Annotated in this window: 60 protein-coding genes, 1 tRNA gene and 1 pseudogene (1 of these 62 running past the window's edge); 27 read left to right on the top strand and 35 right to left on the bottom strand. The window is 62.6% G+C overall.

Annotated elements, in window-relative coordinates; translation table 11 throughout:
• Positions 1–455, top strand: the 3' portion of a protein-coding gene (locus tag OO258_RS25055; RefSeq protein WP_266033977.1) for a histidine phosphatase family protein. 85 nt of this gene lie to the left of the window's left edge; only the last 455 of its 540 coding nucleotides appear in the window; its start codon lies off the left edge, out of view; the stop codon is at positions 453–455.
• A gap of 3 nt (positions 456–458) precedes the next feature.
• Here the strand turns inward: OO258_RS25055 and OO258_RS25050 are convergent, their stop codons facing one another.
• The 4 genes from OO258_RS25050 to OO258_RS25035 all read right to left on the bottom strand — a co-directional run bounded on the left by OO258_RS25050 (position 459) and on the right by OO258_RS25035 (position 3,537).
• Positions 459–1,244: a sulfite exporter TauE/SafE family protein gene (locus OO258_RS25050; RefSeq protein ID WP_266033975.1), complete on the bottom strand. Its 786-nt coding sequence runs from the start codon at positions 1,242–1,244 to the stop codon at positions 459–461.
• A 471-nt stretch (positions 1,245–1,715) separates the two neighbouring features.
• Positions 1,716–2,357, bottom strand: a complete 642-nt coding sequence (locus tag OO258_RS25045; protein ID WP_110743852.1) for a 3-oxoacid CoA-transferase subunit B — start codon at positions 2,355–2,357, stop codon at positions 1,716–1,718.
• 8 nt (positions 2,358–2,365) lie between these two features.
• Positions 2,366–3,061, bottom strand: coding sequence for a 3-oxoacid CoA-transferase subunit A (locus tag OO258_RS25040; protein ID WP_110743853.1), 696 nt, complete (start codon positions 3,059–3,061; stop codon positions 2,366–2,368).
• Positions 3,062–3,357: 296 nt separating this feature from the next.
• Positions 3,358–3,537 (bottom strand): hypothetical protein, encoded by a 180-nt coding sequence (locus tag OO258_RS25035; RefSeq protein ID WP_266033999.1) that lies wholly within the window; start codon positions 3,535–3,537, stop codon positions 3,358–3,360.
• On the opposite strand from OO258_RS25035, the gene OO258_RS25030 reads away from it, so the two are divergent.
• Positions 3,452–5,617: a methyl-accepting chemotaxis protein gene (locus tag OO258_RS25030; protein WP_266033971.1), complete on the top strand. Its 2,166-nt coding sequence runs from the start codon at positions 3,452–3,454 to the stop codon at positions 5,615–5,617. The genes OO258_RS25035 and OO258_RS25030 overlap by 86 nt on opposite strands.
• Positions 5,618–5,831: 214 nt before the next feature.
• Here the strand turns inward: OO258_RS25030 and OO258_RS25025 are convergent, their stop codons facing one another.
• From OO258_RS25025 to OO258_RS25015, 3 genes are all read right to left on the bottom strand, one after another.
• Positions 5,832–6,725, bottom strand: coding sequence for an SMP-30/gluconolactonase/LRE family protein (locus OO258_RS25025; RefSeq protein ID WP_266033969.1), 894 nt, complete (start codon positions 6,723–6,725; stop codon positions 5,832–5,834).
• Between the two features lie 26 nt (positions 6,726–6,751).
• Entirely contained in the window at positions 6,752–7,570 is an 819-nt protein-coding gene (locus tag OO258_RS25020; protein WP_266033966.1) for an NAD-dependent epimerase/dehydratase family protein, read from the bottom strand.
• A gap of 75 nt (positions 7,571–7,645) precedes the next feature.
• Positions 7,646–8,371, bottom strand: a complete 726-nt coding sequence (locus OO258_RS25015; RefSeq protein WP_012051859.1) for an oligogalacturonate-specific porin KdgM family protein — start codon at positions 8,369–8,371, stop codon at positions 7,646–7,648.
• 341 nt (positions 8,372–8,712) lie between these two features.
• Here OO258_RS25015 and OO258_RS25010 point away from each other — a divergent pair, with 341 nt between their 5' ends.
• The 8 genes from OO258_RS25010 (at position 8,713) to OO258_RS24975 (ending at position 18,752) form a co-directional block, all read left to right on the top strand.
• Positions 8,713–9,867: a mandelate racemase family protein gene (locus OO258_RS25010; RefSeq protein WP_266033963.1), complete on the top strand. Its 1,155-nt coding sequence runs from the start codon at positions 8,713–8,715 to the stop codon at positions 9,865–9,867.
• 69 nt (positions 9,868–9,936) lie between these two features.
• Positions 9,937–11,547, top strand: coding sequence for an ABC transporter substrate-binding protein (locus OO258_RS25005; RefSeq protein WP_266033961.1), 1,611 nt, complete (start codon positions 9,937–9,939; stop codon positions 11,545–11,547).
• A 68-nt stretch (positions 11,548–11,615) separates the two neighbouring features.
• Positions 11,616–12,629 carry an ABC transporter permease gene (locus tag OO258_RS25000; protein WP_017148229.1) on the top strand — a complete coding sequence of 338 codons (1,014 nt, stop codon included), beginning with the start codon at positions 11,616–11,618 and terminating at the stop codon, positions 12,627–12,629.
• A gap of 48 nt (positions 12,630–12,677) precedes the next feature.
• A complete protein-coding gene (locus OO258_RS24995) occupies positions 12,678–14,288 on the top strand; it encodes an ABC transporter substrate-binding protein (RefSeq protein WP_266033959.1) in 1,611 nt (536 codons plus the stop codon).
• A 61-nt stretch (positions 14,289–14,349) separates the two neighbouring features.
• The gene (locus tag OO258_RS24990) at positions 14,350–15,264 is read left to right on the top strand and encodes an ABC transporter permease (RefSeq protein ID WP_266033957.1); all 915 of its coding nucleotides are present in this window, start codon (positions 14,350–14,352) and stop codon (positions 15,262–15,264) included.
• An 11-nt stretch (positions 15,265–15,275) separates the two neighbouring features.
• Positions 15,276–16,115, top strand: coding sequence for an ABC transporter ATP-binding protein (locus OO258_RS24985; protein ID WP_266033956.1), 840 nt, complete (start codon positions 15,276–15,278; stop codon positions 16,113–16,115).
• A gap of 11 nt (positions 16,116–16,126) precedes the next feature.
• Positions 16,127–16,903, top strand: coding sequence for an ABC transporter ATP-binding protein (locus OO258_RS24980; RefSeq protein ID WP_266033954.1), 777 nt, complete (start codon positions 16,127–16,129; stop codon positions 16,901–16,903).
• Positions 16,904–16,931: 28 nt separating this feature from the next.
• Positions 16,932–18,752: a glycoside hydrolase family 28 protein gene (locus OO258_RS24975; RefSeq protein WP_265978038.1), complete on the top strand. Its 1,821-nt coding sequence runs from the start codon at positions 16,932–16,934 to the stop codon at positions 18,750–18,752.
• Here the strand turns inward: OO258_RS24975 and OO258_RS24970 are convergent.
• Complete coding sequence (locus OO258_RS24970) at positions 18,737–19,483, bottom strand: FadR/GntR family transcriptional regulator (protein WP_266033952.1); 747 nt, start codon at positions 19,481–19,483, stop codon at positions 18,737–18,739. The genes OO258_RS24975 and OO258_RS24970 overlap by 16 nt on opposite strands.
• 96 nt (positions 19,484–19,579) lie before the next feature.
• Between OO258_RS24970 and OO258_RS24965 the strand changes: the two genes are divergently transcribed.
• A complete protein-coding gene (locus OO258_RS24965) occupies positions 19,580–20,317 on the top strand; it encodes a FadR/GntR family transcriptional regulator (protein WP_266033950.1) in 738 nt (245 codons plus the stop codon).
• Between the two features lie 59 nt (positions 20,318–20,376).
• Here OO258_RS24965 and OO258_RS24960 read toward each other — a convergent pair whose 3' ends face one another.
• Positions 20,377–21,339 (bottom strand): XdhC family protein, encoded by a 963-nt coding sequence (locus tag OO258_RS24960; protein WP_266033948.1) that lies wholly within the window; start codon positions 21,337–21,339, stop codon positions 20,377–20,379.
• A gap of 105 nt (positions 21,340–21,444) precedes the next feature.
• Between OO258_RS24960 and OO258_RS24955 the strand changes: the two genes are divergently transcribed.
• Entirely contained in the window at positions 21,445–22,083 is a 639-nt protein-coding gene (locus OO258_RS24955; protein ID WP_110743856.1) for a TetR family transcriptional regulator, read from the top strand.
• Positions 22,084–22,086: 3 nt separating this feature from the next.
• Here the strand turns inward: OO258_RS24955 and OO258_RS24950 are convergent, their stop codons facing one another.
• The 4 genes from OO258_RS24950 to OO258_RS24935 all read right to left on the bottom strand — a co-directional run bounded on the left by OO258_RS24950 (position 22,087) and on the right by OO258_RS24935 (position 27,968).
• Positions 22,087–25,650: a molybdopterin cofactor-binding domain-containing protein gene (locus OO258_RS24950; RefSeq protein ID WP_266033944.1), complete on the bottom strand. Its 3,564-nt coding sequence runs from the start codon at positions 25,648–25,650 to the stop codon at positions 22,087–22,089.
• Positions 25,647–26,120: a (2Fe-2S)-binding protein gene (locus OO258_RS24945; protein ID WP_266033941.1), complete on the bottom strand. Its 474-nt coding sequence runs from the start codon at positions 26,118–26,120 to the stop codon at positions 25,647–25,649. Before OO258_RS24945 ends, OO258_RS24950 begins: the two co-directional genes overlap by 4 nt.
• 249 nt (positions 26,121–26,369) lie before the next feature.
• Positions 26,370–26,846 (bottom strand): MarR family winged helix-turn-helix transcriptional regulator, encoded by a 477-nt coding sequence (locus OO258_RS24940; RefSeq protein WP_266033938.1) that lies wholly within the window; start codon positions 26,844–26,846, stop codon positions 26,370–26,372.
• Between the two features lie 69 nt (positions 26,847–26,915).
• Positions 26,916–27,968, bottom strand: a complete 1,053-nt coding sequence (locus tag OO258_RS24935; RefSeq protein ID WP_266033936.1) for a 2,5-dihydroxypyridine 5,6-dioxygenase — start codon at positions 27,966–27,968, stop codon at positions 26,916–26,918.
• A 323-nt stretch (positions 27,969–28,291) separates the two neighbouring features.
• Between OO258_RS24935 and nicC the strand changes: the two genes are divergently transcribed.
• The 6 genes from nicC (at position 28,292) to OO258_RS24905 (ending at position 34,622) form a co-directional block, all read left to right on the top strand.
• Complete coding sequence (gene nicC / locus OO258_RS24930; RefSeq protein ID WP_110743861.1) at positions 28,292–29,440, top strand: 6-hydroxynicotinate 3-monooxygenase; 1,149 nt, start codon at positions 28,292–28,294, stop codon at positions 29,438–29,440.
• On the top strand, positions 29,437–30,243 hold the full coding sequence (gene nicD, locus OO258_RS24925) for an N-formylmaleamate deformylase (protein ID WP_266033931.1): 807 nt from the start codon (positions 29,437–29,439) through the stop codon (positions 30,241–30,243). The genes nicC and nicD overlap by 4 nt, the downstream gene beginning before the upstream one ends.
• A gap of 13 nt (positions 30,244–30,256) precedes the next feature.
• Positions 30,257–31,009, top strand: coding sequence for an Asp/Glu racemase (locus OO258_RS24920; protein WP_266033928.1), 753 nt, complete (start codon positions 30,257–30,259; stop codon positions 31,007–31,009).
• 14 nt (positions 31,010–31,023) lie between these two features.
• The gene (locus OO258_RS24915; protein WP_266033925.1) at positions 31,024–31,665 is read left to right on the top strand and encodes an N-carbamoylsarcosine amidohydrolase; all 642 of its coding nucleotides are present in this window, start codon (positions 31,024–31,026) and stop codon (positions 31,663–31,665) included.
• 210 nt (positions 31,666–31,875) lie between these two features.
• Positions 31,876–33,189, top strand: a complete 1,314-nt coding sequence (locus tag OO258_RS24910) for an MFS transporter (protein WP_110743864.1) — start codon at positions 31,876–31,878, stop codon at positions 33,187–33,189.
• A 140-nt stretch (positions 33,190–33,329) separates the two neighbouring features.
• Positions 33,330–34,622: an OprD family porin gene (locus tag OO258_RS24905; RefSeq protein WP_266033922.1), complete on the top strand. Its 1,293-nt coding sequence runs from the start codon at positions 33,330–33,332 to the stop codon at positions 34,620–34,622.
• A gap of 113 nt (positions 34,623–34,735) precedes the next feature.
• Here OO258_RS24905 and OO258_RS24900 read toward each other — a convergent pair whose 3' ends face one another.
• Positions 34,736–34,921, bottom strand: a complete 186-nt coding sequence (locus OO258_RS24900; protein WP_266033920.1) for a hypothetical protein — start codon at positions 34,919–34,921, stop codon at positions 34,736–34,738.
• Positions 34,922–35,343: 422 nt separating this feature from the next.
• Here OO258_RS24900 and OO258_RS24895 point away from each other — a divergent pair, with 422 nt between their 5' ends.
• Together OO258_RS24895 and OO258_RS24890 are read left to right on the top strand one after the other, a co-directional pair.
• Entirely contained in the window at positions 35,344–35,697 is a 354-nt protein-coding gene (locus tag OO258_RS24895) for an SH3 domain-containing protein (protein WP_110743867.1), read from the top strand.
• 470 nt (positions 35,698–36,167) lie between these two features.
• On the top strand, positions 36,168–36,362 hold the full coding sequence (locus OO258_RS24890; protein WP_266033916.1) for a hypothetical protein: 195 nt from the start codon (positions 36,168–36,170) through the stop codon (positions 36,360–36,362).
• A 130-nt stretch (positions 36,363–36,492) separates the two neighbouring features.
• Here OO258_RS24890 and OO258_RS24885 read toward each other — a convergent pair whose 3' ends face one another.
• Entirely contained in the window at positions 36,493–37,398 is a 906-nt protein-coding gene (locus tag OO258_RS24885; protein WP_266033913.1) for a LysR family transcriptional regulator, read from the bottom strand.
• A 96-nt stretch (positions 37,399–37,494) separates the two neighbouring features.
• Here OO258_RS24885 and OO258_RS24880 point away from each other — a divergent pair, with 96 nt between their 5' ends.
• Positions 37,495–38,256: a sulfite exporter TauE/SafE family protein gene (locus OO258_RS24880; protein ID WP_266033910.1), complete on the top strand. Its 762-nt coding sequence runs from the start codon at positions 37,495–37,497 to the stop codon at positions 38,254–38,256.
• 1 nt (position 38,257) lies between these two features.
• On the opposite strand, the gene OO258_RS24875 is transcribed toward OO258_RS24880, so the two are convergent.
• From OO258_RS24875 to OO258_RS24855, 5 genes are all read right to left on the bottom strand, one after another.
• Positions 38,258–39,682: a sensor domain-containing diguanylate cyclase gene (locus OO258_RS24875; protein WP_266033906.1), complete on the bottom strand. Its 1,425-nt coding sequence runs from the start codon at positions 39,680–39,682 to the stop codon at positions 38,258–38,260.
• A 125-nt stretch (positions 39,683–39,807) separates the two neighbouring features.
• Entirely contained in the window at positions 39,808–41,640 is a 1,833-nt protein-coding gene (locus tag OO258_RS24870; protein WP_266033904.1) for an SLC13 family permease, read from the bottom strand.
• A 239-nt stretch (positions 41,641–41,879) separates the two neighbouring features.
• Positions 41,880–42,272: a glycine zipper domain-containing protein gene (locus OO258_RS24865; protein WP_110743873.1), complete on the bottom strand. Its 393-nt coding sequence runs from the start codon at positions 42,270–42,272 to the stop codon at positions 41,880–41,882.
• A gap of 74 nt (positions 42,273–42,346) precedes the next feature.
• Positions 42,347–42,538, bottom strand: coding sequence for a hypothetical protein (locus tag OO258_RS24860; RefSeq protein WP_266033899.1), 192 nt, complete (start codon positions 42,536–42,538; stop codon positions 42,347–42,349).
• 336 nt (positions 42,539–42,874) lie between these two features.
• The gene (locus OO258_RS24855) at positions 42,875–43,165 is read right to left on the bottom strand and encodes an RcnB family protein (RefSeq protein ID WP_110743876.1); all 291 of its coding nucleotides are present in this window, start codon (positions 43,163–43,165) and stop codon (positions 42,875–42,877) included.
• Positions 43,166–43,280: 115 nt separating this feature from the next.
• Here OO258_RS24855 and OO258_RS24850 point away from each other — a divergent pair, with 115 nt between their 5' ends.
• Both OO258_RS24850 and OO258_RS24845 read left to right on the top strand, forming a co-directional pair.
• Positions 43,281–43,631 (top strand): hypothetical protein, encoded by a 351-nt coding sequence (locus OO258_RS24850; protein ID WP_266033894.1) that lies wholly within the window; start codon positions 43,281–43,283, stop codon positions 43,629–43,631.
• A gap of 134 nt (positions 43,632–43,765) precedes the next feature.
• Positions 43,766–43,920, top strand: a pseudogene (locus tag OO258_RS24845) (SAM-dependent methyltransferase); the annotation flags it as partial.
• 84 nt (positions 43,921–44,004) lie between these two features.
• On the opposite strand, the gene OO258_RS24840 reads toward OO258_RS24845, so the two are convergent.
• From OO258_RS24840 to OO258_RS24825, 4 genes are all read right to left on the bottom strand, one after another.
• Positions 44,005–44,772, bottom strand: a complete 768-nt coding sequence (locus OO258_RS24840) for an SDR family oxidoreductase (RefSeq protein WP_110743879.1) — start codon at positions 44,770–44,772, stop codon at positions 44,005–44,007.
• Positions 44,773–44,808: 36 nt separating this feature from the next.
• Positions 44,809–45,876, bottom strand: coding sequence for a phosphotransferase family protein (locus OO258_RS24835; RefSeq protein ID WP_266033890.1), 1,068 nt, complete (start codon positions 45,874–45,876; stop codon positions 44,809–44,811).
• A gap of 331 nt (positions 45,877–46,207) precedes the next feature.
• On the bottom strand, positions 46,208–46,525 hold the full coding sequence (locus tag OO258_RS24830) for an SCP2 sterol-binding domain-containing protein (RefSeq protein ID WP_046614879.1): 318 nt from the start codon (positions 46,523–46,525) through the stop codon (positions 46,208–46,210).
• Positions 46,526–46,581: 56 nt separating this feature from the next.
• A complete protein-coding gene (locus OO258_RS24825) occupies positions 46,582–47,292 on the bottom strand; it encodes a histidine phosphatase family protein (RefSeq protein ID WP_266033879.1) in 711 nt (236 codons plus the stop codon).
• A gap of 198 nt (positions 47,293–47,490) precedes the next feature.
• Here OO258_RS24825 and sohB point away from each other — a divergent pair, with 198 nt between their 5' ends.
• From sohB to OO258_RS24810, 3 genes are all read left to right on the top strand, one after another.
• The gene (gene sohB, locus OO258_RS24820) at positions 47,491–48,516 is read left to right on the top strand and encodes a protease SohB (RefSeq protein ID WP_266033876.1); all 1,026 of its coding nucleotides are present in this window, start codon (positions 47,491–47,493) and stop codon (positions 48,514–48,516) included.
• A 154-nt stretch (positions 48,517–48,670) separates the two neighbouring features.
• Positions 48,671–48,744, top strand: a tRNA-Cys gene (locus OO258_RS24815).
• 138 nt (positions 48,745–48,882) lie between these two features.
• Entirely contained in the window at positions 48,883–49,860 is a 978-nt protein-coding gene (locus OO258_RS24810) for a site-specific integrase (protein ID WP_266033873.1), read from the top strand.
• On the opposite strand, the gene OO258_RS24805 is transcribed toward OO258_RS24810, so the two are convergent.
• From OO258_RS24805 to OO258_RS24790, 4 genes are read right to left on the bottom strand one after another with little or no spacing between them, the layout of a single operon-like run.
• Complete coding sequence (locus OO258_RS24805; RefSeq protein WP_064590544.1) at positions 49,857–50,102, bottom strand: helix-turn-helix transcriptional regulator; 246 nt, start codon at positions 50,100–50,102, stop codon at positions 49,857–49,859. The two genes, OO258_RS24810 and OO258_RS24805, sit on opposite strands and share 4 nt — an antisense overlap.
• A gap of 28 nt (positions 50,103–50,130) precedes the next feature.
• Positions 50,131–50,373, bottom strand: a complete 243-nt coding sequence (locus tag OO258_RS24800) for a hypothetical protein (protein WP_232889323.1) — start codon at positions 50,371–50,373, stop codon at positions 50,131–50,133.
• Between the two features lie 9 nt (positions 50,374–50,382).
• The gene (locus OO258_RS24795; RefSeq protein WP_266033864.1) at positions 50,383–50,559 is read right to left on the bottom strand and encodes a hypothetical protein; all 177 of its coding nucleotides are present in this window, start codon (positions 50,557–50,559) and stop codon (positions 50,383–50,385) included.
• Positions 50,560–50,597: 38 nt separating this feature from the next.
• Entirely contained in the window at positions 50,598–51,095 is a 498-nt protein-coding gene (locus OO258_RS24790; protein ID WP_266033861.1) for a hypothetical protein, read from the bottom strand.
• A 68-nt stretch (positions 51,096–51,163) separates the two neighbouring features.
• Between OO258_RS24790 and OO258_RS24785 the strand changes: the two genes are divergently transcribed.
• Positions 51,164–51,349 (top strand): hypothetical protein, encoded by a 186-nt coding sequence (locus OO258_RS24785; RefSeq protein ID WP_266033859.1) that lies wholly within the window; start codon positions 51,164–51,166, stop codon positions 51,347–51,349.
• A gap of 16 nt (positions 51,350–51,365) precedes the next feature.
• Here OO258_RS24785 and OO258_RS24780 read toward each other — a convergent pair whose 3' ends face one another.
• From OO258_RS24780 to OO258_RS24750, 7 genes are all read right to left on the bottom strand, one after another.
• Positions 51,366–51,689: a hypothetical protein gene (locus OO258_RS24780; RefSeq protein WP_266033854.1), complete on the bottom strand. Its 324-nt coding sequence runs from the start codon at positions 51,687–51,689 to the stop codon at positions 51,366–51,368.
• A gap of 43 nt (positions 51,690–51,732) precedes the next feature.
• Positions 51,733–52,290, bottom strand: coding sequence for a hypothetical protein (locus tag OO258_RS24775; protein WP_266033852.1), 558 nt, complete (start codon positions 52,288–52,290; stop codon positions 51,733–51,735).
• The gene (locus OO258_RS24770) at positions 52,287–52,538 is read right to left on the bottom strand and encodes a hypothetical protein (RefSeq protein WP_266033847.1); all 252 of its coding nucleotides are present in this window, start codon (positions 52,536–52,538) and stop codon (positions 52,287–52,289) included. The genes OO258_RS24775 and OO258_RS24770 overlap by 4 nt, the downstream gene beginning before the upstream one ends.
• Positions 52,535–53,002, bottom strand: a complete 468-nt coding sequence (locus OO258_RS24765) for a hypothetical protein (protein WP_266033845.1) — start codon at positions 53,000–53,002, stop codon at positions 52,535–52,537. Before OO258_RS24765 ends, OO258_RS24770 begins: the two co-directional genes overlap by 4 nt.
• Before the next feature lie 74 nt (positions 53,003–53,076).
• Positions 53,077–53,802: a hypothetical protein gene (locus OO258_RS24760; RefSeq protein ID WP_266033842.1), complete on the bottom strand. Its 726-nt coding sequence runs from the start codon at positions 53,800–53,802 to the stop codon at positions 53,077–53,079.
• Positions 53,799–54,212 carry a hypothetical protein gene (locus OO258_RS24755; RefSeq protein ID WP_266033839.1) on the bottom strand — a complete coding sequence of 138 codons (414 nt, stop codon included), beginning with the start codon at positions 54,210–54,212 and terminating at the stop codon, positions 53,799–53,801. The genes OO258_RS24760 and OO258_RS24755 overlap by 4 nt, the downstream gene beginning before the upstream one ends.
• A 14-nt stretch (positions 54,213–54,226) precedes the next feature.
• The coding region (locus tag OO258_RS24750) for a DNA cytosine methyltransferase (RefSeq protein WP_266033835.1) at positions 54,227–54,851 on the bottom strand (625 nt) is incomplete at its 5' end.

Here is a 54,851-nt window from a genome sequence, read left to right as displayed (position 1 = left end):
TCCTGCCGCTGGCGTGTCCGCCCGCTGCCAGTCTGCCTGCCCTGCAAATGCTGACGGCGCCAGAGCGCCGTGCCCGCGAGACGGCAGCTTGCTTGTCAGGCACGGTAGAGGTCGAGCCAGCATTGGCTGACTGCGACCTGGGGCATTGGCAAGGTTTGTCGTTGAAGCAGCTGCAAGCCGAGCACACGCAGGCGTTGGCAGAATGGCTGCAGGACCCGGCCAGCGTGGTGCATGGAGGGGAGTCGTTTGCCGCGCTTTGCATGCGCATGGCCGCCTGGCTGGCGGCCTTCGACAGGCCGGGTGAGTGGCTGGCGGTGACTCACCCGATGGTCATGCGTGCGATGCTGGTGCAGCTATTGGGTTGCCCGATGGAAGCCAGTCAGCGTATCGACGTGTTGCCGCTGTCACGCCTGGAGTTGAGCTTTACCGGGCAGTGGCGGCTGCGCCTTGGCTGACGGTCAGAACCCCAGCTTGTACCCGATCAGCAGCAGCATCGTAGCCAGGCATGGGCGCAGTACGCGGTCGGAGATACGCCCCGTCAGGTGGCTGCCCAGATAAATGCCCGGCAGCGAACCCAGCAGCAGGTAGCCCAGCAGCGACCAGTCCATGTTGCCCATGCCGGCATGGCCCAGGCCTGCTACCAGGGTAAGCGGCACGGCGTGGGCTATTTCGGTACCGACCAGGCGGCGAGTAACCAGGAATGGGTACAGCAGGAACAACGCCACGGTACCCAGGGCACCAGCACCGATGGAGGTCAGGGTAACCATCACGCCCAGCACTACGCCTGTCAGCACAGTCAGGGTGTTCAGGCTGCGGTCGCTGAGGTGGTAGTGATCACCGGCGTGGCGGTTGGCGAAAGCCTGCAGGCGCGATTTGAACAAGATGGCCAGCGCGGTCAGGATCAGCACTACCGCCAGGCCTTGCTTGATGATCGCGTTGAGCGCCGAGGTGTCGGTATGCAGGGTGCTGAGGAACCACAGGGTCAGCGCCGCGGCAGGTACGCTACCCAGGCTGAGCAGCCCGGTGATCTTCCAGTCGATGTTCTTGTTGCGCGCATGCACCCAGACGCCACTGGCCTTGGTGATGGCGGCATACAGCAGGTCGGTGCCGACAGCGGTAGCCGGGTTGATGCCGAACCACAACAGGATCGGGGTCATCAGCGAACCGCCGCCGACGCCGGTCATGCCGACGATGAAACCCACGACCAGTCCCGCAATGGTAAAACCAAAAGAACCTACATCCATACGCTACTCGACTGCCCAACTTTGCCCGTTATCGGATACAGCCAGCATATAGATTTTTTTATAGCCAAATAGACTTGTTCGTTATTAGGTTATAACCGTCGATGGATCAAAAAGCATCCCGTAAGCGCGGCGTCGCCTTGCGATTTCAACGCGCCGTCATCGCCCCTCTCACCTGTGCGTCGCTACCTTCCCCGCACAGGGGCAAGCCTGATCCCGGGCACGCTGGTACACGAACGCCCACGTTCAACCGTGGCTTCGGCGCTGGTGTTGGGAGGCTGTGGAAGTCGAAGTGCGGGCGTGCGTGGGCGAAGCCTGAAGCCCTGTAGGGGAGGCCTTGCGCCAGGGTCGGGCCGCATGGCGGCACCGGCGATTTTTGCTGCGCAGCTGAGAACCTTGGGGCCGCAGTGTGACCCAAGGCCATTCTTGCAACTAAACCGCGCAGGCCAGCGGATGCCTGCGCGGTTTTGACGATCACTTGATCAGCGGCACGCCACTCAGCTTTTGCAGCTCATCAAAGTCGATATCTGCACAGATCTCGACCACTTTCAGCCCTTCAGCCGTCACTTCCAGCACGGCAAGGTCGGTGTAGATACGGCTGACGCAACCGATGCCAGTCAGCGGGTAGGTGCACTCAGGCACCAGCTTGCTTTCACCCGTCTTGGTCAAATGGTCCATCATCACGAACACCTGGCGCGCGCCAGTGGCCAAGTCCATCGCGCCACCCACGGCAGGGATGGAACCTTCGGCGCCAGTGTGCCAGTTGGCCAGGTCGCCTTTCACCGACACCTGGAATGCGCCCAGCACAGCAATGTCCAGGTGGCCGCCGCGCATCATCGAGAACGAGTCGGCATGGTGGAAGAAGGCACCCCCAGTCAGCAGGGTCACGTGCTGCTTGCCGGCGTTGATCAGGTCATCGTCTTCCTCGCCCGGCGCCGGGCTTGGGCCCATGCCCAGCAGGCCGTTCTCGCTGTGCAGGAACACTTCCTTGTCACCCAGGTAGTTGGCCACCAGGGTCGGTGCGCCAATACCCAGGTTTACGTAGGCACCTTCCTGAATGTCTGCGGCCACGCGCTGGGCCATCTCGGTGCGGGAGAGCTTTTTGGTGATGGTCATGGCAGGCCTCAGACAGCGTTGGCAAGCGAAGAAGCGCCAGCGCCGTTAACGGCGACCACGCGCTGGACGAAGATACCCGGGGTGATGATATGTTCCGGGTCCAGTTCACCGAGTTCGACAACCTGGTCGACCTGGGCGATGGCAGTCTTGGCGGCCATGGCCATGATCGGGCCGAAGTTGCGTGCGGCCTTGCGGTAGGTCAGGTTGCCCCAACGGTCACCTTTGTGGGCCTTGATCAGTGCGAAATCGGCGTGCAGCGGCATTTCCAGCACGTACATGCGGCCATCGATTTCACGGGTTTCCTTGCCTTCGGCCAGCAGCGTGCCGTAGCCGGTCGGCGAGAAGAAAGCGCCAATGCCGGAGCCCGCTGCGCGGATGCGCTCGGCCAGGTTGCCCTGGGGCACCACTTCCAGTTCGATCTTGCCGGCGCGGTACAGTTCGTCGAACACGTAGGAGTCGGACTGGCGCGGGAACGAGCAGACCACCTTGCGCACGCTGCCCGCCATCAACAGGGCGGCCAGGCCGATTTCGCCGTTGCCGGCGTTGTTGCTGATGATGGTCAGATCGCGGGCGCCGGTGGCGATCAGGCCATCGATCAGCTCGGACGGCATGCCGGCAGTGCCGAAGCCACCGACCATGATGGTCGATCCGTCGGTGATCCCTTCCACCGCGCTGGCGATGGACTCGTACGTTTTATTGATCAAGGCGAGCTCCTGGTTGTTCCTGGAGTTGTGGTTGTCGGGCTGGCCGGCGCGTGTGAAGCGATGAGGCCATTCAGCACTTGCAATTGCTTGCTGACTTTCGCTATAGCGTGCCGCAAGATAGGGCAACAGTAGAGAGGGTTTGGTGGAATTTGTGCGATTATCGAACTGTTGTGCGATCTGCGAGCAGTTCTGGCGTCTCTTTGCCACAATTCAGTCAAGGGCCTGATTGCAGCCATATTGCCCCTCGCTGGTGCATGCAAGGCTATCCCGTAGCGGTCCTGCACAAAGGCTGTGCATTAAAAGCCGGTAATTCCCCAATAATCACCCCTCCCGCCGTTGGCGTGCGACTTGCTATCAGATTGCCATTTGATGTCGCGTATGGTGAAGATAATGTCGCTTTCCAGTGGGTCCATGGAGTTGTCATCGAGTGAAAAGGGCTGGCTGCCCTGGTTCGGTAAAACTGGAAAGCTCAGCATGGGCTGGGCCTGCCACGTCAACCGGTCGAGCTACCCGCAGATCGAGCAAACCTTTGAAGCCATTGCCCAGACCCGCGTGCGTTTGCTGCAGGACTGGGCCCGCGAACAGTGGGAGCACTTGGCTGAACTGGCGGAACAACTGGCGCAAGGGTTCGCGCAACCCGACAGCGCGTTGTTGCGGGACAAGCTGGCGCAGGCCGAAGACTTTTCCGAGCTGTTTGTCGTCGATGCTGCTGGCAGCCTCATCACCTCGACCTGGCCACAACGGGGTACGCCACGTATCGAGCAGACTTCGGCGCTGGCCCAAGGGCTGAAGGCGCCGTTTCTGCATGGTCCCTACAGCGACCCCCTGACCCTGAGCATCGGCCCGTCGTCGTCGCGTTTTCACGACGAAGTCACGCTGATGTTCTATCAGCCCGTGAAGGCCGGCGGCAAAGTCCTTGGCTGCCTGTGCGGTCGTGTACCCAACGATGTTTTGGGCGACCTGATCCAGCGCGAGGCCGGGCATATTTTCGCCGAGTCGGGCGACAACTACCTGTTCATGGCGCAGTCGCGCTTCGACCCGGCCATCCAGCCCGGCACGGCCCTGTCGCGTTCGCGCTTCGAGGACGGTACCTTCACCCATGGCGAGAACCTCAAAAGTGGTGTGCACACGCCTTGGTCCACGGTACAGGTCCAGCGCCATACCGAATTGGAACTGCGCTTCACCGACCCCTCCACGGGCGAACTGCACCCTGGGGTAAGGGAAACCATCCGGCGTGGTGCCAACCTGTTCGTGACCTACCCGGGGTATTCGGACTACCGCCATGTGCCGGTGGTCGGCAAGGGCGTGACCTTTCAGTTGCCGGGCTCGCCCGACCGCTGGGGCATGATGTGCGAAGCCGACCTGGAGGAGGTCTACCGGCGCCGCTCACTGAGCTACGGGTTGATGAAACCCTGTGTGGCGACCATGGCCGGGGTATTCGGCTGCAACTACCTGGTGCAGCACTATGCCGGCCTGTCGCAAGCGCTGAACGATGTCATTCTGGCCTTGAGCATGCTCGGCGCCACGCTGTTGTTCGGGATATTGGGGCCCAGGCGCCTGGCTGCCAGGTTGAATGGCATGAGCGGCGTGCTGCGTACCATCGCCGAGGGTGAAGGCAACCTGCGTCAGCGCCTGGATATCAGCACCCTGGGCAACGACGAGAGCGGCGACATGGCGCGCTGGATCAACAGTTTCATCGACCGCCTGGACGCTGTGGTGGGGCAGGTGGTCAAGGCCAGCCGCACGGTCGGCAGTACCAACCAGATGATGCTTGGGCGCAGCCAGGCGGCCAGCGTGAGCTCCGCCGACGTGGCCGATGCGGTGCACCAGATGATGATCATCATGGAGGAGCAACTTGGCGAACTGCAGCAGGCCTCGGTCAGCGCTGAGCAGATGAAGCAGGCCATGGACGAAGTGGTCAGCCGTGCCCGCGAGCAGTATTTGGCGGTGCAGTCAGGCACCCAATCGATTCGCGATGTGGTGGCGCGTTCGTCTTCCAGTGTGCAGCGCCTTGACAGCCGTATGGTCGAAATCGACAACATCACCGGGTTGATCAGCGACATCACCAACCAGACCAATCTGCTGGCGCTGAATGCCGCCATCGAAGCGGCGCGTGCCGGCGAGCATGGCCGTGGCTTCGCGGTGGTGGCCGACGAGGTGCGCAGCCTGGCCGCGAGAACCGCCCGCGCCGCCGAGGACATCCGCTGCATGGTCGAGAGCCTCCAGGGCGAAACCCGCCAGGCTGTCAGCTTCATGGAGCAGGGTGTTCAGGACGTCGACAACAGCCTGCGCCTCGCCGAAGACGCCTCGTCCGAGAACGTTCAGCTGCACCAGGCAGTGGAAGGCATGTTCGCGATCATCCAGCAGCTCAACCGGCGGAGCGTGGAATACGGCAAGACCATCGAGCAGGTCAACCAGTCCTCCAGCGAGATGCGGCAGACGGCGGTGGTGCTGCAAAGTAGCGCGCAGAAGGTGCGGGTGGATGCTGGCAAGTTGCAGAAACTGGTCGGGCAGTTCGAGGTCAGCGATGATGGCGAACGAGGCGTCGCTGCTTGAGTAACGCACCTGTCCGGCCATCGCCAGTTGAAGATCGCCGTGGGGTTGGTGGCGGTGTTCATCCATCGCCATGCTCACCGGGCATACCCGCACGCCGATGCAGTGGTGCGTGGCGTTGCTGCTGATCAACGTTGGCTGGGTGCAAGCTCACGCCGCTGATCAGCATCTCGTCGATGGGCGCATTGCCCCTGAAACAGCCACTGCCTGGCTTCATTCAGCCCTTGGCGATGGGCTCCGGCAAGCCTTTGACGCCTGGGTTCAATGCGAATACGCCACCGGCCAGGGGCTGGTCGCTCAGGTCGATGCCTTGCGGGCGAATCGACGTCACGAACAACGTTTCCAGTTGCGGGCCACCGAATGCGCACATGGTAGGTTTCTTCACCGGTAGCGGCAGGGCGCGGTCCAGCTTGCCGTCGGGAGTAAAGCGCAGTACCTGGCCGGCATCGATCGCACAGATCCAGTAGCAACCTTCGGCATCTACCGCAGCCCCATCCGGCCGGCCGGGGTGCTGGTTCATGTCGACGAAGACCCGGCGGTTGTGCGGTCTGCCGCTGTCGCTGTCGTAGTCGAAAGCCCAGATCATCTGCACGTTCGGGTGTGAGTCGGAGACGTACATGGTTTTGCCGTCCGGGCTGAACGCCATGCCGTTGGGAACGGATAATGTGCCCAGCCGTGCCTGCAATGGCCCTGCCGTGCCATCTGCCATCGCGTCATACCGGTACAAGGCACCCACCGGCTCGGCGGCCATGCTGGTTTGCATCGTACCGGCCCAGAAGCGTCCCTGGCGGTCACAGCGCCCGTCATTGAAGCGCATGCCGGGCCTGGCGTGTTCGACACTGGCACGCTTGCCGGCCAGCAGGCGGCCGTCTGCCTGGGGGGTGAGGTGGAAGATCCCGCTCTCCTGGGCCCCCAGCCAATGGCCTTGGTGGCTGCGGGCAATGCAGCCTAGCATTTCGTCTGCGGTCCAGTGCTGGGTCTGGCCATCCGGTTGCCAGCGGTGCAGGCGGCCTACCGGAATGTCCACCCAGTACAAGGCATGTTCCTGGGGGTGCCAGACCGGGCTCTCGCCCGTGGCATTGCGTGCATCGATAATCAGTTCGGCTGTCATGGAAGCATTCTGCACTCTATCGGGGGTCAGTCGCCAAAAGGTCCGGCAGCGGTGAAGGCGCCACCTTGCAGATGAGCTGTCGGGTCACTCGCGGCAGGTTTCGGCTGCTGCTCCAGTGCCGAGCGGAAGCGTTCGGCACTGTCCTTCGGGTTGAAACCCAGGTGCGCGGCGTAGCGGTTGCTCCACCAAAGGTCGGGGTTGGCGGAGACCCCATACACGACGGTGTGACCAACGTTCTCGGCCAGCAATGCGCGCTCCACCAGGTGTATCAGGTCGCCGTAGCTCAGCCAGGTGGACAGCATGCGCACATTGCGGGGTTCGGGGAAGGAGGAGCCGATACGCAGGCTGACGGTTTCGATGCCGTAGCGGTGGAAGTAGAACGTTGCCAGGTCTTCGCCGTAGGCCTTCGACAGCCCGTAATAGCAGTCCGGCCGGCGCGGCGATTGCGCATCCACTTGTTCGCCCTGGGGGTAAAAGCCGGTGACGTGGTTGGAACTGGCAAAGACCACGCGTTTGATCCCGTGTTTGCGGGCAGCCTCGTAGATGTGGAAGGTACCGATGATGTTCGCTTGCAGGATTTCTTCGAAAGCGCGTTCGGTAGAGATCCCACCCAGGTGCACGATAGCGTCTACACCGTTGGCCAGGGCCAGTACGCCGGCCTTGTCCGCCAGGTCGCAATGGATAACTTCTTCATGCGCGTCCTCGGCCGGTGTCATTGGGCTGATGTCCGATACGCGCACGATGTCGGCGTGTGCTTGCAGTGCTTCGCGAAGCACGTGTCCGAGCCCGCCGGCAGCACCGGTGAGCAGCAGGCGGTTGAAGGGTTTGCGGGTGGTCGTGGTCATTGTGCTGGGGCCTTTTACGGAAATTGCATGAAGGTGCCGTGCAGGAACGACACCGGCATGGGCGGGCGGTAGCCCTTACAGGAAGTTGTACTGGATACCCAGGCGCCAACGGGCCTGGCGATCGTCCGTGTAACTGTTGACCTTGATGTCGCCCACCTCCATGAACGGTGCCCACTGTTTGTTGAGCTTGTACTTGATGATCAGGTTCTGCTCGTAGTCGCGCTTCTTGTTGTCGTAGCGGATGTAGTCGGTGGTGAAGTGGATGTACTGGTATTCGAATGCCCACGGGCCGCTGGGGGTATAGCCGAGCCAGCCTTCAAGGCGGGTGGTGTTCTGGTTGTCCTTGGCGCGGTCCGGCTTGCTGTGGTCAATCTGGTCGCGATCGAGGTTGCGTGCGTCGTGGCGCACGCGGGTGGCGACGTACCAGGTGTCGCTGAGCTTGTAGTTGTACTTCAAGCCGAACTTGTAGGTGGTCGCATCCTTGGTGCTGTCCATCTGGAAGGCGGGGGTCCAGGTCGACCGGGGGCTCATCTTGTAGTTGTAGTCCACGGTGAACTCATGGCCGTTGTTGACCATGTTGTCGTAGGCGACGTCTTCGCGGTCGCCGGCAGTCTTGTATTTGATTTCTGCGGCAAACCCCAGGCCGCTGTCCTTGCGGTAACTCAGCTTTATCCGGTCGGAATGAATGCTGTCATCTTCGGTGAACGTGTGCCGGTAGTTGATGCTGGCGGAGTCTGCGCAGGCGTAGAACGACAGGCCGAGCGTACTGGCGGCGATGAGGCGGCGAAGTGTGATGTTCATGCGATCTCTTTTTTTGTTTTTGTTGAGGACGTGATGAGGCGGGTGAGCAAGGTGGTCGAGGTGGTCAGCGCTCCGTGATTTTTAAAATAAGTTATCGTACGACCGTGGAGCTGTCTATGAATTATTGAAATGTTGTCTGATCACCTCGCTTGATAGCTCTATTTGGCTTGTTTCAAGGATTTGTTCGCTTTTCATTCGGGGTCTAATGATTGCTGCAGGCATCATGAACTGGAGGTTTTATCGGGTTTTAATGGGTGCTTTTCAAATGTTGTATGATGACGTAGGATGGCCCCAGAGCGTGACTCACTCGCCACAAATCCAATAAGAAGGCTCAGACGTCCATGATCATTACTGCTGTAACCGTCCAGGTATTTTCCTACCCCACGCGCCGCGCCGTAGACAGCGCCGGCCATGCCCACCCAGGTGATGTGACCCAGGCCAGGATGGCCTTGCTGCGCATCAGGACCGAGTGCGGCAGCGAAGGCTATGCGCTGGGCGCACCCGAGCTCATTCGCCCTTATGTGCTGGATAATTTCGTGCGCAAGGTGCTGGTTGGCGCCAATGCCTTTGACCGCGAAAAAATCTGGCACGACCTGGCGCACTGGCAGCGCGGCAGCGCCAGCCAGCTGACCGACCGTGCCCTGGCGCTGGTCGAGCAGGCGCTGTGGGATTGGGCCGGTCGCAAGCTGAACCTGCCGGTGTACAAGCTGATCGGCGGCTACCGCGACAAGGTGCCGGCCTATGGCTCGACCATGTGCGGCGATGAGCTGCCCGGCGGTCTGTCCACGCCGGAAGAGTACGGTCGTTTCGCCGAAACCCTGGTCAACCGTGGTTACAAGGCGATCAAGCTGCACACCTGGATGCCGCCGGTGTCGTTCGCGCCCAGCGTGAGCATGGACATCAAGGCATGCGCCGCCGTGCGCGAGGCCGTGGGGCCGGACATTGCGCTGATGATCGATGGCTATCACTGGTACAGCCGCACCGAGGCCCTCACTATCGGCCGTGCCCTGGAGAAACTCGATTTCGCCTGGTTCGAAGAGCCGATGATGGAAGACTCCGCCGAGTCCTACGCCTGGCTTTCCGGGCAGCTGGATATCCCGGTGCTAGGCCCGGAAAGCCTCGGCGGCAAGCATCTGAGCCGGGCGAGCTGGGTCAAGAACGATGTGTGCGACATCCTGCGTGCGGGGGTTGCCGGTGTGGGTGGCATTGCACCGTGTCTGAAGGTTGCGCACATGGCCGAATCGTTTGGCATGGATTGCGAGATCCATGGCAACGGCGCCGCCAACCTGGCGGTCGTGGGGGCAATCAAGAACTGCACCTGGTACGAGCGCGGTCTGCTGCACCCCTACCTTGACTACGACGAGGTACCTGCCTATCTCAAGCGTCTGGTCGACCCGATGGACGAAGACGGTTATGTGCACCTGTCGAACTTGCCTGGCCTTGGGGAAGATATCGACTTCGATTACGTCGAAACCAATACGCTGCAAAGCTTCTGATTCGTGCATGGCGGCACGCGTCGCTGCGTGCCGCCCGAGCGTCCAATAACTATAAGAAGGCGATCTCACATGAGCGTTATCCCCACTCTCTGGGCGGGGGTCTTTGCTGCGTCTCTGGCGCTGACCTCGGTACCTGCTGCTTTAGCGAAAACCCCGGCTGATCAGCTGATCGTCGGTATGAGCATGATCAACCTGCTGTCCCTCGACCCTGCGGCGGCCACCGGGCTGGATGTGTCCGAGGTCAATGCCAACCTCTACGACATGCTGCTGGTGCAGGACGTGCGTCAGCCGGACCGGCTGATGCCGGCACTGGCAGAAAGCTGGCGGGTCAGCGATGACCGCAAGACCCTCACGTTCAACCTGCGCAAGGGCGTAACGTTCCAGTCCGGTAACCCGCTAAGTGCCGAGGATGTCGCCTGGTCGCTGCAGCGCGTACTCAAACTTAACCTGGCCTTGGCGTCGACCTGGAAGGCCTACGGGTTTTCTGCGGGCAATGTCGACCAGCACATGCGCGCTGTTGATGACTCAACCTTCGTCATCGAGCTACCACGGCCGACGGATCCGTTGCTGGTGCTGAATACCCTGGCAACTTCGCCCAGCGCATTCATCCTCGACCGCAAGGTGGTGCAGCAGCACCAGAAGGGCGATGACATGGGCAGTGCCTGGCTGGCCACCCACGCAGCGGGTAGCGGGCCGTTCGTACTCAAGGAGTGGCGCGCCAACGATGTCATCCTGATGAACCGTTTTGACGGGTACTGGGGTGGCCCAGCCAAGCTCAAGCGCATCGTCATGCGCAACATGACCGAGTCGCAGTCACTGCGGTTGATGGTGGAGCGGGGCGACCTGGACCTGGCCAAGGGCATGTCCGCGCCAGACATCGAGGCGCTGGAGAAGTCTGACAACGTTCGTACCCAGACCGTCCAGCGCGGAACGTTGTACTACGTGGCCCTGAGCGTGAAGAACAAACCCTACGACGATGTGCGCGTACGCCGGGCGGTTCGTTCGCTGATCGACTATCAAGGCATCAACCAGACCGTGATGCCGCACTATGGCCAGCTCAATCAGCGCCCGCTACCGCTTGGCCTGCCAGCAAGGCTGGATGATCCGGGCTATGCCCTGAACGTGGCCGAAGCGAAAAAACTGCTGGCCGATGCGGGCTACCCCGAGGGCTTCAAGACCACCATCCGCGTGCTCACCGAGCCACCTTTCATCAACATTGCGTCCAGCCTGCAGTCGACCTTGGCCCAGGCCGGTATCAAGGCCACCATCGTCACCGGTACCGGCAACCAGATCTACGGTGCCATGCGTGAGCGCAGCTTTGACATCCTGGTCGGGCGCGGCGGCGGTGGTGCTGAACGGCATCCGCATTCAAGCCTGCGCACCCTGGTTTACAACCCGGACAACCGCGACGAAGCCAAGCTGAGCAACTTCCAGGGCTGGCGTACCTCGTTCTTCAGCCCCGAGCTGAACAACCTGATCGAGCAGGCGGAAGTCGAGCCCGACAAGGCGCAGCAACTGGCCCAGTACCAGCAAATCCAGAGAACCCTGGACGAGCAGGTGGGGGCCATCCTGCCCGTGTCGCAGATGACCGACACCGTGGTGCTCTACCACGATGTGCAGGACTACCAAGGCCATACCGCGGCCACCACCCGTTACAAAGACGTCTACAAGTCGCGCTGAGGTCAAGCCTGCGTGATTGGTGAATGCTTTTTCAGGAGCCTGTTATGTTTGCTTCGACTGCCTCTGTAATGGGTGCCCGTGTATCGGGTACCGCCCGCCGGGCCAGCACGGTGCTGGTGACCTTGCTTGGCCTGCTGGCGCTGACGTTCTTCATCGGCCGGGTCATGCCGCTGGACCCGGTGCTGGCGGTAGTTGGCCCGGATGCCGACAGCTCCACCTACGACCAGGTATACCGGGCAATGGGCCTGGACAAACCGATCTGGGCCCAGTTCGGGCTGTACTTGAACGACTTGCTGCACGGTGATTTCGGCAATGCACTGCTCACCGGCCACCCGGTACTCGATGACATCAAGCGGGTGTTCCCGGCCACCATCGAGCTGGCAACGCTGGCGATTCTGTTTGGCGTGCTGATCGGTCTGCCCCTGGGCGTGGTGGCTGCCAGCAATCAGGGGCGGGTCGGCGACCATGTCGCACGGGTCATTACCTTGTTCGGCTATTCCACGCCTATTTTCTGGGTCGGCATGATGGGCCTGCTGGTGTTCTACGCCTGGCTGGGTTGGGCGGGTGGCGCAGGGCGCATCGACCTGGCCTATGACGGCATGGTCGATGAGGTTACCGGCCTGCTGCTGATCGACACGGCGCTGGCGCGTGACTGGGAGGCCTTCACCAGCGCGTTGCGCCATATCGTTCTGCCGGCGTTGATCCTGGGCCTGAACTCGGTGGCCTACATCAGCCGCATGACCCGTAGCTTCATGCTCGAGCAGCTGTCGCAGGAATACATCATCACCGCCAGGGTCAAGGGGCTGTCGCGGCGCCAGGTGGTCTGGAACCACGCGTTCCGCAATATCCTCGTGCAGTTGCTCACGGTGGTCGCCCTGGCCTATGGCTCGTTGCTGGAGGGGGCGGTGCTGATCGAAACCGTGTTTGCCTGGCCTGGCTTCGGCCAATACCTCACCAGTAGCCTGATGCTCGGTGACATGAACGCGGTGATGGGCTGCGTGTTGATCATCGGCCTGATTTTCGTTGCGCTCAACCTGATAAGCGACGCCCTGTACAAGGTGTTCGACCCAAGGACCCGCTAATTCCCGATCAGCGTGAACACATTGAATAACTATAAAAAAGGATGCGCCATGAAGACTGTATTCCCGCCGCTGCGTATGGCTTTGCTGGGCGCAGCGCTGCTGCTTGGCCCGCTCACTGTGGTGCAGGCGAAAACCCCTGGCGACCAGTTGATCGTCGGCATGAGCATGGTCAACCTGTTCTCCATCGACCCGGCTAACGCGCCCGGCCTGGATGCCTCCGGCATCAATGCCAACCTGTACGACACGCTTATCAAGCGCGACCAGGGCAACCCGGACAAGCACCTGCCACAACTGGCTGAACGCTGGGACGTCAGCGAAGACGGCAAGCAGATCACCTTCCACCTGCGCGATGATGTCCTGTTCCATTCCGGCAACCCGCTCACTGCCGAGGATGTGGCCTGGTCACTGTACCGGGTGATGAAGCTCAACTATGGCCTGGCTACCACCTGGAAGGCTTACGGCTACCGTGTCGAAAACATTCAAAAGCTGATCCGTGCGACCGATAGCCATACCTTGGTAATCGACCTGCCGCAGCCGACCGACCCGTTGCTGGTGATCGACTCGCTGGCGGTGTCCCCCAGCGCTGTCGTGGTCGACCGCCAGCAAGTGCTCAAGCATGAGAAGAACGGTGACCTGGGCGCTGCCTGGCTGGTCACCCATGAGGCAGGGAGCGGGCCGTTCACCCTGACCAAGTGGAGCGCCAACGATGCGCTGGTGATGACCCGTTTCGACGGGTACTGGGCAGGCCCGGCGAAGATGAAGCGAGTGCTGGTCCGCCACATGACCGAGTCGCAGTCACTGCGCCTGATGCTCGAACGCGGTGACCTGGACCTGGCCTACGGTATGGCTGCGCCGGATATCAAGGCCATCGAGAGTTCCGACACCCTCCAGGTGCAAGCGTTGCAGCGCGGCACCCTGTACTACGTGGCGATGAGCATGAAGCAGCCGGAGTTTGCCAACCGCAAAGTCCGCGAAGCGGTGCGTAACCTGATCGACTACCAGGGCCTGGACCAGCAGGTGATGCCGCATTACGGCAAGCTCAACCAGCAGCCGATGCAGCTTGGGCTCGAGGCCCGGTTGCCCGACCCGGGCTACAAGCTGGATGTCGCCAAAGCCAAGGCACTGCTGGCAGAGGCGGGCTACCCACAAGGTTTCAATACAACCATTCGCACGCTGTCCGAACCTCCCTTCATTGATATCGCCGCACGTATGCAGTCGACCCTGGCTGAAGGTGGCATCAAGGCCACTATCGTCACCGGTACCGGCAACCAGGTGTATGGCGCCATGCGCGCGCGCAACTTTGAGATGATCGTGGCGCGGGGCGCCGAGCGTTATCCGCACCCGTATTTCAGCCTGCGCACCTTCGTCTACAACCCCGACAACAGTGACAGCGCTGGCCTGCCCAACTTCCAGGGCTGGCGAGCGTCGTTCTTCAGCCCCCCGCTGAATGACCTGATCGACCGGGTGGGGGTCGAGCGCGATGCGGCCAAACGCCTGGCCATGTACCAGCAGGCGCAGAAACTGTACGACGACGAGGTGGGGCCGATCATGATGATTTCGCAGATGACCGACACCGCCGTAAGCGCAGCCGACGTCAAGGGTTTCACTGGCGACGACGCCGAAGCCACCCGCTACCTGGGCGTCTACAAGCAACGTTGAGTACCGCCCGGGGGCTCACGGGTACCCCGAGCGGCCATGACTCCACATCGAGAACTTGCCGATGATTGCCAACATATCTTCTACCGAATCTACCGCCAAGCGGCAGGCCGATGCCCCGGCGTCCAGCCTTGAGGCCCTTGGCAAAAGCAGCCTGCGGGTGTTGCGCCTGCTGGTCCGCAACCCCATGACCCTGGCGGGTTTGCTGGTGGCCTTGCTGCTGGTCGTGGTAGCGGCGTTCGCGCCGTGGATCGCCACCCACGACCCGGTCATCCAGAACCTCGCCAACGCCTTGCAGGCACCCAGTGCCGCGCACTGGTTCGGTACCGACGAATACGGCCGGGATATCTTCAGCCGGCTGGTCTATGGCGCGCGTATCACCCTCTACATCATCGCCCTGGTGACGGTCATCGTCGGCCCGATCGGCCTGTTCATCGGCACGGTATCGGGCTACTTCGGCGGCATTGTCGATACCGTGTTCATGCGTGTCACCGACATTTTCATTTCGTTCCCCAGCCTGGTACTGGCGCTGGCCTTCATCGCCGCATTGGGCCCTGGCCTTGAGCATGCGGTGGTGGCTATTGCGTTAACCTCCTGGCCACCGATCGCACGGCTGGCCCGGGCCGAAACCCTGTCGCTGCGCAAGGCCGACTTCGTGGTGGCGGTCGAACTGCAGGGCGCGTCTTCGACACGCATCATCCTGCGCCATATCGTGCCGATGTGCCTGTCGTCGGTGATCATCCGCCTGACCATGAACATGGCCGGCATCATCCTTACCGCGGCGGCGCTTGGCTTCCTTGGGCTAGGGGCGCAGGCGCCTTTGCCGGAGTGGGGGACGATGATCTCCACGGGGAGGCGCTACATGCTCGAGTGCTGGTGGCTGGTAGCCGTACCCGGTGCGGCAATCATGCTGGTGAGCCTGGCGTTCAACCTGCTAGGCGATGGCCTGCGGGACATTCTCGACCCGCGTAGCGAGTAACCGGAGGCTTTATGTCAGCAGTCAAACTCAATGTCGAATCGCTCAATGTGCGCTTCGTCAACGGCAAGAAAGTGATGCACGCGGTGCGTGATGTGTCCTTCACCCTGGGCCGGGAAAAGCTCGCCATCGTGGGTGAGTCCGGTTCGGGCAAGTCCACCGTGGGCCGCAGCTTGCTCAAGCTGCACCCCGGCAGCGCGCAGATCACCGCAAAGGCCCTGCAGTTCGGCGATGTCGACCTGCTCGGTGCCAGCGAAAAGACCATGCAGAAAATTCGCGGCCAGCGTATCTCGATGATCATGCAAGACCCCAAGTATTCGCTCAACCCGGTGGTGCGGGTGGGTGACCAGATTGCCGAAGCGTACCTGGCGCACCACAAGGCCAGCCGCAACGACGCCCGTGAGCGGGTGTTGCAGATGCTCGACAAGGTGCATATCCGCGACCCGAAGCGCGTCTACGATCTTTATCCGCATGAGGTGAGCGGCGGCATGGGCCAGCGCATCATGATCGCGATGATGGTCATCACCAGCCCGGAAGTGATCATCGCTGACGAGCCGACCTCAGCGCTGGATGTTTCGGTGCGCCAGCAGGTGCTCAATGTGCTCGAAGAGCTGGTGGTGGAGCAGCAGATGGGGCTGATCTTCGTTAGCCACGACCTGAACCTGGTGCGCAATTACTGTGACCGGGTGCTGGTGATGTACGCCGGGCGCGTGGTGGAGTCGCTGGCTGCCAGTGACCTGCACCGTGCCGAACACCCCTACACCCGAGGCCTGCTGGCCGCTTTGCCAAGCATGGACAACCGCCGCCCGCGTTTGCCCGTGTTGCAACGCGACCCGCTGTGGCTCTCCTGCTGAGGTAACTGACCATGTCCATGATCCAAGCACACGCATTGAACCTGAGCTTTGGCGTTGGCGCCACGCTCAACCAGGTGCTGCACAATGTCGACCTGAGTGTCGAAGATGGCGAGTCATTTGGCCTGGTGGGGGAGTCTGGCTCTGGCAAGACCACGGTGTTGCGCTGCCTGGCCGGCCAGTACCGGCACTGGAGCGGAGCCCTGAGCATTGACGGCGTGCCGTTGCAACACAAGCTCCCCAAGGAGCACTTTCGCAAGGTGCAGATGGTGTTCCAGGACCCCTATGGTTCGCTGCACCCGCGCCATACCATCGACACTGCACTGCGCGAGCCGCTGGTGATCCACAGCATGGATGAGCGCAACGATCGCATCAACGACATCCTCGTCAAGGTAGGCCTCAACGACAGCTACCGTTACCGCTATCCGCACCAGCTGTCCGGTGGCCAGCGTCAGCGCGTGGCTATCGCCCGGGCGTTGATTCTTGAGCCTAGGGTGCTGTTGCTCGATGAGCCCACGTCGGCGCTGGATGTGTCGGTGCAGGCAGAAATTCTCAACCTGTTGTCCGACCTGCGTCAGCGCGAGAAGCTCACCTACCTGATGGTGACGCACGACCTGGGCGTGGTCAGCCATCTGTGCGACAAGGTCGCGGTGATGCAGCAGGGGCGTATCGTCGAGCAACTGGACTGCCGGGCACTGAGCCAGGACCAGGCCACCCACGATTACACACGAATGCTGGTGCAAGCCAGCCGCGACTTCAGTGCAGATCGTGCCCCGGCCATGTCGGCCTGAACCCGGCAATTACAAGGAAGACAAGCACATGCCGAATGCCAACCTTGCGCCCGCTTCGCGGGTGCGTGCTGCCGTGGTCGCCCTGGCCATGGGCAGCAGCTTGCCGCTGTGGGCCGTAGAGGCCCCTGCAAAGGTCCAGGTGCCGACGCTGGCCTACGACGACCGGCAGATCATCCTGGTGTGGGAAAAGCCCGCCAGCCATGCCGAGATCGTCGACTACCACGTGTACGCCAATGGCCGGTTGCTGGGTGCAAGCAACGCCAACAACGAGCAGGTGTCACCGGCCAAACCGTACATCGACCGGTTCTACGAGCAGGACCTGCACAACTTCCACCACCGCATCGCCATTCACAGCTTCACCGCCCAAGGGCTTGCCCCCGATACCGAGTACCACTTCACCGTGCGCTCGGTCGATCGCAATGGCAAGGAGTCTGCTGACAGCCCCGTGGTTGTGCAGCGAACCACGGCCATACCGGCGCTGTTCAACGTGCAGCGCTACGGTGCCAAGGGCGATGGCAAGGCGCTCGACACGGCTGCCATTCAGCGTGCCATCGATGCTTGCAGCAAGGGCTGCAAGGTGTTGCTGCCTGCCGGCACTTACAAGAGCGGGGCGCTCTACCTCAAGAGCGACATGACCCTGGAAATCGCCGAGGGCGCTACCCTGTTAGGTTCCGAGCGTGCCGAGGACTACCCGCGCCAGGGCTATATCCAGTACCCGTATTCCACCACCGTGCGTCCGGCCTCGCTGATCAATGCCTTGCCGCGCGACCCGCGTGCGCATCAGGCCTTCGAGAATATCCGCATCGTCGGCAAGGGCACCATCGACGGCAATGGCTGGAAGCGTAACCCGGATGTGCTCGACGAGCGCGGGCAAGCCTTGCCTTTCTACCTGCCCAGCGACAACAGCCGCTACATGCACGATGGCGTGCTGGCCAAGGCTCAGGTGGAGCGGGCGGTGGCCGAAGGCATGAACGTCAAGGACGCCTACGGTCAGATGCGTTCCTCGCTGATTACCCTGCGCAATGTGAAAAACGTGTTCTATGGTGGCTTCACGGTGGTCAACCCGGCCTACCACGGCATCATGAACCTGGAGACGCAGAATGTGGTGCTGGCTAACACCACGCACCGTACCTACGACGCCAACAACGGTGACGGTATCGAGTTTGCCAACAGCCGCGGCGCCCTGGTGTTCAACAACTTCTTCGACACCGGAGACGACTGCGTCAACTTCGCCGCCGGCACCGGGGCGGATGCGGTTCACCAGAAGGCGCAGGAGGAGGCCTGGATCTTCAACAACTATTTCCGCAAAGGCCATGGCATGGTCGTGGCGGGCAGCCATACCGGCGCGTGGATTCAGAACATCCTGGCCGAGGACAACGTCTCCGATGGCACCGATGCCGGGCTGCGCATGAAAAGCACCAACTTCATGGGCGGCGGCGCACGTCACGTCACTTTCCGTGATTCGGCCATCCGCAACACGGCAAAACAGGCCTTCATCTTCACCCTGGATTACAACGACCCGAATGCCAAGCTCGATTACAAGCGCTCGGCGGTGGCGGGGCAGTTCCGGGATATCACAGTCAGCGACGTAAGCGTGGAAAACGCCCGCACCGCTGCCATCGAGGTGAAGGGCGATAGCAGCCATGGCGCCTGGCATCAGGGCTTGGTGTTTGAACGAGTGCGCTTTCGCGGGCCAGCCCCGGTGAAGATCGATGGCCTGAAGGACTCGCGTTTCGACGGGCTTCGCTTCACTGACACCGGGGGTGCCAACCCTTGGCAGGTGCAGGGCAGCCAAGGGCTTGTCTATACGGACGTAGAGCCCGCGCCGGGGCCTCAGGCCTCGCTGTAGAATGCCTGTAGCCGTTGCGCCTCACGCAGGCGCATACGGCTGTTGCTCAGGTGCAGGTACATGGCGGCGCGCGCCGCATCCACCTGGCGGCTGGCGATGGCGTCGAAGATCTGCTGATGTTCGGCGTTGATACCGGCCAGGTAGGTACTGCGGTTGCTCTGCCCGGTATAGGCAGAGTTCATGCGCGTGCGGGGGATCATCTTGGTGCCCAGGTGCTTCATGATATCGATCAGGTACTGGTTACCCGCGGCCTTGGCAATTTTCAGGTGGAACTGGAAGTCGGCGTTGGTCGTGCTGCCGGATTTTTCCGGGCCTTGCATCAGGGCTTCCAAGGCTTGCTGCAGTTCTTCGAGTGCCTGTGGCGTGGCCCGTTCGGCGGCCATGCCGGCGGCTTGCACTTCAAGGCTTAGGCGGTATTCCAGCAGGTCGAGCACATCGGACAGCAGGCTGATGGTTGCCGGCCCCACGTTGAAGCTCTCCGGTGCCGGCATGTCCAGCACGAAGGTGCCCACGCCGTGGCGGGTCTCGACCAGGCCCGCTGCCTGCATGCGCGACAACGCTTCGCGTACTACCGAGCGGCTGACGCCTTCGGTTTCGATCAGTGTGGCTTCGGTCGGCAGCTTGTCACCACGCTTGAGCGTGCCCTCACGCATGCGTTGGGCGAAGCGCTCGACCAGTGCTTCGGCCAGGCGGCGAGGCTGTTGAGGGCGGCTGGCGGTCGGGTTCGGCATTACTGTGCTCTTGTGTTGGCAGCGGGCAGTATAGTGCGTTTTGGCCCCGGGCAGCGGGTATACTCCGGGATCTTCCGCTTAGCAAAGGTTCGCCCAATGGCTTCTGCCACCCCGGAAAAACGCCTGAATCTCGCCCAGCAACTGGTGCATGACCTGTCGCAGCAGATTCTCTCGGGCGAGTTGCCAGCGGGAAGCAAATTGCCCACCGAAGAAGCCGTGACCAAAGCGCGTGGCGTAAGCCGTACCGTGGTGCGCGAAGCCATGTCACGGTTGCAGGCCGAAGGCCTGGTAGAAACCCGTCGGGGTATCGGCACCTTCGTTGTAGACGCCATCCCGGCAGGTGACTTCCAGAGTGCCAACCCTGGAATGGGGGGCGCATACAACGAGGTGGCGATCATCGAGCTGCGGCTTTGCCTTGAAGTCGAGGCGGCTGCCATTGCTGCCCAGCGTGCCACCCCAGAGCAACTGGCTGCCATGCGGGCGGCGCTGGATGGGAGTGTCGCTACGCAGTCTGCACCCTGCATGCGTACCGACTTCGAGTTTCACCTGCAGATAGCCCAATGCACGGGCAACAGCTTTTTCATCGACACCATGACCCATCTTGGGCATACCTTGTTGGCTGCGGCCCAGCAAGCAGTGCCAGGTGGCGATGCCGAGCAACGGGCACTGGAGGCGCGGGAGCGTGAGCAAGTGCATGCCGCGATTACCGGCAAGGATGCCGGTGCTGCCCGCGCTGCCATGCGGCTGCACTTGGTCAACTGCCTGACACGCGCCCAGCGAGCGGTCAGCGAATGTCCGAAAACAGATCGAACATCAATTTGCAAGACGACCTGAACCGGGCCAGTTGTTGGGGGCAGCGCACGCTGCTGGATGGCTTGGGGCGGTGGCTGACCTCACAGCGCATCCCGCGCCTTGCCCCGATACACCCGCAGCACATCCGCCATCACCGCCAGCGCGATCTCCGCTGGCGCCTTGCTGCCCAGGTCCAGCCCAATAGGCATGTGCAGCCGTTCTATCTGCTTGTCGGTCAGCCCGCCAATCCGCTGCAGCCGCTCGGCGCGGCGGGCTGACGTGGCCGCCGAACCCATGGCGCCTATATAGAACGCTGGGGTATTCACCGCCTCCATCAATGCCAGGTCATCGATTTTCGGATCATGCGTCAGCGCCACAATGGCGGTAGCCGCATGGCAACCCCCCGCGGCAATGAACAGCGAAGGCAGCACCCGATGCATCTGTGCGCCCTCGATTTCGACGTGCGCCATCTCCTCGCGCGGGTCGCAGGCGATGACCTCGCAGCCAAGCGTGCGAGCGATGTCGGCACAGGCTTGAGCGACCGGCGACAGCCCGGCCAGCAGCAACCGCAGGGCAGGGCCAATGCCGATGTAAATTGCGTCGTGGTTCATGCGCACGCCAGCACTGTTGTCGTCATGCACACTGAATTCACCCGCCGGCATACTGACTTTGCGCATGACCCGCTGCTGCCCCAACAGTGCCCCGTGCAACGCATGCAGGTGCTTCAGCCAAGCGCCATCCGCCTGCCGCCGCTCCACCAATACCACCAGTACACCACCGCAAGGCAAGCGCAAGCGCTGGCTCTGTTCCTGGCCGTCTCCGTAACGCACCACCTGCGCCGGTTGGCTGAACGCACCGTGTGCCAGGCTGGCGAGGAACTCCTCTTCCACGCAACCGCCGGATAATGACCCAACCCAATCCTGCGCGCTGCGGCAAGCCAGCATAGCCCCAGGCGAACGGGGTGCCGAGCCGTAGGTGGACAGCACCGTGCACAGCCACACCGTATCCCCGGCCCGGGCCCATTGCAGTGCCTTGTCGATCACCTGTAGGTCGAGATGCTGCATGTTCCGCTCCCTCGCGATTATCGTGTCAGCCCAGTCGAAAAAGCCGCGCAATGGCGCAATGTCTGTGGCAGTGTTGGCTATCTGGCCAGCCCCACAGGGACCGACATGCAAACTCGCAAAACCGGTGTTCGCGCCCAGCAGGCCGACCGCACCCGGGACAATATTCTCAAGGCCGCAGTGAAGGTCTTCAGCAAGGAAGGCTTCACTGGCGGGCGCATCGAGCAGATCTCCACGCTGGCCAAGTCCAACGACCGGATGATCTATTACTACTTCGGCAGCAAGGAAAAGCTCTTCATCAGTGTGCTGGAACACATCTACGCCAGCTTCAACCAGGCCGAGGCCAAGCTGCGCCTCGACCTCGCCGACCCGGAACAGGCCCTGCGCGAGTTGGTGGCGTTCATCTGGGACTACTACGTGCGCCACCCCGAATTCGTCACCATCCTCGCCACCGAAAACCTTCACCAGGGCCAGCACGCGCGTAAGTCGCAAAACCTCAGGGCGCTGTCAGGCGAGGCGGTGGGCGTGTTGCGGCCGATCATTGAAGCCGGCCAGGCCAAGGGGCTGTTCCGCGATGACATCGATGTCACCCACGCCTACCTGATGATTGCCTCGCTCTGCTACTTCTATAACTCCAACCGCCATACCCTCAGCTCGTTCCTGGCCGTGGACCTGGCCGACCAGCAGGCCAAGGCTGACTGGCTGGCCTTCATCAGCGACCTTGCACTGCGTGGCCTGCGCCGCTGAACCTCAGTGGCTGCCCGGGTTGGCACGTACTTGCGCAGCCTTGGCCGCCAACCCTTGCCATGCCGGCTTGTCGGCGGCGAAGCGCTGGCGCAGGTAGGCCGCCAGGTCGGCTACCTGGCGGTCCGACAGGCTGTCCTTGAAGCCGGGCATGTAGCCCAGGTCACGGGTTGCCGGGGTTGGGATGCCATGCATGACCACCCGTAGCAGGTTGTCCGGCAACGCGCTGTGGAGGTTGCTGTTGACCGCCATCGACGGGCTGACGCCAAACAGCTTCGGCCCCAGGCCATCGCTGTGGCAGGCCATGCAGGCGCCTTTGAATACCCGCTCGCCATTGCTTATCGACACGCGCGTGTCCGCCTGAGGCGCGGCCTTGGCGACCACTGCCTGCGGCTCGCCGTCGAGTGAACTGAGGTAGTGGGCGATGGCGCGCACGTCGCTTTTTGGCAGGGTGGCCAGTTCACTGACCACCGGGCCCATGGGGCCGGCCGCTACCCCGTGCTTTTCGGAAAAGCCGGTACTCAGGTAGTTGAACAGTTCGTCTTCGCTCCACGGCGTGGATGACTTGGCCAGCCCATTCAGCGCTGGAGCTTCCCAGCCATCCACCAGGCCGCCGGCCAGGTAGCTGCTGCCGCGTTTTTCCGCGCCCATCAGGTTGCGCGGTGAGTGGCAGGCTGTGCAGTGGCCCAAGCCGTCGACAAGATAGGCGCCCCGGTTCCACTGCGCGCTGCGCTGTGGGTCGGGCTGATATTCGCCGCGTTGCAGAAACAGCGCATTCCAGCCGGCCATCAGCGGCCTCTGGTTGAACGGGAAGTGCATCTGGTTGGCAGGTGCTTCCTGGCGTACCGGGGTTTGTGACATCAGGTAGGCATACAGCGCCTGCATGTCGGCGTCGTTGATGTTGCGAAACGAGGTGTAGGGGAAGGCCGGGTACAGGTGGCGGCCATCGCGGCTGATGCCTTCGCGCATGGCCCGCTCGAACGCACCGAACGACCAGCGGCCGATGCCGGTTTCCGGGTCGGGGGTGATGTTGGTGCTGTACAGCGTGCCGAACGGCGTTTCCATCGCCAGGCCGCCTGCATTGACTTTGCCACCGCTGACCGTATGGCACACGGCGCAGTCACCGGCTGCGGCCACCTGGCGCCCGCGCTCGAGCATCGCGGCGCTCCAGCTGCCAGCGGCTGGCGGGGTTACCGGGGCAATTTCGGCGCGCCAGGGCAAGGCGGTGGCGAGCACGCCCAATGCAGCACCGAATACCCCGGCCAGCGAGCCGAACCACCACTTCGAACGCTTGGCTGTCGGCGGTGCTGGCGCGGGTGCATCAGGGTCCTGACCTTCGCCATCGAGGGCGGCACGCACCCGCTCTGCCGTGATCGGCAGCTCGCGAAAGCGAATGCCGGTAGCGTCGAAAATGGCATTGGCGATGGCTGCCGCGCTGGGTACCGAGGCTGACTCCCCACTGCCCATGGGCGGCTCGTGCTGGCGTGGCAGCATCATCACGTCGATGGCGGGCAACTCGGGGAAGGTCAGGATCGGGTAGCCGCCCCATTCTTTGCTCGCCACCGTCGAATCTTCGAAGCTGACCTGCTCCTTGAGCACCCGGCTGGTGGACTGGATGACGTTGCCGTGGATCTGGTGGCGCACGCCTTCGGGGTTGACCATCATCCCGGCATCGTGGCCAATCACCACCCGGGTGACGGCGACCTCACCGGTGCGCCGGTCCACTGCGACATCGGCCACCCACGCCGCCCAGGCCGCGCCAAAGCCTGGGAACTTGCTATGGATGTAGCGGGCATAGGCAAAGCCCCTGCCGCGCAGCACGTCACCTTCGGCCTGCGCCTGCATGGGCCGGGTATGTGGCTGCCATTCGGCGCGTTCGGCGGTGGCCTTGACCAGGTCGATTGCGCGTGGGTCGGACAGGTGCTTGAGGCGGTATTCGACCGGGTCGACACCCGCAGCGAAGGCCAGCTCATCGATATACGATTCGTGAGCGAAACTGTTGGGCATGGCCGACACGCCGCGCATCCACGAGGCACGCACCAGCGGCGTCATGTCGTTGATGGTGACGCGCATGTGTTCGTAGTCATAAGGCGGGATCGAGGTGCGGTCGCCCATTTCGAACAAGGCCGGCACCGGCTCTACGGCACCGGTCAGCAGCAGGGCGAGGGTAGGCGCGCCGTTGGAAGGGTAGCTGGTCTGGAAGTCGTAGGCGGCCACGCTGCCGTCCGCGTTCAGGCCACCGTCGATTTCCATCAGTTGTGCAGTGCCCTTGGGCTCCCACACGTGTTCCTGCTCACGGGTCAGCTGCACCCGCACAGGGCGCTGCACCGCCCGTGACAGCAGCACGGCGTCGGCGCACACGTCATCGGCGCAGTTGCGGCCATAGCAGCCGGCGGCTTCCATGCGGATGATCTCGATGCGTTCTTCGCCGCATTCCAGCAACCAGGCCAAATCGGCGCGCAGCAGGTGCGGGTTCTGCGTCCCGGACCACACACGGATCTGCCCTGGCGTGAAGTCGGCCAATGCGCACGACGGGCCGATCGATGCGTGCAACTGGTAAGGCCACAGGTAGCTGCGGCTCAGGCGCTGGCTGGCATTGGCGATGCCAGCGTCCACATCGCCCTGGTCCAGCACGGTGCGTTGTACCCGCGGGTTGTCGCGGATGGCCTGGGCGACATCGCTGAGGTCGGGCAGCTTGCCTGTAAAGGGCTTCCAGCTGATTTTCAGGTCATGGGCCGCACGGATTGCTTGCTCTTCGCGCTCGGCCACCACGCCGACGAAGTCGCGTATCACCACCACCGCCACCACGCCGGGCACATGGGCGATGGAGCTCTCATCCACCGCCAGCAGACTGTTGCCGACAAAGTCGCCGCTGTCGTGGCCGGCGTAGGGCGGGCGTATCACCCGGCCATGCAGCATGCCGGGCAAGCGCATGTCGTGCACGTAGGTCAGCTCGCCGGTGGCCTTGCCAGGGATATCTACCCGCGCGGCACTACGCCCGACCAGGCGGTAGTCCTCGACAGCTTTCAGTGGGGCATCGTCGGCGATGCGCAGTTGCTGGTTATCACCTTGGACCAGTTCGGCGAAGCTCAGGGTGCTGCCGTTGCCGGCGACCACAGTGCCTTCTTCAATGCGCAGATCTTGGGCCTCGCAGCCAAGCCGTTGTGCAGCTCGTTGCAAAAGGTGGCGCCGCGCGGTGGCCGCAGCCTTGCGCAAGGGTACGGCGGAAATCTGCAGGGTGGCGCTGGCAATGGTCGCGCCCTGGTTGGGTGCCCGCTCCGTGTCGCCCAGTACCATGTGCACCTGGTCCATGCGCAGGTCCAGCTCTTCGGCGACGATCTGCGCCAGCGAGGTGCGGATACCGGTACCCAGGTCGACGTGGCCGTTGAAGGCGTAGACCATGCCGTCGTCGCTGACCGCAATGAACAACGCCAGTTCGCGCGCCTTGACGGCAGGTGTCACCCCCTTGGCCACCGGGCCCGAGGGCGGGGTGATGTGGTCGACGATCAACAGCACGCCGGTCTTGGCCAGCAACTGGTCACGGCTGGGCACCTGTTGTGAGTGGTTCATGCTTTCCTCCGGATGTCGGCGGCGCGGCGCACGGCGCGCAGGATTTCAACGTGGGTGCCGCAGCGGCACAGGTTGCCGGACAGTTCGTTGCGAATCTGTTCGTCGCTGGGATCGGGAATGCGGTCGAGCAGGGCCTTGGCGGTCATGATCATGCCGTTCATGCAGTAGCCGCACTGAGCCGCCTGCTCGTCGATGAACGCCTGTTGCACCGGGTGCGGCGCGGCCTTGCAGCCCAGCCCTTCGAGGGTGGTGATATCGCGGCCGGCGGCGCCGGCCAAGGGGATGACGCAGGAGCGGGCGGCCACGCCGTCGATGATCACCGTGCATGCCCCGCATTCGCCCAGGCCGCAGCCGTACTTTGGGCCGTTCAGGCACAGGTCGTTGCGCAGGACAAGCAGCAGCGGGGTGTCGGGCATGGCGCTGACTTCGACCGGCTGGCCGTTGACCTGCAGGGAGATGGTTGTTTGCATTATTGGCTCATCTCTGGGGGTTGCTTGCGCTACCAAAGGACTCAAATGATTTGAGATTTTCGGTAAGTACTCACTACATGAAATGAGTTAGCAAGAAGCAGGCCAGAGATGAATTTGCAGAGCGCTGTGATGGGGGTGATGGGTATGGCGGAAGATGATTGGCGCCAGGGAAATCGAGCGCCGCCCGCGCGGCGCTCGATCTCGAAGACCTCGTATCTGTGACGGCAATCGCAGCAGTCACAACAAATTTCAGCCCGGTGTTTCGTCGCTGTCGATCATCTTGCGCAGCAGGTAAAGGATGGCCACGCGCTCACCGGCATTCAGGCTGCCCATGCTCAGTTCGCTGATCTGCCGGGCGCAGGGGATCATGGCGTCAAGTAATGCCGCGCCGCTGTCAGTGAGTTCGACGATGACCTTGCGCCGGTCGCCCGGGTCTGGCGACAGCTTTACGAGTTCGCGCGCCTTCAGGCGCTCGACGATGCCGCGGATGGTTGCCTGGTCTACCGCCGTGGCCTTGATCAGCTCAGCTTGCGAGCTGGGGCCGTGGTCGCGCAGGGCGCACAGGGTAACGAACTGGATCGAGGTCAACTGCGGGTCGCAGGCCTGTTGCTGGAAGATCGCCGTGTGCCGCTGGTAGGCTTTGCGCAGCAGGTGGCCGACCTGTTCGGTGACGTCATAGGGGGTGGTGTCGAGCGGGGGGCTGCTGGGGTTGGTTTTTTTCGGCATAGGATGGCTTGGGCTGGTGGAAAGGTGCTGGCCGGCCGCCAATAGCGGAGCGCCCGGCCAGTATAACCACTATCGTGCCCGCGACTCCTCTGGTGCGACCACGTCGCCTGCCAGCACCACGGCCTTGTCATCCAGGTAGATATCGCAGTTGCGCAGCGGGATGTCCAGGTGGCATGGGGTTTTGCGCTTGCCGCCGACCTCGGTGTTGGGGCCGGTGGAGAACAGGAAGTTGCCATAGAACGCACGGGCATCCATGCACATGCCGTCGTTGCGATCGTGCAGGCCCATGGCGGTCCACTGCGCACGCGGCTGCAGCCCCCAGCCGATGTGGGAGATGCCGTACACCTCGGGGTCATTGAAGTACTTCATGTAGTCGCGCAGGTACTCAGCCTCGAAGCCGCCATGGATGCCGGTGATAAAGCCTTTTTCGATCTCCAGGGTAATGCGCTCGCGGCAGTAGTTCTTGAACGGCAGGATGATGTCGCCGACGTCCAGCACCAGCGTGCCTTCGGCGCTGTCTTCGTTCGGCCAGGTGAACAGGAAACCGCTTGGCCAGTGGTCCCAGCGCCCCGGCTCGTCGGCATAGCCGTACTCGGTCACGGCCGGATACTGACCGAGCGGGGCGTGGAAGTCGCTGCCGGCCTTGGACCGCACATGCATGCTACGCGCCTGTTTCAGCAGGGTTTCGGCGGCCAGCACGCGGCGTTTGTCGTCCTCGGTGGGCATCATGCGCGCCAGCACTTCCGGTGGCTCTACCGCCAACAGGATGCGCGTGCCGGTCTTGAGGATCTGCTCCTGCTCGGGCGAGTGCAGCAGCATCATGGTGTCGACGACCAGGTCGGCCGCTTCCAGCGCCCGCTGTGCCGCCAGATTGCCGGTCAGCGCGGTGTCGCCGCAGTAGGCCGTCATGTCATTGCCCATGGCAGTGGGGTGGTTGAACGCTGGCAGCTCTACCGCATACACCTTGGCCTTCAAGCGCTGGGCGGCCTCCATGGCGGCGTTGACCGTGCGCGGGTCTGAATAGTGGCTCTTGAGCACAGCCACGCTTTGCGTTTCGTCGACGCGAGACAGCTTCAGTACGTGCTCGAACATCTGGGTCAGTTGTGCATTGCTCACCGGCATCGGGGTTCTCCTGGGTGGCGTTGACAGGGGGCGCACCATGGCGGTGCCTGGTGCTTCATCTCGGTGCAAAAAAATAGTGTGTACACCATACTTTTGCAGATGAAAGCGCATCCTGCCAGCGAGCGCAAGTTATCTGTTGAAACGTTACCTATTCACACACTGCCCAGTATTTACAGTAACAATTGGCCTTGTGGCGTTCCCGCAAGCGGTTTGAAAAAATATTTTCACCACCCTCTTTTCAAATTGCATTTGTAGCGTATACGCTCTAAATCGTCAGGCGGCCGAACGGCTGGCCACACATCAGAACAAGAGGAGACACACCCATGCGGGGTAGGCAGAAAATCGCAATCGTCGGTGCAGGTCTGGGTGGGGCAGCCGCCGCCACGTTGCTGCAGCAGGCCGGCTTCGATGTCGAAGTGTACGAGCAGGCGCCGGCGTTCACCCGCCTTGGCGCGGGTATCCATATCGGCCCCAACGTGATGAAGATCTTCCGCCGCATGGGGCTTGAGCAGAAGCTGGAATTGATGGGGTCGCACCCGGACTTCTGGTTCAGCCGCGACGGCGCCAGCGGCGATTACCTGTCGCGCATCCCGCTGGGTGATTTTGCCCGCCGCGAGTATGGCGCGGCCTACATCACCATCCACCGCGGCGACCTGCATGCCCTGCAGATCGACGCGATCAAGCCGGGTACCGTGCATTTTGGCAAGCGCCTGGAAAAGATCGTCGATGAAGGCGACCAGGTACGTCTGGACTTCGCCGACGGCAGCCATACCGTGGCCGACATCGTCATTGGTGCCGACGGTATCCACTCGAAGATCCGCGAAGAGCTGCTGGGCGCCGAAGCGCCGAACTACAGCGGCTGGGTCGCGCACCGGGCACTGATCCGCGGCGTCAACCTGGCACAGCATGCCGATGTGTTCGAGCCCTGCGTCAAGTGGTGGTCTGAAGATCGCCACATGATGGTGTACTACACCACCGGCAAGCGCGACGAGTACTACTTCGTCACCGGCGTGCCACACGAGGCCTGGGACTTCCAGGGCGCCTACGTCGACAGCAGCCAGGAAGAAATGCGCGCCGCCTTCGAAGGCTACCACCCCACGGTGCAGAAGCTGATCGACGCCACCGAATCGATCACCAAGTGGCCGCTGCGCAACCGCAACCCGTTGCCGCTGTGGAGCCGTGGCCGCCTGGTCATGCTGGGTGACGCCTGCCACCCGATGAAGCCGCACATGGCCCAGGGTGCATGCATGGCCATCGAGGACGCGGCCATGCTGACCCGCTGCCTGCAAGAAACCGGGCTGTCCGACCACCGCACCGCGTTCGCGTTGTATGAAGCCAACCGCAAAGAGCGGGCCTCGCAGGTGCAGGCGGTATCCAACGCCAACACCTGGCTCTACAGCCAGGAAGATCCGGCCTGGGTCTACGGCTACGACCTGTACGGCCAGCAGCTCAAAAGCGGGGAGGCGGCATGACGACCTTCGTCGCCGGCGGCAACGTCAGCGCCAATGGCATACGCCAGCACTACCTGCGCTATGGCGGCAAAGGCCAGGCGCTGATCCTGGTGCCGGGCATTACCAGCCCGGCGATCACCTGGGGCTTCGTCGCCGAGCGCCTTGGCCAGCACTTCGACACCTATGTCCTGGATGTGCGCGGGCGCGGCTTGTCTTCAAGCGGCCCGCAACTGGATTACGGCACCGATACCTGTGCTGCGGATATCCCGGCCTTTGCCGCAGCGCTGGGCCTGGATAGCTACCACCTGGTCGGGCACTCGATGGGGGCGCGCTTTGCGATTCGCGCTGCCGCCCAAGGGGCGCCCGGGCTGCAGCGGCTGGTGCTGGTCGACCCTCCAGTGTCTGGGCCGGGCCGCCGTGCCTACCCAAGCAAGCTGCCGTGGTATGTCGATTCGATCCGCCAGGCCTCAGTTGGCATGAGCGGTGACGACATGCGTGCCTTTTGCGCCACCTGGAGCGACGAGCAACTGTCGCTGCGTGCCGAATGGCTGCACACCTGCTACGAGCCGGCGGTCGTGCGCGCCTTTGAAGATTTCCACACCGTGGATATCCACCAGTACCTGCCCGCCGTGCGCCAGCCGGCGCTGCTGATGGTGGCCGGGCGTGGCGGGGTGATCGAGCCCTGCGACATCGCCGAAATTCGCGAGCTGAAGCCGGACATCCAGGTTGCCCAAGTGGACAACGCTGGCCACATGATCCCTTGGGATGACCTGGACGGCTTCTTTGCCGCCTTTGGCGACTTCCTCGACCAACCCCTAGTCTGACGGAGCACGCAACATGACCAAGCTATACCGCATCGGCCAGATCGTGCCGAGCTCGAACACCACCATGGAAACCGAGATCCCGGCGATGCTCCACGCCCGCCAGGCCATCCGCCCCGAGCGCTTCACCTTCCATTCCAGCCGCATGCGCATGAAGCAGGTGAAGAAGGAAGAGCTGGCGGCCATGGACGCCGAGTCCGACCGCTGCGCCGTGGAGCTGTCCGACGCCAAGGTCGACGTGCTGGGCTACGCCTGCCTGGTGGCAATCATGGCCATGGGCCTGGGCTATCACCGCCAATCTGAAAAGCGCCTGCGGCAGGCCACCGCCGACAACGACGCGCTAGCGCCGGTGATCACCAGTGCCGGGGCGCTGGTCGAGGCCTTGCATGTAATGAAGGCCAAGCGCATTGCCATCGTCGCGCCGTACATGAAGCCGCTGACCGAGTTGGTGGTGAACTACATCCGCGAGGAAGGCTTCGAGGTGCAGGACTGGCGCGCGCTGGAAATCCCTGACAACCTCGCCGTTGCCCGCCACGACCCGGCCAACCTGCCAGGCATCGTCGCCGGCATGGACCTTGAAGGCGTCGATGTGGTGGTGCTCTCGGCCTGTGTGCAAATGCAGTCGCTGCCGGCAGTGGCCAAGGTCGAGGCGCAAACCGGCAAACCCGTGGTCACCGCGGCGATCGCCACCACCTACGCCATGCTCAAGGCGCTGGACCTGGAGCCGGTCGTACCCGGCGCCGGTGCCCTGCTGTCAGGCGCTTACTGAACCGGGAGGCGGACATGAGCGACGCACAGAGCGCCCGTGACAATTACCAAGGGGTGTGGGGCCAGCGCATCGGCTTTGGTCGCAAGCCGGCCCTGTTGATGATCGATTTCATGCAGGGCTATACCACCCCCGGCGCACCGCTCTACGCCCCGGGAGTGGTCACGGCGGTGGAGCAGGCCGCCGGCCTGCTGGCGCTGGCCCGCGATTGCGGCACATTGGTGGTGCACACCAATATCCGCTACCAGCCGCCGCATTTCGTCGATGGCGGTGTGTGGGTGCGCAAGGCGCCAGTAATGAAGGATATGGTCGAAGGCAACCCGCTGGCGGCGTTCTGCGAGGCCGTCGCACCCCAGCCGGGGGAAGTGGTGCTGAGCAAGCAGTACGCCAGTGCCTTCTTCGCTACCAGCCTGGCCCCGCTGCTGCATGCCCAAGGGGTGGACACCGTGGTGCTGGCCGGCTGCTCCACCAGCGGCTGTATCCGCGCCAGTGCGGTGGATGCCATGCAGCATGGTTTCCGAACCATCGTGGTGCGTGAGTGCGTCGGTGACCGTCATAACGACCCGCACGAAGCCAACTTGTTCGACATCGACAGCAAGTATGGCGATGTCGTCACCCGGCAGGACGCCATGCAACACCTTAGGCAACTGGCCGGCTGAACGCCGGGCAGCGCCTTACCCAATAACAATCAAGGAACGGTGCCGGAAGCCCGTTCATGACCGCCTGCTGTCCGGGCGGTCGCCCCGCAGGAGCACTCGGGGTCTTTCAGGCGTTACCCAGGTACGCCGCGTATAGTGCGCGGCGTGCCCGGCGCGTCGAAAACTGCTGGCCTTAAAACAACCACAAAGTCGCCCGCCAGGAGACAGGAAATGCCAATTGCGAACGCAACCACGGTCCACAGTGACACTGACCATGGCACGAAAGCGCTGTACAGCAGGATCACCTGGAGGCTCATCCCCTTCCTGTGCTTCTGCTACCTCGCAGCTTATCTGGACCGCATCAATGTCGGCTTCGCCAAGCTGCAGATGCTTGAAGACCTGCAGTTCAGCACCGCCGCCTATGGTCTGGGTGCCGGGCTGTTCTTTGTCGGCTATATCATTTTCGAGGTGCCAAGCAACCTGATCCTGCAGCGCGTCGGCGCCAAGCTGTGGATCGCCCGCATCATGATTACCTGGGGCCTGCTGTCGGCCTGCACCATGTTCGTCAGCACCACTACGCAGTTCTACATCCTGCGTTTTCTGCTTGGCGCGGCCGAGGCCGGCTTCCTGCCGGGCGTGCTGTTCTACCTGACCATGTGGTACCCCACCTATCGGCGCGGGCGCATCATTGCCCTGTTCATGATCGGGTTGCCTTTGTCGAGCGTGATCGGCGGGCCCATTTCTGGCTGGATCATGGGGCATTTCGACCAGGTGCACGGTTTGCACGGCTGGCAGTGGCTGTTCTTGCTGGAGGCGATCCCCAGCGTGCTGCTCGGCATCCTCACGTTCTGGGCATTGCCCAATCACTACCAGCAGGCCAAGTGGCTTTCAGCTGCGGACAAGGCCCAACTGGCGGCAGACCTGGCCGCCGACGATGCCGAGGGCAAGGACAGCAAGCACAGCTTCCGTGACGGCTTCTTCAACCTGAAGGTGTGGATGCTCGGTGGCATCGATTTCTCGATCCTGCTCAGCGCCTATGCCATGGGTTTCTGGATGCCGACCTTCATTCGTGATGCGGGCGTCAGCGACACCTTCCACATCGGCTTGCTCACGGCCATCCCGAGCCTGGCTGCGCTGGCCGGCATGCTGATGATCGGCGCCAGCTCCGACCGTCACCGCGAGCGCCGCTGGCACATCATCGTGCCGTTCATCATTGGTGCAATTGCCATGGCCAGCAGCACCTTGTTCAGTCAGAACCTGGTGATGACCGTACTGCTGTTCGCCATCGCCTCGGCGGCGATCATCGGCGCAGTGCCGGTGTTCTTCAGCCTGCCGGCGACCTTCCTCAAAGGCACCGCGGCGGCCACCGGATTCGCCCTGGCTTGCTCGGTGGCCAACATCGCCGGCCTGGTCAGCAACTCGCTGATGGGCATGGTGACTGACCTGACGGGGACTTCCCATGCGGCGCTGTGGGTGTTCGCCGGCTGCCTGATTCTCAGCTGCTTCCTGGTCATCGCCCTGCCGGCGAAGCTGGTCAACCGCTAGCGGCCCAGCGCTTCACGCAACGGCAGGGCAGGCGGGCCGGGTGCCCGCCTGCCGACCCTTTCCCTAAGCAACCCGCACGTCGGTGGCCGCACAAGGCTACCGCGCCGGGTCGCTGTTGCCCGAAATCCAGGAGTAGCCCCATGCAAGGTTTCACAGCACCACGTTTTTCTTCGTCTGCGCGCCTGGCTGGTGGCTGTATTGCCGCCGCGCTCTGCACCGAGGCCTCGGCTGAAGAGGCCGGGTTCATCGAAGGTGCCCGCGCCACGCTGCAGGCACGCAATTACTTTTTTAGCCGTGACTATGCCGACATCAAGGGCGCGAGTAGCCAGTCGCGTACCCAGGAATGGGCGCAGGGTTTTATCCTCAATGCCAGCTCGGGGTATACCCAGGGCACCGTAGGCGTTGGCGTAGATGTGACCGGCCTGCTGGGCTTCAAGCTCGACAGCAGCCCGGAGCATGCCAAGTCGGGCTTGCTGCCCAGCCTGGACAGCGGTAAGTCGGCTGACGAGTACAGCCGCCTGGGCGCGGCAATCAAGTTCAAGGTGTCGCAGACCGAGCTGAAGGTGGGCGAGTTGATGCCCAACCTGCCGGTGCTGTTGTTCAGCGACCTGCGCCTGCTGCCACCGACCTATCAGGGGGCGATGCTGGAGTCGCGCGAGTTTGCCGGGCTGACCCTGAATGCCGGCCAGTTCCGCTCCACCAGCCTGCGCGACTCGTCCAACAGCCAGAAGATGTACGCGCTGGTGAACGACCCGATCAACCCGGCGCGACTCGCGCGGTTTACCAGTGATCGCTTCAACTATGTGGGCGCCGATTATGCCTTCAACGACAACCGCACCAGCGTAGGCGTTTGGCAGGCGCAGCTGGAAGATATCTACCAGCAGCGCTTCTACAGCTTGAAGCATGCCGAGCCGTTGGGTGACTGGACGCTTGGGGTGAATGCTGGTTATTTCGATGCCCGCGAAGACGGTCGCAAGATTGCCGGTGACTACGACAACCATGCCCTGTTCAGCCTGTTCTCGGCCAAGACCGGTGGGCATACCTTTTACGTGGGCTACCAGCAGATCGGCGGTGACGATGGCTTTATCCAGGTGGGCGCGAACACCAACCCGATGGGCAATACGTTGCCGACTTATGAGTTCTCGGCGCCGGGCGAGCGGTCGTGGCAGGTGCGCCATGACTTCAACTTCGTCGCGCTGGGCATTCCGGGCCTGACCTCGACCCTGCGCTATGTGAACGGGCGGGACGTAGACACCGGGCTGGGTTTTGAAGGGCGTGACCGCGAGCGGGATCTGGACCTGGCCTACGTGGTGCAGAGCGGACCGCTGGCGGGTTTGGGTGTACGCATCCGCAACGTGATGGCGCGCTCCAATTACCGCAGCGATATCGATGAAAACCGGTTGATTGTGAGTTATACGGTCAAGTTGTTTTGAAGGTACAGGGTAGTTGCAGTGATGCACGCATTGCTGGGGCTGCTTTGCGGCCCTTTCGCGACACCAGGCCGCGCCCGCAGGAATCGCGCAAGTCTTCAGGCGCCCATCAGGCCTCACTGCAAGGTCACAGGCTTCATGTCGCCCGGCAATTGCCGAATCGCCGCTTCCAGCTGTGCAATTAGCCCTGCAAGCTGATCCGCCTCCTTATCCTTGCCCTCGTTTCTCAGGCGGTCCCGCTCAATGCGCAGGTTGAGCAGATTCTTCTGCAGTTTCAGGGCCGAGCTATTGAACGGGTCCATGTGGTTCTCACGCTGTGGGCGTCCGTGCCGTTGTAGGAAAAATGGACCGTAGCATCTCGATTTTGCTCAAGAAACTGATGTTTCATACAGGCAAATCCTGTCGTTGTCCGTTTTCCTACATCGCGTGGTAAAACGTCCTACATCCGGCGTTTCAAATCATGTCCTCGAAACCCGCCCGACTGCCCGGCTCTGCGGGGCGCCATCATTTTTCGATGGGTACGCCCTGCGGCACAGGGCCCCTTTCGCATTCTGAAACGTTATGTAGCACTTACCGTCCTGCTTTTGCCGCGAGGGTGCGTGCAACTTGTTCGACGCGGTGAAGGTCTTAAGGCCAGCCATGCAGCAGGATCACCCAAAACGCGCGGCAGCGGCGGTATGTTCTGTGGCTGCTACCATCGAAGTTTTCGGCCAGGGAGAGGCCCATGCATTACGTCGTGATCGAAACTCACCGCAGTGAATACCCGCGGCCAATCCGCTTCGCCAAGGGCACGTTGCTGGATATCGGCCCCCGCTACGAGGGCGAGCCCGGCTGGCAGGACTGGTACCTGTGCAGCTGCACCGGGCAGGAGCCCGGCTGGGTGCCGGCGCAGCTTATCGAACGGCTCAGCGTGGGCCAGGGGAGGGCACTGGACCATTATTGCGCGCACGAGCTGGATGCCGAACCGGGCCAGCTGGTGCAGCTGGTTCGCCCGCTCAATGGCTGGGTCTGGTGTCGGCGCCATGGCAATGGTGAACTCGGCTGGCTACCGGCAGAAAAACTTCAGCGACTGACCTGAGCTGCACCTGCCGGCTCAACAGCGTGCGCAGGAAGCTGCGCGTGCGTTGTGGCAACGTGCATTTGCCCCCCCCGGGCAAAAACCATGAGGACCATCTGATCCGCTTTTTTTCCGCAAACCTGAATCTGTAACCGTATCAGCCCAAGCTCGACAATGTGCTCATTCCCGCATCACAACTGTAGAGGTTCCAATGGGCAAGCTGGCGCTGTTCCTCGGTGGTTTTCTGCTGCTGACCATTCTGATCGGTCTGCTTGGCACGATTCCGCCGAGCTGAATTCAAACTGCGGTTTACCTGCGCGGCCCGTCTAGTTCAAGAGGCGGGCCCAACACCTGACCAAATGGCCAGTATTCCCCTGCTTTGCACTGCTGGACAAGCGGTAGGTGCAAGTCATTCTCAAGTGTAAAAGCCTCGTGTAGTCTCCCGCCGCCGTTCATTCGGTCAGTGTTTTTGTCTTGGAGTCGACACATTAATGGAATGCAAGAAAGGCACTTCAGCCATGCTGGAGTGGCGTAGCCGTTTTCTCGCTGAAGGGGCGCTTGATGAGCAGGGTTATGACCAGGCACTGCGCAATGCCGAGGCGCTTGAGCAAGCCGGAGTCATCAGTACGGCCGAGTGGATCGAGCTGGTCAAACTGGCCAATTCGGCCTTGTTGGTTGTGCGATAAGTCATTCTTTGCGCTGGGAAATCTGTCCACAAAAAACGTGGGTAGGTCTGTGGATAAAGTGCTGTAAGCCAAGCCCCCGGCGGCCTCTGTTAAATTGAGCAGAAATTGAACAGTGGTTTCGAGGGCTGATTCAACGGGCCATGCCGGCACGGCGCAGGGCCGCCAGCAGGTCGCGAAACCGTGCCGGCAGTTCGCCGGCAGGGAATACGGCGTGCATCTGTGGGTCCTGACCGCTGCTGGAAGTCAGGCGGTACTGCGGGCACACGCGGACCAGGCGCCCGGCCGCCACTTGTGCTTCGCCAACCCAGGCGGCCAGGCGGGCGATGCCGGCCCCGGCCAAGGCAGCATGGTACACCGCGTCGCCCGAACCCAGACGCAGTCTGGGCCGCGGGCGCAGGCTGGTGATCTGCCCGTCGCGGCAGAAGTGCCAGGCCTTGAGGATGCGTGGCGCGGTGTGCAGGATCAGCGTGTGCCCCTCCAGCTCTTCCGGATGTTGCGGCGTACCGGCCAAGGCCAAGTACGTCGGGCTGGCATACAGGTGGCGCTGATAGGGCCATAGTGGGTAGCCGATCAGTTCGCTCGATTGCGGGAAGGCGCCGCGTACCACGAAATCGAATTTGTCCTGCAGCGGGTCAAGCGCCTCATCGCTGTACTGCACGTCCAGGGTCACCTGGGGGTGGCACCGGGAAAACTCGGCAAGGACCTGCGGCAGCACATGTTCACCGAGTAGCTGCGGTACGGCAAAGCGGACCCAGCCTTGGGCGCTGCCACTGAGCGCGGCCAGTTCGTCGGCAGCGTCGCGTTGCACATCCAGCAAGCGTTCGGCGTGGGGCAGCAGGCGCTCACCCGCTTCTGTCAGCGTAACGGCATTGGCGTTGCGGTTGAGCAGCTTGCTCCCGGCATTGTCCTCCAGCGTTTGGACTGCACGGGTCACGGCGCTGGGCGAGCGCCCCAGTGCACGGGCGGCGGCAACGAAGCTGCGCTTGTGCGCCACGCTGACGAACGCCTGAATTTCTCGCAGCATGTCCAATGCCATTGCCGGGTCCTCGTTGCAGATTTTGCAATATGGCATTTCAACACAAGTGCGCCTCTTTGATTAGCCTTGCACGTCTTAACTGCCTGGAACCGCTTCATGATGGATATTGCCGTGCTCTCTGTGTTCGCCTTCGCCGCTGGGCTGATCGATGCCGCCGTGGGTGGCGGCGGGCTGATCCAGATCCCGGCCCTGTTCAACGTGCTGCCTACCGCGCAACCGGCAGCATTGCTGGGCACCAACAAGCTGGCGTCGGTGTGTGGCACGGCCTTCGCAGCGCGTTCGTTCATTCGCAAGGTGACACTGGATTGGGGCCTGATCGTACCGGCGGCAGTCAGCGCCTTTGTCATGTCGTTCGTCGGTGCCGCCACGGTGTCGCTGGTGCCGCCCAGCGTGATGCGTCCGGCTGTTCTGGTGCTGATCGTGCTGATGGCCATCTACACCTTCTGCAAGAAGGATTTTGGCACTCTGCACAAACCGGCGCAGATCGGCCGCAAGGAACAATGCCTGGCGGTGCTGATCGGTGGGGCCATTGGCTTCTACGATGGCTTGTTCGGCCCGGGTACCGGCAGTTTCCTGATCTTCCTGTTCATCCGCTTCTTCGCCTTGGACTTCTTGCACGCCTCGGCCTCAGCCAAAGTGGTGAACATTGCTACCAACCTGGCGGCGCTGGTGTTCTTCGTGCCGTCGGGCAACGTGCTGTATGCCATCGCCCTGCCCATGGCGGTGTGCAACATCCTGGGGGCGCTGACCGGCACCTGGCTGGCGGTACGCAAGGGCGCCGGTTTTGTCCGCGGGTTGTTCCTGGTGCTGTTGTGTGTGCTGATCGCCAAGCTGTCGTGGGACTTGCTGGCCGGCTAGTTCAGCTCACCTGGCGCTGTGCTTCGGTCTGCTCGACACGGTTGCGGCCATGGGCCTTGGCTCGGTACAGCGCGTGGTCGGCACTTGCCAGCAGTTCGTCCAGGCTGGGGGCCGGCACGTCAGCGTCGCAGCCAGTCACGCCAATACTCACGGTAATTTGCAGGCGCTGGCCCCCCTGCAGCACGTGCAGGTCCTGCACGGCGCGGCGCAGGCGCTCGGCAGTGAACTTGGCCCGCTCCGGCGCAAGGCCGGGGACAACAACAACGAACTCCTCGCCCCCCAGGCGGGCGAACAGCTCATCGTTGTGCAACTGGTCTTGCAGGGTGCCGGCGAATTGGCGCAGCACCTGGTCGCCGACCGCGTGGCCGTGGGCATCGTTGATCGACTTGAAGTGGTCGATGTCCAGCATCATCAAGGTCAGCGGGAGCGCCTGGGCGTGCTGCTGGCGGCTGTCCAGCAGTGCGTTGGCGCGGCGGGTGAAGGCGCTACGGGTGAGCACGCCGGTGAGGTGGTCGATGGTGGCCTGGTGCGCCAGACGGGCCATCAGGCTGCGGTTGGCCTGGCTGACGCAGGCCACCACCAGCGGCCCGAGTACCAGCATGGCAATGCCCAGGCGTGCGGACATCAGCGTTGTGACCCCGGGCTCGCTTTGCGGCACGCTGAAGTGCATCAGGTTCTGCGCCACCGCCACGATCAAGGTGCTGCCGGCGGTGAGGGTCAGCAATGAAACCAGGAATGGCGAGTAGGTCCAGGCGCACCAGAGCAAGGCGGCAATCGGGAAGGCAATCGCCCCTGGGCCCCCGAACGCGATGCTGAACGCCAGCGAGGCCATCAACACCAGCAGCGGCGCCAGGCGGATGGCCTGCGCACCGCCGCGCACCATGGCGCGTGCCGAGGGCGCGGTAAGCAGCACCGGTAGCACCAGCACGCCGGTCGAGAATTGCTCGCTGAACCATGCCAGCCACGTGGCGCGCAACGATTGCTCGAACCACGGCGCGGCCATGACCGCGGCCATGCTGGCCGCCACCATGGCGCCGGCGGCGCAGGCGGCGAACACGCTGAGCACGCCGTGCGGGGAGCGCATGCGCCGATGCAGGCGCGGCAAGCGCGAAAGCAGTTGCCAAAGCGTGACCACCACGCCCAGGTTGCACAGGTTGAACCACAGCGCTGGGGCCCAGGCGCTCCCACACAGCAGGTCGGCGCCGACCATTGCCAGCCACACCAGGCTGAACCCGGCAGGCGTGGCCTGGCGGGGGTAGCGCAGCAGCAGGCCAGCCAGTACCGCATTCACCGGCCAGAACAGCGACAGCGATTCGATCGGGCGGGCCAGGATGCCGCCCAGGGTGAGGCCAAAGGTCAGGCACAGCAGAATGACATAAGGCAACAAGCGCGATTGGGCTGGATGAACCATGAGCGCGACCGGCAAGCGGAAACGAAATCCAGGACAACGTCTTGAAGAACCTGGGGCAATGAGTAGCAGTGTGTTTCGTCAAGGTACTTGATGTCAATCTGCCGCGATCGGTCGGGATAATGCCAGGTTGCCTGCGATTGTCATTGCAAGCCAAAGAACCACGGCACCATGACCACAGTGACCAGCATCACCAGCACGGTGAAGGGCACGCCGATTTTGACGAAGTCGGCGAAGCGGTATTGCCCCGGCCCCAGCACCAGCGTGTTGACCGGCGATGACACCGGCGTCATGAACGCTGCCGATGCGGCCAGCGCTACGGTCATGGCGAACGGGTAGGGCGACATGCCCAGCTGCGCCGCCGTGCTGACGGCTACTGGCGCCATCAGCACGGCAGTGGCGGTGTTGGAAATGAACAAGCCAATCACCGCCGTGACGGCGAACAGGCAGGCAAGGATGGCACTGGGGCCGGCGCCGCCCAGCACGGCGACCAGCCCGCCTACCGCCAGGTCGATACCGCCGGTTTTCTGCAGCGCCTGGGCAAATGGCAACATGCCGACGATCAGCACCAGGCTTTGCCAGTGGATGGCCCGGTAGGCGCTGTTCATGTCGATGCAACGGCCGGCACCCATCAACAGGCAGCCAATCAGCGCGGCGATGACATTGGGCACCGCGCCGCTGACCATCAGCCCGACCATCACCGCCAGGCTCAGCAATGCCTGTGGCGCACGGGTGCGGGCAGGCGCCACCTGGTCGATCTCTGCGGGCAGGCTCAGAACCAGGAAATCCTTGGGTTTGCTTTGCAACAGGCGCACCGCCTTCCAGGGGCCGACCACCAGCAGGGTGTCGCCCAGGCGCAGCTTTTCTTCCACCAGTTGTTCTTCGATAGCCGCCTGCTCGCGGCGCAGGCCGACCACGTTGAGGTCGTAGCGGGTACGGAAGGCAAGTTCCAGAATGGTCTTGCCGATCAGTTGTGAACCTGGTGGCAGTGACACCTCGGCCATGCCCAGGTCCTGGGACTGGTCGATGAAATAGGCCGCCTTGAAATGCAGCGGTTCCAGCTGCATGGTCTGGCACAGGCTGCGCAGGTCGTCACGGTTGGCGAACAGGTCGAGCAGCAGCACGTCGCCCTGTTGCAGCACGGTGCTGGACCCGGCGGAGATCACCCGGGTGGTGAACTTGTGCTGGCGCTCGATGCCAATCACGTTGGCGCCGTGCCGAGTGCGCAGCTCCAATTCGCCGAGGGTGTGGCCGATCAGTGGCGAGTTTGGGCGGATGCGCAGGCGCCGCTCACGGCCGTTGAGTTTGTAGTCCAGTACCAGGTCCAGCAGCGTGCGTCGGCTTTCCACGCGGCCATCCTTGCGCACTTCACCATTGAGCCACTTGCGAGTCAGCAGCATGTAGCCGATGCCCATCACCAGCACCACCAGGCCGAACGGGGTGAAGCTGAAGAAGCTGAAGCCCGCGTGGCCATGGCGTACCAGCTCGCTGTGCACCACAACGTTGGGTGGTGTGGCCACCAGGCTGAGCATGCCGCTGATCAGGCCGGCGAAGGCCAGTGGCATCATCAGGCGGCTGGGGGAGAGTTGCAGGCGTGCGGCGATGCTCAACACCACGGGTATGAAGATGGCGACCACGCCGGTTGAGCTCATGATCGAGCCTAGCCCGGCCACGGCCACCATCAGCAGGACCAGCAGGCGGGCCTCACTGTTGCCGGCCCGCTCGCTCATCCACTCGCCGATGCGGTAGGCGATACCGGTGCGGACCAAGCCTTCGCCAATTACGAACAGGGCAGCGATCAGTACCACGTTGGGGTCGCTGAAGCCGGCCAGGGCCTGCTCCACGGTCAGTATGCCGAGCAATGGCAGGGCGAGGATCACCAACAGCGCGACCACGTCCATGCGTGGGCGGTTGATGACGAACAGGACAATGACAATGGCCAGCAGGCCGAGGACCCAGAGCAGCTCTTGGTTCATGGGGAGGGAGTGTTCCTTCACACGGAGGCACGATAGACAGTAGCAGCCAGTGTGCCAGCTTGCGGTGAAGGGGGTGTTGATGTGCTGCAGTGTTTCGGGGGCAAGACTGTCCGGTAGGAACAGACTTGTGATGCAAAGCAGCCGGTCAAGCTGAAGATTTTGTTCGCCAGTGATGGCCCTTTCGCCGCGCAAGGCCGCGCCCCCGGTGGCCGAGGTTGCGGCCTTTCAGGCCAACGGTATCAGTGACGGTGACGGCGATGCTTCTTGCTACCGCGGTTGTCGTCGCCCAGGTGGTTGCCCAGTGCGCCACCGGCGGCGCCGCCCAGGCCGGCACCCACGGTAGAGCCGGTTTTGCCGCCTACTGCGCCGCCCAGCAGCGAGCCGCCGGCTGAACCCAGGCCACCGCCAATGGCGGCTTCGGTGCGGTTACCCTTGCGTGCGCCGACGGCACTGCCGGCCGCGCCGCCGACGCCGGCGCCGATGGCGGCGCCAGTTCTGCCGCCGAGCTGTTGGCCAACAACGTTGCCCAGGACACCACCCAGGCCACCGCCAATGGCGGCAGTGCCGTCACCGGCGAAAGCGCCCTGGCACAGCAGCAGGCCGAGGGCAAGGGAAGGCAGAGTCAGACGCATGATACGAACCTCAAAGGAATCATCAGGATGTGTTGCCGCGCAACGGGCGGCGGGTCAGGGCTGGAAAAGACGCTTCAGCGGTAGTAACGGTCACCGCGGTATTGGCGATTGTCATCATCGTCATTGTCGCGGTCATGCCGGTGGTGGTGGCGATGGTCACGGTCGCGGTCACGCCATCCATCGTCATCGTCATGGTAGCGATGGCTATGGCAACCTGCGGTGAGCAGGACAACAGCAACCAGCGAAAGGCTTGCAAAACGCATCATCACGATATAGGTCCTTGATCCGCAAAGGTTTACCGCACACCTTCTGAGACTGGGATCGATCCATTTGGTTTCCTGGACGAGTAAAAAAATGTGCTGCCGGCGATGAGCGGCCTGGCGCTGGCGATGATCGACATCGAGCGTCTCAACGCTTGAATGGCTTCAATGGTCACCGGGGCCGGTGGATGGGGTTGCGGCGCATTGGCCTAGGGTGCGGCGTGCGGGGCCCGAGAGACAGCGCCGCCAGCCTGCTGGTCCAGCCCGATGCGGCGCTTTATAAGACCAAAGCCGCCGGGTGTGACACCGTGCACATGGCGGCGCTGGTGAAGGCGGGATGAATCAGGAGGCAGGCTGGATGGCCAGCACCACTCCGTTGGTAATCTGTATCAGCACATAGTGCTCGCCCATGCGCACCCAGTGGCTTTCCTTTTCCGGCGTGGGCAGGCCCTTGGCTTTCCAGTCCTTGATGGTCTGGTCGTCACGCTTGTACTGGTCCGGAGCCTTGTCGCCGACCTTGAGCTCGCGATTGTGGGTTTCCGGGGCGGTGATGCTTTCTTCGCTGGAGGGGGCTGCGGTGGCTGCCAGTGGCAAGCAGGGTAGGGCGGCGAATAACAGGTAGTGCAGTTTCATGACGGGCTCCTTGTAACGGCATGTCTTGTCTGCGACAGCGGAATGGGCGTGACAATTCACTCGGGCTGCGTGCCAGTGCTAGAGTCGCTTCTTTTCAAAACCTCGAGGATGGAACATGCGTGCGATTCTGCCGATGGCCGTGACACTGATGCTGGTCGGTTGTGCTTCTGCGACGATGGACACTGCGCGCGGCGGCAAGCCGACTGCGCAGCTCGACTCGCACAAGGCACCAGAGCTGGTGGCGCAGTGCATCCAGTTCAGCTGGCAGGAAGAGAAGGTGTTCGGCGATGACGCCAGTGGCTACCTGGAACCGCGCAAGCAAGGGGGGTTGACCGTATATACCCGTCAGGCCGAGTCGTTCGTGGATGTGTATCCGCAGGCGGGTGGCACGCACGTGGATTACTACGCGCAGAAGAACGACAGCGTGGCGCTGCAGCGCCGGGCGGCAGCAGCGACCTGTTTGTAACCGTATCGACTTGAACGGGGGCATTCCCTTCTACACGGCTGAGGCAGCGGGTTTTACAAATTTGAGCAAGGCAGTGCTGTGGTGTGTGCAGGGTGGCGTCTAGCATCAAGCGCTTACCCTCAAGGACGACGGCTATCGAATATGTGGAATCTGACGTCTACGCGGCCGACAAGGTCTTGCCGGTGGGTACGACCTGGTCTACACCGGCATTGGCGCGCTCTGCTGGCTACCTCGTATCGAACCCTGGGCACGTACCTTGGCAGCACTGCTGAAACCGGATTACCGCCTTGCTGGGCCACGGGCTGCTACTGACGGCTCTGGTCGAGCACCAGAGCATCCCCTGAGTTACACCCTGGTGGCGGTCAAAACCTGATCAAGAAAGGAACCCGCCGTCTACATTGAGTGCGGTGCCGGTGGTGTAGCTGGAGGCATCGCTGGCCAGATACAGCACCGCGCCGGCCATTTCTTTGGGATCGGCTACGCGCTTGAGCGGGATCTGCTGCAAGGCGGCGTTGAGGATGGCATCGTTCTTGACCAGTGCCGAGGCGAATTTGGTGTCGGTCAGGCCGGGCAACAGGGCATTGCAGCGGATACCAAACTGGGCGCACTCCTTGGCGAACACCTTGGTCATGTTGATGACTGCGGCCTTGGTCACCGAATAGATGCCCTGGAACAGCCCCGGTGAAACCCCGTTGATCGACGCCACGTTGATGATGCTGCCGCCGCCATGGTCACGCATGAGCTTGCCGGCCTCTACCGACATGAAGAAATAACCCCGGATATTCACATCCACGGTCTTCTGGAAAGCGCCCGGGTCGGTGTCCAGCACGTTGCAGAACTGTGGGTTGGTGGCGGCGTTGTTGACCAGCACGTCCAGGCGCCCGAACTGTTCACGGATGCCGGCGAACACGTGCTGAATCTGCTCCAGTTCACCAATGTGGCAGGCCACCGCCGTGGCTTTGCCCCCTGCGGCGATGATGGCGTCGGCCACTTGCTGGCAACCCTCGAGCTTGCGGCTGGAAACGATCACGTGGGCCCCTTGCTGCGCCAGCAAGTGGGCGATGGCCTCGCCAATGCCACGGCTGGCGCCGGAAACGAAGGCAATCTTGCCGTCGAGGTCGAACAGGTGAGTCTTGGACATGCTGTTTTCCTTGTTAACCGTCGTCGTGGGCAATGCTCAGAGGCTGGACTTGTCGATGACCTGCAAGGTCATGTGCTCCAGCAAGCGATTCATGTGGATGAACTGTGCGAAGCGCTTGTCCTGGGTCTGGCCGTGATAAAAGCGGTAATAGATTTGCTGGACGATGCCGGCCAGGCGGAACAGGCCGTAGCAATAGTAGTAATCGAAGTTGTCCAGGCGGATGCCGGCGCGCTCGGCGTAGTAGTCGACGAACTGGCGGCGGCTCAGCATGCCGGGCGCATTGCTCGGCTGGCGGCGCATCAGTTGTACCGGCGGCGGGTCGCCGGCTTCGATCCAGTAGGCAAGGCTATTGCCCAGATCCATCAGCGGGTCACCCAAGGTGGCCATCTCCCAGTCCAGTACGCCGATGATGCGCATGGGGTTGTCAGCGTCGAGGATCACGTTGTCGAAGCGGTAGTCGTTGTGCACGATGCCTGGCCGCGGGTGGTCGGCGGGCATTTTAGCGTGCAGCCAGGCGGTTACCTGTTCCCAGCGCGGCGCGTCCGGGGTCAGGGCCTTCTCGTAGCGGCTGGTCCAGCCATCGATTTGGCGCTGTACGTAGCCTTCTGGCTTGCCCAGGTCGGCCAGGCCGCAGGCGCTGTAGTCCACTTGGTGCAGCTCCACCAAGCGGTCGATGAAGCTCTTGCACAGGGCTTCGGTACGGCTGGCGTCGAGGTTCAGTTCGGCTGGGATGTCCGAGCGCAGGATGATGCCCTTGACCCGCTCCATCACATAGAACTCGCCACCGATCAGGCTGGTGTCGGTGCAGTGTGCATAGGCCTTAGGGCAATAGGGGAAGCCGCTGTTCAGCTGGTTGAGGATGCGGAACTCGCGGCCCATGTCGTGGGCCGACTTGGCCTTCTGGCCGAACGGTGGACGACGCAGCACAAAGTCGCGATTCGGGTAGCTGACCAGGTAGGTGAGGTTGGAGGCGCCACCCGGAAACTGGCTGATGCTCGGCAGGCCGGCCAGGCCGGGAATGTGGGCTTTGAGGTAAGGGTCGATGACGGCCGCGTCGAGCTCTTCGCCGGGGCGTACCTGGGTGGACTGGTCGGTGAGCGTCATGCGTTTTCCTTATTCTCGATCGCAAGGACTATTGGCTAATCTAATGGTCTGCCGAGGTTGGAACAAGCGTGCCAGGCGCCATATAGGTGAGGGTGTTGCATCAAGATCAACTGCCTTGATGGGACCTGCCGGCTCAGCGAGTGCTCATCGTGTGAGCAGTCTCCTTGCTCCGCTGCAGGGCGCCACCTATTCCTGCAGACCCCTTGCACGGTTTGCGACCGAGGCCGCTTTCCCAGAGGGCCGCGCTAGTCGGTTGAGCCTGCGCAAGCGGGCAAAAAAAAACCGAAGCCGGTCAGGCTTCGGTTTTCCGATCATGCGGTATCCCCGGCACTCAGGACGGGAACAGCTCGCTGAGTTTCATCGACAGCATCATGTCGCCTTCAACGCGCAGCTTGCCGCCCATGAAGGCCTGCATGCCGTCGGTTTCGCCGCTGACGATGCCCTTCAGGGTTTCGCTGTCCATCACCAGGGTGCAGTTGGCATCCGGGTTCTCGCCTTCCTGCAGGTCGCAGGTGCCGTCCTTGACGATCAGGGCGTAGTGCTTGCCTTCGTCGGTGATGTTGAAGCCGAACACCAGGTCCAGGCCGGCGGCAGCGGATGGGTTGAACTTCTCTTGCATCTTTTTCACGGCATCAGCTACGGAGGTCATGGCGCATTCCTTATAGAGTGATTTACACGTCCCCGCAGGGACACAACTAGCCGGGCTTATCGGTAAGTGACGAGCTCCGGCGCCCTCAACAACTGCACATGGGCCTGGCTGTTGAAGGAAGCCAGTGCCACGTCGCGGCCGCGGAACTTCAGCTGGCTGAGCGACGTGTTGATGATCTGCCAGTTCAGCGCGAACGCCTGGCCTGGGGTAATGCGGGTAACCAGGTGGAGCAGGGCGGCAATGGTGCCGCCGGAGGTGAAAATGGCGACATTGTCGCCGCTGCCGGCAGTATCCAGCACGCGCTGCAGGGCACCTTGGACCCGGGCAGTGAACGCCTGCCAGGTCTCCAGGCCATCGTCAGCATGCTCGCCATCGTGCCAGCGCTGAACCATCAGCGCGAACAGGCGCTGGAACTCACTGCGGTGCTGGGCGGGATTGCGCAGCACTTGCAGGGCGTCGGGTTCTTCTGGCAACAGGCCGGGCAACAGTGCACGGATCACGCCGTCGGCATCGAACTCATTGAACGCTGCGTCGGTCTCAACAGCCGGCACCGGGCAGCCACTGACATGCAATGCTTGTAGCGCAATGCGCGCGGTATCCTGCTGGCGCCGAAGGTCGCCGGCCACGCAGCGGTCCAGCCGTACACCAAGCTGGGCCAGGTGTTGACCCAAGGCCTGGCTCTGGCGCACACCCACGGGCGAGAGGACGTCGTAGTCATCGGCACCGAAGGAGGCTTGGCCATGTCGGATCAGGTAGAGGTTGCCCACGGAAGGTTCCGGCCTGTTGGAGGTTGCTGCGAGGTTAGGATGCGGCACACGGGCTGTCAACGAAAAAACATACAAGCGTTTGAAAAGGTCGTTTGAAAGATGTTGCCGGCGTTTGCATCGGCTGGCAGCACTCCAGGCGCAACGGTATGCTTGCAACAAATACGCGCCGCAGTGGCGCAGGCATTTTAAGGAGTCAACGTGGAGTTTCTTGCCGAATACGCAAGCTTTCTCGCCAAAACCGCCACCCTGGTCATCGCTATCCTGGTGGTGCTTTCTGCCATAGCCGGGTTGCGTGGCAAAGGGCGGCGCAAACCGGGTGGGCAATTGCAGGTCACCCGCCTGAACGAATTCTACAAGGACTTGCGCGAGCGCCTGGAGTCCGGCCTGCTCGACAAGGCCCAGCTCAAAGTCCTGCGCAAGCAACAGGCCAAAGCGGAAAAACAGGAAAAGAAAGGCAAGGGCAAGGCCGATGAAAAGGGCCGGGTGTTCGTGCTGGATTTCGATGGTGATATCAAGGCTTCGGCCACCGAAAGCCTGCGCAACGAAATCACCGCGCTGCTGACCCTCGCCACCCCGCGTGACGAAGTGGTGCTGCGCCTGGAGAGCGGCGGTGGCCTGGTGCACAGTTACGGCCTGGCCGCCTCGCAGCTGGCGCGCATTCGCCAGGCAGGCATCCCGCTGACCGTGTGCATCGACAAAGTGGCGGCCAGTGGCGGTTACATGATGGCCTGCATCGGCGAGAAAATCGTCAGTGCCCCGTTTGCCGTGCTCGGTTCGATCGGCGTGGTGGCGCAGTTGCCCAACGTCAACCGCTTGCTGAAGAAGCACGACATCGACTTCGAAGTGCTGACCGCCGGCGAATACAAGCGCACCTTGACTGTATTTGGCGAAAACACCGAAAAGGGCCGGGAGAAATTCCAGGAAGACCTGGACATCACCCACCAGCTGTTCAAGGACTTCGTCGCCCGCTATCGCCCGCAGCTGCATATCGACGAAGTGGCCACCGGTGAAGTATGGCTGGGCGTTGCGGCACTCAACCGCAAACTGGTGGACGCGCTGCAGACCAGCGACGAGTACCTGAGCGAGCGGGCGCGCAACGCCAACCTGTTCCACCTGCACTATGCCGAGCGCAAGAGCCTGCAGGAGCGTATCGGCGTGGCCGCCAGCGGCGCGGTGGAGAACACCGTGGTGGGTTTGTGGAGTAAACTCGGCCGCCTGCGCTAACACCTTGAACCCGTTGAAATTTTTTTTCGTTCAGGGGGTTGCAAGGTTAAAGGAATGAAGACATAATGGCGCCCATCGAAACGCAGCAAACTTTGAAAAAGGTTCAGCGTTTCAAGGAGATAGCAAAGCGAAAGCAGCTAGATCCGACCTTTGAGGCCGAGTAGCAAAGTGGTTATGCTCCGGATTGCAAATCCGTCTACGCCGGTTCGATTCCGACCTCGGCCTCCACCATTCGAAAGCCCCGCAGCCATTGAGGTTGCGGGGCTTTTTTAATGCCTGCGGATTTTGTCCCGCGCTCGGTTTGGGACAAATTTGGGACACCGAAGAAAATTGCGTGTCCCAGTTGTCCCCGGCAAAATCCGGTGCATGGCCACTTACGAGCAGCGCCCAGGCGGCGCATGGCGGGCAAAGATCCGCCGGAAAGGATACCCATCTCTCTCCGCGACCTTCGATACCAAGGCCGAGGCCCAGCGCTGGGCAGCGGAGATCGAGGGCGACATGTCGCGCGCCCGTTTCGTCGATATGCGAGAGGCGGAGCGAACCACCCTGACTGAAGCCTTGGATCGGTACTCCAGGGAAGTCAGCTCGACCAAGAAAGGCGCGAAGCAGGAGCAGACCCGGATCAACAAGTGGAAGAAGCATCCATTTGCCGGGAAAGGCCTGGCTGCTTTGCGATCAAGTGATTTTGCGTCGTACAGGGATGAAGAGCTCAAGGCGGGCAAGTCCACGGCCACGGTCAGGCTCGACCTGGCAATCATCAGCCACCTGTTCACGGTAGCCATCAAGGACTGGGGTATTGAGGGGTTGAGCAACCCGGTTATGAAACTTCGCATGCCCAAAGGGGCAAAGGAGAGGGATCGCCGACCGAAGAGCTTCGAACTGGCCGGCGTGATCGAGAAGGCGGGGGCGATTCACGCCGAGATGCCGGCGATCATCCAGATTGCGGTGGAGACGGCGATGCGACGCAGCGAGCTCCTGGGCCTGCGCCGGGAGAATGTGAAGGCGAAGCATGTGCTGCTCGAGGACACCAAGAATGGTACCCGGCGCCTGGTCCCACTTTCCACCAAGGCGCGGGCGCTCCTTGACGGGTTGCCGGCGCGCCTGGATGGAAAAGTGTTCTCGCTGGCGCCGCACTCGGTGAGCCAGTACTTCAACCGGGCCTGCAAAGCGGCCAAGGTGGAAGACCTGCACTTCCATGACCTGCGCCACGAAGGTACATCCCGGCTTTTCGAGAAGGGTCTGTCGATCATGGAGGTGGCCTCCATCACCGGCCATAAAACCATGAGCATGCTCAAGCGATACACCCACCTGTGCCCGGACGCGCTGGCGGATAAGCTGGGTTAGCGGACACTGGCCAGCGTCGGCGGAGCTTGGCGCTTCCGGCCGGGCTTGGCCGGAGTGTGTAGGCCCTGTTCGAACTCCTGCAGGAACTCGCGCACCGTGCTGACCCGCCAGCACACGCGCGCGCCCTGCTTGAAAAAAGGGGGCAGCCACGCTGCACCGGCTTGCCGGGCGCTGCGAATGGCTGACTCAGACCGACCCAGCAGCTTTGCCAGTTCGGGAATGTGGATGATCTCTGGTTCCATTTAGGGCTCCTGCCGTACCCGGCGGTGATCAGTAGGATGCAACGATCTTCTTCCGCTGCTCGTGCAGCGCGTTTTCTTTCGCAAGCTGCGCGTCGCGGTCAGCCAGCCATTTCCTCGCTTTGTCCTGCGCAGCCTTGGCGCTGGTGAACAGCTTCGGCTTCGGGTGCTTCACGCCTTGGCTGTCCACGCAGAACAACCCGTTGCGCACGATGGTGACCTCCCGTACGGCGAAATCCTCGCCCAGGGTGTAGGCCTTGAATGGGGTCGTCATGGCTGATCCTCAGGCGGTGAAGTGGTGCCCGACCTTCGCCGCCCGGGCGGCTTCCTCGGTGCGGAACATGAGTCGTGTTTTGCTGGTGCTGCCCCAACTGTTGTATTCGACGTCGACCCACCAGGCGCCGAACTTGCGGTACGGCGCGCCGAGGATCTTCGTGACGTAGCAGTCGATCAGGTTCATGGGTGGTCTCCACGCCGCCGGTGGCGGCAGGTTGGTGGTCAGGGGGAAGTTTTTTCGAGCACTGCGTCGGCGACCTTCAGTGCGGCTTGGGCATCGTTGACGTACGCCGGATCGAAGCCGTCCGTGTAATGGATCACCCGCTGGCAGGCGTCCAGCTCTTTGCGCAACAGGCGCAGCGCCTGCACCAGTTCTTCTTGCAGCGCTCCCTCGGCCCGGCCGACATTCCAAAACTCCTGACCCCAGTGATCAGCAGGCGGCGGGTTTCTGTTTTGCTTGCCGCAAGCCATGGCCCCGATGATCACGTCGCAGAGCAGGCGCTTGTAGATGTTCTCGCCATCCAGGCCCAGGCCACCGCGCCGGCGCAGGGTGTTCACGACCTCGTCGACGTTGAGGCCGCTGTCCTTGAGCACGATGTCGAGCTCAGGCTTCTCAGGGGTGTATATGACCAGAGCCAGCTTGGCTTCCGGCCAGAGATCGGCCGCCAGGCGCTCCAAGCAGTCGTTCGCGGTGTGGTGGAATCGTTCTGTTGCGGACATAGGTAATCCTCGCCTGCGCCTGTCGGCGGGCTCATGTGGTTTAATCGGGGTTCAAGAGGAGGAGCGATATGGCCAAGGAAACAAGAAAGCCGTGGGGCTATGCAGCAGTAACCCTGATACCAACTGGCGTCGGGTTCGCTTTCAGTGGGCTGATGACAGGTCAGCCTGGCTTCATCTACAGCGGCCTTGGCATGGCCATACCAGGTGTATTGCTGGCCGTGACGCACTTCTGGTCGGCACGCCGGCGGGCTTGAGTTGTAGGGGGAGGGGTTATGCTGCTTTCTTGAGCCTGGGCGGGCTCGGCGGATAGCCGAAGTACATGCGGCTGCGCCCGGTGTAGCCGCATTCTCGGCAGCCAGCTGCCGGGTGGGCGTTGTAGCCATAGCTGCAGCTTGAGCAATCGCAGCTGCAACCTGAACACTCCACGGAACACACTCCCAGTACCTCGACTTCGCCTTCCCGGTTGATGGAGTAGTTGTGTCGTCGGTCCAGGCGGAAGCCGGTGATCTTCTCGGCTTCCTCATAGGTGGCTGGGATTACGCGGAACCCCCACTTGGCGGTCGGGTCATCAACTGTGCGAGTAACCTTCCTCATCGCGGCCCCCTGTAGATCAGGTATGCCATGTAGGCGAGGGCGATCATGGCGCCACCTGCTTGCGGTAGCCGGCGTCGTACAGCGTCAATCCCATTTTGATCTGCCCGGGAGTTGGGGATTCATGCCCGGCGGCCAGGCACATTTGTCGCGCAGCCCGCTGACGCTCTTCCTCCGCCCGTTGCTCAGGAGAGCTGAGCGGCCGGAAATCGTACTCGCTGAGATGGCCGCAGTTTTCTTCGCCGCCCTCGCGATAAGTGACCAAAAACAGCTGTGCGCCCATGGCAGTGATGGTCACTTCCTGAAATCCAGGCCGAGCCCAATCTTCTGTGGAGCGCTTGTTCTTCATTTCGATCTTCTGGCCAATAGGAGGAAGACCTTCGCCATCCCAGCGCGCCGGCCGCGGCGTGATGTACTGCACCTGGCCTCGCGTGAAGTTGTGCCGGTGATCGCCACTGCCGCCGCCATAGGGATAGGCTCGATCCTCGGCGCCGACCACTGCGTACTGGTCCGTGTTGATCCACACCTCGGTTATGCCGTGGTGGGCGACCAGGCCGTGCCCATCGGCCCATTCTGGTGCCTTGCTCCAATCGATCTTGCTCACAGCTGATACCTCTCATCAATCCAGCGCCCAGGCGCCAGTGCGGGTGTAGGTTCGGGTTGTGTTTCGTGCGGGGAGAGCTGGCGCTGGCTGCCGGCCTGCAGCTGGCTGTCGGGGATGCAGCTGATGCCGACCCCGTTGAGCAGGTAGCAGGTGACGCCGCGCTGGCTGTCGTGCTGCACGTCGATGATGTTCTCGGTTGCGCTGGCGCCGGTGGCCAGCAGCAGGAGGCAGAGGGCGAGGCGGGTCATGACTTAAGCGCCTCCACGCCCTGGTCGATTGCGCGGTCGAGCGCATCATTGGCAAGAATGTCCTCATGCTCGGCGTAGCCGCAGATGATGGGCGGCATGTTGTATTCGCTGCCGAGATCTTCCTGGCCGTCCGGGTCACGCAGCCAGCGATACCGCGCTGCGTCAGCTCGCAGGGCGCGGACTTCTGCAATCAGGGCCAACATGACTGCAGGCCGGGCGGCGCGGTAGTAGGCCTCTGCGTGAACGTGTGGCTCGCCGATCCCGTAGAACTGCACACCCAGAGCCACGCCGTCGTAGTTCAGGTAGTCGGCCGTCAGCTCGACGGAGCCTTCGCCGCCGCACCCTGGGCATTCCATCCAGCCTTCTTCGGCTCCGCCGACTTGGGCGCTGACGAAGTCTTGCGGCGTTGCGGCCTTGGCTGCTGCCTCGATGGCGTCGAGGTCCAACTCAATTTTTTCGGACACAGGGATTCCTTGGCCGCCATATCGCGGCAGTGAATAGAGGGGAGAGGGGTTGCAGCAAGGAGTACAGATGTTCTCTACAGCGCGAGTTCGGTCTGTGGCTCGCGCTGCCAGGTCGGTGCGCTGGTATGCGCCTCTATACGATCAGCGATCACGCTGGCGCGCTGGCCGGCGGAAGGCGGGGTGTACATGCCGAAGCGGCTGATGCTGCCGCCGTTCACTGCAGCGTTCGTGCTGTCAGCCGATGCGAGCGGCAGGCTCTGGAAGATCGCCGGGTCAAGCATCCGCAGGCCGTGCAGGCGGCATATTGGCCGGCCTTGGTCATCACATACTGCGTCCATTGCCGCGCCCATGCGCTTCCACCATGCTGCGGTGCCCGGCGAGCGCCACTGGCCTGAACTGCCCAGGGCAACCGTGCGCCAGGACTTGGCCAGGCGCTGCAGGCGCTCGATCGACTCATGCATGTGCCAGACCGGCACACCGGGCAGATGGCCAGGCCATTGCTCGAGCAGCCGATCGTTGGCGTCTTCGTCCCCGTCGATCACGTCAGGGATTAGGGCCCAGTCGAATCCGGGGTGCCGGTGCCAGTCACCCACCCAGCGGGTGTACCCTTCGACATCTACTTGGCCGCCTTTCTTCCAGACGGTGAACGCGCCGTTATCGAAAACGAAGGACTGGCAGGCCTCGGCGACAATGCCCATGTCGTCTTGCCGCGGGAATGGCACCAAGGCGTGTCGGCCGGCAAGCAACCGCGCCGCATCCTGCCGGGTGCCGCCGATTGGCGTGCCGTGGTAATGAATCATCCGCTCCGCCTCACTGTTTCGATCTCGACGCCCAGGTGCTGCTCGGATGGCGCGATGACAGTCATAGGCCCCAGCCCAACAATCTGCAGCCCAGTCTCCGCCGCATCCCGCTCCGCCCCTACTTTGGTCCACCAGATGGCAGTACCAACCATCCAGGCTATAGGCTCGGGGTGGGGCTGCTGGGCAGGCAGTAGATCGGATAGCGCGATATCCGGCGCGGTGCACTGGGCAGCATCAATCGCTGCCATGGCTAGGGCGCGGTCAGTCATGGTCGGAACGCCCTTCAGGCGAGTGATGCACGCTGTAGCAGCGTCGACCTGCTTTTCGGTCCAGATGCTGCGCTCAACCAGCATGAACCCTTCGGGCACGCTGACCATCTCGGTGTTGCTGGATCGGTTTTCTGTGGGCATGGGATACCTCCGCGTCATGCGGCTTCGGCTTGGGATGAGGTGATGCGCCACGGGTCGTTTGCCCGGGCGAGGGCGGCCATCGGCGGCGGGCTGACGCTGTTGCCGCACATGTGCACCTGCTCAGTTTTGGTGAACGGCTTGCCGTCGGCGCCCTTGTCGATGATGTAGCTGGCCGGGAAGCCTTGGGCGCGGTACAGCTCGTGCGGCTGCAACATGCGAAGGCCGATATCTACGATCACATAGGGCGTTCCCTTCACGAAGACGGTGACCAGGCCCAGGCGGTCCTTGGTGGTAACCGTCGGTGCCGGCGCGTCGCAGGCGCTGATGTTTTCCGTGCCGTAGTAGCTGATCAGGAACGCTGCTACCCGCAGGGCGCCTTCCTCATGCTCCGGCGACAGCTTGTACTCGACCAAGGCGTGGTGCTCGGCGCCGGCGGTCATTGTCGGCACTAGGTCATCTACGGGACGGCCTACGCAGTTGCGGCGGAGCGTGGCCAGGCTGGCGGTCACTAGGCGCTGCTGGCTGCCGGTGTTGGTGACCGTGGTCAGCGGCTCGTCCGCTCCCTTCGCTGGCGTGGTGTTGAACCCGCCGTTGGCCTGCTCGATGAAGGCTGTCACCAGCGCCCGGTGGCTCTGCGTC

Origin of the sequence: Pseudomonas sp. DCB_BI (assembly GCF_026240995.1) — a bacterium.
GTDB lineage: Bacteria > Pseudomonadota > Gammaproteobacteria > Pseudomonadales > Pseudomonadaceae > Aquipseudomonas.
Note: the sequence above shows the minus strand (reverse complement) of the source record. Positions and strands in the feature narration are given on the sequence as shown.

Coding starts and splice junctions, on each gene's coding strand:
- OO258_RS24785 (WP_266033859.1), top strand. CDS start 51,164: ATGGCCAAGGAAACAAGAAAGCCGTGGGGCTATGCAGCAGTAACCCTG.
- OO258_RS24955 (WP_110743856.1), top strand. CDS start 21,445: ATGCAAACTCGCAAAACCGGTGTTCGCGCCCAGCAGGCCGACCGCACC.
- OO258_RS24790 (WP_266033861.1), bottom strand. CDS start 51,095: ATGTCCGCAACAGAACGATTCCACCACACCGCGAACGACTGCTTGGAG.
- OO258_RS25020 (WP_266033966.1), bottom strand. CDS start 7,570: ATGACCACGACCACCCGCAAACCCTTCAACCGCCTGCTGCTCACCGGT.
- OO258_RS24855 (WP_110743876.1), bottom strand. CDS start 43,165: ATGAAACTGCACTACCTGTTATTCGCCGCCCTACCCTGCTTGCCACTG.
- OO258_RS24865 (WP_110743873.1), bottom strand. CDS start 42,272: ATGCGTCTGACTCTGCCTTCCCTTGCCCTCGGCCTGCTGCTGTGCCAG.
- OO258_RS24985 (WP_266033956.1), top strand. CDS start 15,276: ATGTCAGCAGTCAAACTCAATGTCGAATCGCTCAATGTGCGCTTCGTC.
- OO258_RS24870 (WP_266033904.1), bottom strand. CDS start 41,640: ATGAACCAAGAGCTGCTCTGGGTCCTCGGCCTGCTGGCCATTGTCATT.
- OO258_RS24840 (WP_110743879.1), bottom strand. CDS start 44,772: ATGTCCAAGACTCACCTGTTCGACCTCGACGGCAAGATTGCCTTCGTT.
- OO258_RS25035 (WP_266033999.1), bottom strand. CDS start 3,537: ATGCTGAGCTTTCCAGTTTTACCGAACCAGGGCAGCCAGCCCTTTTCA.
- OO258_RS25015 (WP_012051859.1), bottom strand. CDS start 8,371: ATGAACATCACACTTCGCCGCCTCATCGCCGCCAGTACGCTCGGCCTG.
- OO258_RS24900 (WP_266033920.1), bottom strand. CDS start 34,921: ATGGACCCGTTCAATAGCTCGGCCCTGAAACTGCAGAAGAATCTGCTC.
- nicD (WP_266033931.1), top strand. CDS start 29,437: ATGACGACCTTCGTCGCCGGCGGCAACGTCAGCGCCAATGGCATACGC.
- OO258_RS24990 (WP_266033957.1), top strand. CDS start 14,350: ATGATTGCCAACATATCTTCTACCGAATCTACCGCCAAGCGGCAGGCC.
- OO258_RS24940 (WP_266033938.1), bottom strand. CDS start 26,846: ATGCCGAAAAAAACCAACCCCAGCAGCCCCCCGCTCGACACCACCCCC.
- OO258_RS24805 (WP_064590544.1), bottom strand. CDS start 50,102: ATGGAACCAGAGATCATCCACATTCCCGAACTGGCAAAGCTGCTGGGT.
- OO258_RS24800 (WP_232889323.1), bottom strand. CDS start 50,373: ATGACGACCCCATTCAAGGCCTACACCCTGGGCGAGGATTTCGCCGTA.
- OO258_RS24795 (WP_266033864.1), bottom strand. CDS start 50,559: ATGAACCTGATCGACTGCTACGTCACGAAGATCCTCGGCGCGCCGTAC.
- OO258_RS24995 (WP_266033959.1), top strand. CDS start 12,678: ATGAAGACTGTATTCCCGCCGCTGCGTATGGCTTTGCTGGGCGCAGCG.
- OO258_RS24890 (WP_266033916.1), top strand. CDS start 36,168: ATGGAATGCAAGAAAGGCACTTCAGCCATGCTGGAGTGGCGTAGCCGT.
- OO258_RS24960 (WP_266033948.1), bottom strand. CDS start 21,339: ATGCAGCATCTCGACCTACAGGTGATCGACAAGGCACTGCAATGGGCC.
- OO258_RS25045 (WP_110743852.1), bottom strand. CDS start 2,357: ATGACCATCACCAAAAAGCTCTCCCGCACCGAGATGGCCCAGCGCGTG.
- OO258_RS24980 (WP_266033954.1), top strand. CDS start 16,127: ATGTCCATGATCCAAGCACACGCATTGAACCTGAGCTTTGGCGTTGGC.
- OO258_RS24770 (WP_266033847.1), bottom strand. CDS start 52,538: ATGACCCGCCTCGCCCTCTGCCTCCTGCTGCTGGCCACCGGCGCCAGC.
- OO258_RS24780 (WP_266033854.1), bottom strand. CDS start 51,689: ATGAGGAAGGTTACTCGCACAGTTGATGACCCGACCGCCAAGTGGGGG.
- OO258_RS24945 (WP_266033941.1), bottom strand. CDS start 26,120: ATGCAAACAACCATCTCCCTGCAGGTCAACGGCCAGCCGGTCGAAGTC.
- OO258_RS24830 (WP_046614879.1), bottom strand. CDS start 46,525: ATGACCTCCGTAGCTGATGCCGTGAAAAAGATGCAAGAGAAGTTCAAC.
- OO258_RS24910 (WP_110743864.1), top strand. CDS start 31,876: ATGCCAATTGCGAACGCAACCACGGTCCACAGTGACACTGACCATGGC.
- OO258_RS24975 (WP_265978038.1), top strand. CDS start 16,932: ATGCCGAATGCCAACCTTGCGCCCGCTTCGCGGGTGCGTGCTGCCGTG.
- OO258_RS24760 (WP_266033842.1), bottom strand. CDS start 53,802: ATGATTCATTACCACGGCACGCCAATCGGCGGCACCCGGCAGGATGCG.
- OO258_RS24915 (WP_266033925.1), top strand. CDS start 31,024: ATGAGCGACGCACAGAGCGCCCGTGACAATTACCAAGGGGTGTGGGGC.
- OO258_RS24965 (WP_266033950.1), top strand. CDS start 19,580: ATGGCTTCTGCCACCCCGGAAAAACGCCTGAATCTCGCCCAGCAACTG.
- OO258_RS24920 (WP_266033928.1), top strand. CDS start 30,257: ATGACCAAGCTATACCGCATCGGCCAGATCGTGCCGAGCTCGAACACC.
- nicC (WP_110743861.1), top strand. CDS start 28,292: ATGCGGGGTAGGCAGAAAATCGCAATCGTCGGTGCAGGTCTGGGTGGG.
- OO258_RS24835 (WP_266033890.1), bottom strand. CDS start 45,876: ATGACGCTCACCGACCAGTCCACCCAGGTACGCCCCGGCGAAGAGCTC.
- OO258_RS24850 (WP_266033894.1), top strand. CDS start 43,281: ATGCGTGCGATTCTGCCGATGGCCGTGACACTGATGCTGGTCGGTTGT.
- OO258_RS25030 (WP_266033971.1), top strand. CDS start 3,452: ATGTCGCTTTCCAGTGGGTCCATGGAGTTGTCATCGAGTGAAAAGGGC.
- OO258_RS24905 (WP_266033922.1), top strand. CDS start 33,330: ATGCAAGGTTTCACAGCACCACGTTTTTCTTCGTCTGCGCGCCTGGCT.
- OO258_RS24970 (WP_266033952.1), bottom strand. CDS start 19,483: ATGCCGAACCCGACCGCCAGCCGCCCTCAACAGCCTCGCCGCCTGGCC.
- OO258_RS24885 (WP_266033913.1), bottom strand. CDS start 37,398: ATGGCATTGGACATGCTGCGAGAAATTCAGGCGTTCGTCAGCGTGGCG.
- OO258_RS25010 (WP_266033963.1), top strand. CDS start 8,713: ATGATCATTACTGCTGTAACCGTCCAGGTATTTTCCTACCCCACGCGC.
- OO258_RS24810 (WP_266033873.1), top strand. CDS start 48,883: ATGGCCACTTACGAGCAGCGCCCAGGCGGCGCATGGCGGGCAAAGATC.
- OO258_RS25050 (WP_266033975.1), bottom strand. CDS start 1,244: ATGGATGTAGGTTCTTTTGGTTTTACCATTGCGGGACTGGTCGTGGGT.
- OO258_RS25000 (WP_017148229.1), top strand. CDS start 11,616: ATGGGTGCCCGTGTATCGGGTACCGCCCGCCGGGCCAGCACGGTGCTG.
- OO258_RS24895 (WP_110743867.1), top strand. CDS start 35,344: ATGCATTACGTCGTGATCGAAACTCACCGCAGTGAATACCCGCGGCCA.
- OO258_RS24755 (WP_266033839.1), bottom strand. CDS start 54,212: ATGCCCACAGAAAACCGATCCAGCAACACCGAGATGGTCAGCGTGCCC.
- OO258_RS25005 (WP_266033961.1), top strand. CDS start 9,937: ATGAGCGTTATCCCCACTCTCTGGGCGGGGGTCTTTGCTGCGTCTCTG.
- OO258_RS25025 (WP_266033969.1), bottom strand. CDS start 6,725: ATGACAGCCGAACTGATTATCGATGCACGCAATGCCACGGGCGAGAGC.
- OO258_RS24935 (WP_266033936.1), bottom strand. CDS start 27,968: ATGCCGGTGAGCAATGCACAACTGACCCAGATGTTCGAGCACGTACTG.
- OO258_RS24950 (WP_266033944.1), bottom strand. CDS start 25,650: ATGAACCACTCACAACAGGTGCCCAGCCGTGACCAGTTGCTGGCCAAG.
- OO258_RS24860 (WP_266033899.1), bottom strand. CDS start 42,538: ATGATGCGTTTTGCAAGCCTTTCGCTGGTTGCTGTTGTCCTGCTCACC.
- OO258_RS24880 (WP_266033910.1), top strand. CDS start 37,495: ATGATGGATATTGCCGTGCTCTCTGTGTTCGCCTTCGCCGCTGGGCTG.